Genomic DNA, 57,671 nt, shown 5'->3' with positions numbered 1-57,671 from the left:
AGCGAAAAGAAAGAGAAGAAAAATATCTCGATTGAAGAAACGCGACATGCGATTGAGAATTTGTCCATTGGCTCGCATCGCGGTGGAAATCGCGTGATATTAATTTATCCGCTCGAAATGCTTCGCTCCGATTCAGCCAATACATTATTGAAGTCTTTGGAAGAGCCACCAAAAAATACTATTTTTATATTACTTGCCGATCGAGTGGATCGTGTATTACCAACCATTCGTTCTCGTTGCCGCCTCCTAACGGCCCCGCGGCCAAATCGCGAGCAAGGCATTTCCTGGCTAAAAACTCAACTTAATGAAATCGCAGGGTTGAAGGTGGTTGATGCCGATATGGAGACCATATATGACGAGCAGGGTGGGGCGCCATATTCGGTTCTGAGCTCCCTTATTGCGAGACACAATAAAGACGATAAGGATGAGCTAACAATATCAATCCAAGCCTCCCGCTACCTACTTCAGTCCATGGCCCAGGGCGCCAGACTTAACTGGCTGGATGCTGCCGAAAAAACACATAAGGCGCAATATGGCTTCCTTTTAGCTAGTATGCAACGTTGGGTTTCTGATCTGCAATCTGTGGCGCAGGGTGGAGAGCCACGTTACTACCCCAAGCATTTAGTCGTACTTCAAGGCCTGGCTAAGCTGGCCAATGTACAAAGGTTGCATAACTTTTGGAAATCTCTTGTACAAGCGCGTCGTCATGAGAATCACCCACTTGCAAATAAAATTCAACTAGAGTCGCTGCTTTCTCAATATCAGCAAATATTTGGGCCTTAAATTGTTCTAGGTCGGACTAAAATAGGCGCTATGTTTATTGACTCCCACTGCCACCTCGATTTCCCAGAATTTCAAACGCGATTGCCAGAAGTGCTGGCTAATATGCAGTCGGCCAAAGTTAGCCATGCATTATGTGTATCCGTAGATCTTCCTGACTTCCCGAATGTATTAAAGCTAGCCCAGGATCATCCGCATCTTTATGCATCCGTTGGTGTGCACCCAGATTACGAGGATACGCCTGAGCCAAGTCTAGAATTTTTAGTGGATACAGCTTTAAAGCACTCAAAGATAGTTGCCATTGGTGAAACTGGCCTTGACTACTATCGCATGGGAGAGCGTAGTTACGAATCCATGGAATGGCAGCGTGACCGCTTTAGGACACATATAAGGGCATCAATTGCCTCAAAAAAGCCTTTGATTATTCATACGCGGTCAGCTTCTGAGGACACTATCAAAATCCTCAAAGAAGAGGGTGCTCAAAGAGTTGGTGGGGTAATGCACTGTTTTACAGAGTCCTATGAAGTGGCCAAGGCTGCTATGGAAATGGGCTTTTATATCTCTTTTTCAGGTATTGTGACTTTCAAAAGCGCCAAAGACCTGCAAGAAACATGCAAGCAAGTTCCGCTTGAAAGAATGCTTATTGAGACAGATTCACCTTATTTAGCCCCAATTCCGTATCGCGGCAAAACCAATGAGCCTGCCTGGGTCTCTAAGGTTGGTGAATTTATCGCAGATTTAAAGGGGGTGCCTATTGAAGTATTGGCAAACCAGACTTCAAGTAATTTTTATGATTGTTTTCAAATAGATAGAGCGTAATTATGAGATTAAAGTTTAATATTTATGCTACTTTTTTTGTCACCTCAACATTGTTTTATGGGGCTTTGCACGCCCAAACAGAAGATCAAATTACAGATTTTGCAAAAGCGGCAAAGTTTAACGATGTAGCCACAGTCAAAAGTTTGCTTTCAAAAGGCGTTAGCCCCAATACAACAGATCCAAAGGGCGATCCAATGCTCAATTTGGCCATTAAGGATAGGTCTGAAGACGTTATTAATCTGTTAATTTCAAATAAAGCTACAGACGTAGATCTCTCCAACAAGTCTGGTGAAACGCCTTTAATGATTGCCTCTATAAATGGTGATTTACCAGTAGTAAAGAGCCTTGTTTTACAGCGAAAAGCTCAGATTGACCATATTGGATGGACTCCATTGCATTATGCGTGCGCTAAAGGTCATCTTGATGTTGCACAGTTTCTAATTGCCAATGGAGCCTCTATAGACTCTTTAAGTCAGGGAAATACAACTCCATTAATGATGGCCGTCCAATCCGGCAATGAGGTCCTCGTAAAGCTCTTGCTTGATAAGGGTGCAGACTTGCAACTCAGAAACTCCCAAGGTCTTAGCGCAATTGATATAGCTGTTATTTATGAGAAGACATGGATTGCACAAGGCTTGCTATCACGCTGGCAAAGGCTATACAAGCAGCCTTATAAGTGGCCTAAAGGAGTTGAGCCCCTGAAGTCTTAATTTGACTATCTGCGTATAATCATTATTATGTCAAATAAGATATCTTTGTAACTTATATCACCTAATCCCATGTCAATTAACTTCCTTCATGACGGCAAGCTCCCAATAGTTAACCTATTGCAAAATGCAGATCTTCCTAGCTTTACCACCCTGTTTTCAGAAATCAATACAGATATGGGTAATAGTCAGATCTGGGTAGTTCTGATCTTGGCATGTTTAATGCTGACATTCCACGGTGTCGCTGTATTGATGATTGCCGGTGCTTTCCATTGGATTGACCGTAAACTCGAAAATAAGCGCGTTTATGGCGCAAACTTCCTGTCGTACTTTGTCGCAATACTGTTGATCATTGGAAGTCATTTTGTGGAGATTATTGCTTGGGCCTACATTTGCGTAGCTCTCAAGGTATTTACCACCAATCCACAAACTTTTTATTTTGCTGGTGAAATGTATACAACGGTAGGCTATGGCGACTACACACTCTCTGAGCATTGGAGAATCCTACCAATCATTATTTCATTCTCTGGTATTTTTGCGGTTTCAATGTCAGGAGCTGCACTATATTCTATGATGGGTGCGCTATTGGGACGATCTAACCAGAGCCCAAAATCCGGAACAGGATTCTAGACTTACGGTTTTAGGCTTGGAGGCAGTGGGTTTTTTTGCTTAAAAACAAGCTCCAGCACCCTGCCATTCGACTCAAGGGAGCGAATGCGTCCTGGGAGCCACTCTAGGTCCTTGGCAAGCCAGATATCCACCTGGCGCTTGTACGGATCGTTTTCACGTTGCATAAGAGCATAGTGACGATTGATAGTCTTGCCCATACTTGGGATGTCATCAGACAAGGACTCGCCATAGCTTTTGAAATTCCACATCTCAAGAGTGTTGTAATCGACAACTGGAATTGCTCGAATACTGCCAGCCTCATCCATTTTGCTATCACCATTCAATAGCGAGGCAAGTTGAAACATGAGGCTAAAACGATCTTGGGTGCCAGGCAGAATTACAGGGGTAAATTCAGGTTTTTCAGAAAAGAACATCCGCCCTTCCCCTTTATCGTTTCGATCAAATCGAGAGTAGCGTGGTGCTTTCGTACCACGTTGCGTCCAGTAAATGATTGGCGCAATGCCATAGGAATCTACCGATCCACGTGATTCAAAAATAAATGGGCCAACAAATGCGTACGGAATGTTGATGTATAGGCGATAGCTATTCCCCTCAACAATCCAATCAATCTCGCCGGTTTGATACTGTTGGCCATCAACATATGTGTCGTAATAAATAATTCCTGATTCTGGCAATTTAAATGCAACTCCAGGCTGATCGCCATTTGCACCTAGGTTTCCGTTGCCACTTGAAATGGCTTCAGCTTGAGAATTCGAAGATAAGTTTTGTTTATCAACCTGTTTTTTAGGCGCCCTAGTCATCTGAATCTTCTTGGGCGGCTCTGTTTTTAGCTCCGTTCTAATGATGAGATCTTCCGCAATAGGCTGAGGATCCTTGTATGAGAAAAACGGTATGCCAAAAAACAATACGAAATGTCCAACTATCGAAAGTAGCAGGGCAGCAAGAAAAATTCGTAATGATTTAATTTTGGGAAAGTGAAGATCACTACCCCACCCTCTTTTTAGACTCAGGACAAGCCCTCCAAAAGGCGGCTAGTTTTAGGGAGGTTGGCCGCTAAAAAATCCATTTGATCGGCCAAAATATTACGCCCCTTAAGAATCATGTCTTCATAGAGGCTTGGTAAATAGGGTGTGTACAACAAGCCCATTCCGGCTTGCTCTGGGGTTCGATTACCTTTACGTTGATTGCATGGCCTGCAGGAAATTACTAAATTCATCCAGCTATATTGACCACCACGACTATTGGGAATGATGTGCTCTGCTTCTGCATGGTTTTCATGAATGGCATCACCGCAATAGGCACATAGTCCTTTGTCCCGTTTATAGAGCTTATGTTTAGTTATAACAGGCACAACATCAAAGAGATTAATTTTTGGGCTACCTTTAACCGCAATGATAGAGTGAAGCTCAATGACGGATTGTTTACCAGTCGCGCGAGAAATGCCGCCGCGCATTTTGAATATGGGATCGCCTAAAGTCCATAAGACGCTGCTATCAGCATATTGCTTCGTAGCCTCTTCTGGGTTGACCCAACCCTGGGGAATTCCACCTGCGTCTAATTTCAAGATGCTCAGCACAAACTCTCCTTTCTAGACCGCATCGAGTGGATAGCGGTCGTTTGGATCATCTTACAGAAGAAGATAGCTGCGATCAATAAACCTATTTGGCTATGAACTTCAATACCTTTGGTAAATGTTCTGGGTAATCTGCAATTCCATGGTCACTACCCTCAAGCACTAGTTGCTCGGCACCCTTATAAAAATCGACCATCTCATGCCAATCAAGAAGCTCATCTCCTTTGGCTGCCATTAAGAAATAGCGGGAAGGATCGGTGATTGACTCTACCTGCAGGGCTTTTAATTCATCAATATATTCTGGCCGAAAATCGTATGGCTCATCAGTATCGTAAGAAGTAAGCATGCCTACATGTGCTGCCAACTCTCTGGGGGCTCTAACGGCGGGATTCAGCGCGACAGCCTTACATCCATACTTCTCTGCCAAGTAATTTGCATAGTAGCCACCCAAAGAAGAGCCAATTACCACCAAACGATCATGTTGAGATCTTGTAATGTGCGAATTAACCATATCCATGCTTACCTTAGGTGAAGCTACAAGCTGAGGGCAATACCACTCAATGGGATATTCTGAAGTAGACAAGGATTTAATTGCGTCGCCCGTCATTACAGCCTTACTTGAGCGCGGTGAAGAGCGAAAGCCGTGAAGGTAAACGATTAAGGTTGAAGACATATGTAAATCCTAGGGTGTATTGATTAATTTCATTTAATTGAGTGCTTTGATCCAGCCCAGCCCTGACTCGGTCTGATTAGCTGGCTTGTATTCGCAACCTATCCAACCTGTATAGCCAATTCTATCGATCAACTTAAATAAGTATGCGAAATTTATTTCGCCTGTACCGGGCTCATTTCGACCTGGATTATCAGCCAGCTGAATATGGGCAATCTTAGAAAGATTTTTCTCTAGCGTTTTACTCAGCTCACCTTCCATGCGTTGCGCATGATAGATATCATATTGGATATATAAATTATCAGAACCAACTTCATTCAGGATATCTAATGCCTGCTCAGTTTTTGATAAATAAAATCCGGGAATATCAAAACTATTAATTGGCTCAATAAGTAATCTAATATTGAATTTTTTAAGCTCCGCAGCAGCGTATTTTAAGTTTGCAATAAATGTTTTTCGCAGTAATCCCGGCTCAATTCCTTCGGGAGTTTTTCCCGCTAAACAATTCAGTTGGTTTACGCCAAGCACTGTTGCATATTCAATTGCCTTTGTAACGCTCGCCCGGAATTCCTCTACACGATCTGGCAAACAAGCTATACCACGCTCCCCTGCATCCCAGTCTCCTGCCGGCAGATTATGAAGAACCAAGCGAAGATGATTTTGATCTAGCTGTTGGCGAATCTCATTTGGGGAGTATGCATAAGGAAAAAGAAATTCCACTGCCTGAAATCCCGATTTAGCGGCTTTCTCAAAGCGCTCAATAAAAGGATACTCATTAAATAGCATGGTCAGATTGGCTGCAAACTGGGGCATTTCACATCCTTTAGAGTGAATTAACGTACTGGTTGATCTTAACAAACCCTCAGGCGGCTTGGTCTTGCAGAGGCATGAGCCCATTTATGGGTCTCATTGGCTTACAAATAGGCTAAGATTGAATTTAGTAGTTATTTAAATAAGGAAAACTAATATGAAATTTGCTCCGATTGCCATGATGCTTGCTGTGTTTTTCGCAGGAACAACGGCAGTTAACGCCCAGTCCCCATCCGCAACTGGTGCCGCTAAGCCAGTTGTAATCGATGCTGCTGTTACTGATAATGTCTATCAGCTATATGAAGGTGAAGTTGTTAAGATTGATAAGAAAACACGTACCATTACCTTCAAAAATAAAGAGGGTGAGTCTAAATTTGTAGCCGGTCCGGATATTAAGAATTTTGATCAGATCAAAAAAGGTGACCGCGTTAACGTTAACTACGAGTTAGCAGTTGCAATTGAGTTGATTAAAACCAAGAGCGATGGCATACGCTCTAAGACAGAGACAAATACAGTAACAAAATCTAAATCAACTGAAAAACCATCTGAAACTATTACGAACAAGACAACCATCATCGCCGATATTGTTGAAGTCAATCGTGAGAAGAAATTGGTTTCTGTGAAGGGGCCAAGCGGTAAAATTACTACCGTTACAGTAAAGAACCCTGCTCTATTGGCAGATGTTCAGGTTGGCGAACAGGTTAAAGTGATTTACTTTGATGCAATGGCTGCTTCCATTACCACCCCTAAGAAGTAAGCTCGACCTTTCATTCTTTGATTAACTCAAAGAATTGAAGTAATAAAAAAAGCCCCCTATTAAGGGGGCTTTTTAATTGTCTTGGCGGAACGGACGGGACTCGAACCCGCGACCCTCGGCGTGACAGGCCGATATTCTAACCAACTGAACTACCGCTCCAAAATACATCGAGTAACTCAACATCATACATCTTTACAGCTGCCAGAAGAATCTGGCGTCCCCAGGGGGATTCGAACCCCCGTACTCACCGTGAAAGGGTGATGTCCTAGGCCTCTAGACGATGGGGACCTGGACTACAACAAACTACTATTTTAAATGCTTGGTGGAGATAAGCGGGATCGAACCGCTGACCTCTTGCATGCCATGCAAGCGCTCTCCCAGCTGAGCTATACCCCCGAAATCTCGCAATAAAACTACAAGACATTCAAAACAATCCAAGATTTTATCCTATTTTTGTGCAGGTGCGCAAATTCTCTATTGGATGACCTTGGAGAGCCTTTGGATAGCCTCTTCCTTACCCAATACGACAAGCACAGAATCAATTGCTGGGGTTTGGGTGGTGGCAAATAAAGCGTATCTAACAGGCATTGCCAAGGCCGGCATTTTGAGTTGATGCTGTGCTAAAACTTGCTTAAATGCAGCGGCATACCCCTCTTTTGTAGGCTCTGCCGATGAAATAGCAATTACCAAATCTTTGAGTGCTGGAACTACAGATTCAGAGATATTTTCTTTGATTTGATCTGCGCTTAAATCGGGAGCTGGCAAGTAAAACAGCTTTGCACCCTCTGCAATTTCAATCAAAGTATTCGCGCGATCTTTTAGTAAACCCACTACTTTTACAAAATCTGGCCCTGATTCAGTATCGATACCTAAGTCATGAGCAAAAGGTTTTGTGGCTGCCGCCAATTTCTCAGGATCTGCATTCTGAATGTATTGATGATTTAGCCAAAGTAATTTTTCTGGGTTATGTTGCGCCGGTGAGCGTCCCAAACTTTCTAAATCAAACCAGCCAACAAATTGCTCTTTAGTGAAGACTTCAGCATCGCCATGCGACCATCCGAGGCGAGCTAAATAATTAAGGATAGCTTCGGGTAAATAGCCCGCTTTCTGGTAATCGCGAACACTCATTGCACCATTTCGTTTGCTCATCTTCTCACCTGAATCATTCAGAACTGTTGGCAAATGAGCGTAAACAGGCGGCGTACCACCTAGCGCCTTCATAATATTGATCTGCCTAGGAGTGTTATTAACGTGATCATCGCCGCGAATAACGTGAGTAATCTTCATATCCATGTCATCAATCACAACACAGAAATTGTAGGTTGGCGTTCCATCAGGTCTTGCAATCACTAAGTCATCTAACTCATCATTGCTAATCTCAATTTGACCTTTAACTGCATCATTCCAAATCACTGAGCCGCCAATAGGATTTTTAAAACGAATAACAGGATTCACACCCTCTGGCACAGGAGGCAATGTTTTGCCAGGCTCAGGCCTCCACAGACCGTTGTAACGAGGCTTTTCTTTATTAGCCATTTGTTGGTCGCGCAATTGGTTAAGCTCTTCCTCGCTCATATAGCATGGGTAAGCCAGTCCAGATTCGAGCATCTGCTTTACAACTTCGCGATACCGATCAATCCTCTGCATCTGATAAATCGGACCCTCATCTAAATCCAGGCCTAACCAGGCCATGCCTTCGATAATGACATCTACAGCCTCTTGAGTGGAGCGCTCAAGGTCTGTGTCTTCAATCCGAAGAATGAAGTCTCCTTTATTGTGGCGCGCAAAAGCCCATGGATAGAGCGCGCTACGAAGATTTCCCAGATGAATGAAGCCCGTGGGACTAGGGGCGAAACGTGTACGTATATGCATAAATCACATTATCTCAGGTCGTGCTTCATATGACTAAATGCCAAAAAAAGTGGATACTTTGCCCTATGAATGAATTACTTGTATTTATGTGTGATGGCGCCCCAGTTAGGGGAGAAATTGTCTCTATTGGTAGCGCTTGGCAGGCTGTTTTAGAGCGCCGTAATGACCCGCCAGCTGTCCGTCGAATACTGGGGGATTTCGTGGGTGCTGCCACCTTGTTAAGCGCCAGCCTTAAGTTTGATGGCACCCTCATTATTCAAGCCCAAAGCAAGGGCCCTATCCAGCTTTTGGTAGTTGAATGTAAATCAGATTTATCCATGAGGGCTACAGTGAAATTGTCTGTAGATCCTTCCGAAATTGCGCCTGATGCAAGCCTGGCAGAACTTTTGGACGTCAGTCAGAGTGGCAGACTCGTAATTACTCTAGACCCCTCCGATCGTGAACCTGGCCAAGCTCCCTATCAAGGTATTGTGGCCTTACAAGACCATCAAGGCGCGGTCATAAAGCCAGTTTCTAGTGCTGCGGAAGCGATTGCCCTCTACATGCAAAATTCTGAGCAGTTGGATACAAAGATTTGGCTTGCGTCGAACGATACCCAGGTTGGCGGCTTACTACTTCAGCGACTACCAAACTCAGGTGGGCATGCTCACTTGGATCCACAGGTTGCCGCGGAAGGATGGTCTCGTATTCAAACTCTTGGTGAAACAATTACCAATGAAGAGTTATTAACGCTTCCGCCAGAGACTATTTTGAGACGTCTATTTTTGGAAGAGTCTGCTGAAAACGGTGTGCGCAGCTTCCCTGCCCGCCCTATACGATTTTCATGCAGATGCTCCCGCAGTAAAGTGGCAGATATCTTGCGTATGCTTGGTGAGGAAGAAGTTCAGAGCATTCTTGAGGAACAAGGCGCTGTTGAAACTGTGTGTGATTTTTGCGCAAAGCCTTATCGCTTTGATGCAGTTGATTGTCTGCAGGTATTTAAAACGGATTTATTGAGTGATGCCACAAGACCGCCTTCTAGCGGCCACTGAGAAATACTTCGACTTACTGTTTTGTAGCCTTAGTGTCGGCTGATTTGTCTGCTGGCAGAATTTGCACAAAGAACTCACCTTCTTTAATGAGACCATGCTCAACACGGGCACGCTCTTCAATTGCGCGGGTGCCATCCTTTAAATCTTTTACATCGCCAGCTAACTTGGCATTACGCAGAGCCAAGAGGCTATTTTTAGCCTCTTGAAGCTCTACTTGCCGTTCCATCTCGTATACCTTGAGCCATCCACCCTTACCCAGCCAAAGCGGGTACTGGATTGCTATCAGCAATACCAGCATGGAATAGATAACAATACGCATCGCTTTTAGAACTTAAGATTAGCGCTTAAGGTTATAAAAGACTGACTTACCTGGGTAAGTTGCCACATCGCCCAAATCTTCTTCAATACGCAAGAGTTGGTTATATTTTGCAATGCGATCTGAGCGAGACAATGAACCAGTTTTAATCTGGCCAGCATTTGTTCCAACTGCAATGTCAGCAATAGTGCTGTCTTCAGTTTCACCAGAGCGATGTGAAATCACTGCAGTGTAATTTGCGCGTTTAGCCATTTCAATGGCTGCAAATGTTTCCGTCAACGTACCGATTTGGTTAATCTTAATCAAGATTGAATTAGCAATCCCCTTCTCAATGCCTTCTTTCAAGATGCGTGTATTGGTAACAAACAAATCATCACCAACCAGCTGAATCTTCTTGCCGAGTTTTTTAGTGATATCTGCCCATCCATCCCAATCGCTCTCATGCATGCCATCCTCAATCGAAACGATTGGGAATTGATCTGCCAAGTTACCGAGATAGTCTGAGAACTCGCTCGAGCTTAGCTGCAAGCCTTCCCCAGCCAAATGATACTTACCGTCTTTATAGAATTCGCTAGCAGCACAATCAAGAGCCAATAGAACGTCTTCCCCAGCTTGGTAACCTGCGCCTTCAATGGCTTTCATAATCGTTTGTAAGCACTCATGATTGCTCTTAAAGTTTGGAGCAAAGCCACCTTCATCACCAACCGTGGTTGGCATACCCTGCGCACCTAAGATCTTTTTAAGCTCATGGAAAATCTCAGCGCCACAGCGCAAAGCATCACGGAAATTTTCGGCGCCAACTGGCATCACCATGAATTCTTGAATATCTAAACTGTTATTAGCATGAGCGCCGCCATTAACGATATTCATCATTGGTACTGGCAACTGCATGCCACCTGAGCCACCAAAATAGCGATATAAAGGCAATCCAGCCTCTTCAGCAGCGGCTCTAGCAACTGCCATTGATACGGCCAAGGTTGCATTGGCACCTAAGCGTGCTTTGTTGTGTGTGCCATCTAGCTCAATCAGAGTGCGATCCAAGAAAGCTTGTTCACTTGCATCCAAACCTAGAATGGATTCAGCAATTTCAATATTGATGTTTTGAACAGCTTTTAGAACACCTTTGCCTAAGTAGCGAGCCTTATCGCCATCACGCAACTCAATTGCTTCACGTGAACCTGTGGATGCGCCCGAAGGGACGGCCGCACGACCCATAACACCAGACTCAAGTAAAACGTCGCACTCAACCGTTGGATTGCCGCGGGAATCTAGAACTTCTCTACCGATGATGTCAACAATGGCGCTCATGCACCTTCTCCTTAAAACAATATGAAATGGGTTTAACGAATCTACTAAAAGTTACTTAAAGCTGTCTTCTAAAAAATTTCCGGTTGATTTAACAACGTCATCAAGCGCGACCAATGATGCAAGTAACTCATTCATGCGATCGAGTGGCACAGCATTGGGACCGTCAGATAATGCCTTGGCAGGATCTGGATGTGTTTCCATAAAAAGCCCGCTGATACCAACAGCAACCGCAGCGCGAGCTAGAACTGGGACGAATTCTCGTTGACCGCCACTAGAGCTTCCTTGGCCGCCTGGCAACTGAACTGAATGCGTTGCATCAAAAACTACTGGCGCCTTAGATTCGCGCAAAATTGCCAAGCTGCGCATATCAGAAACGAGGTTGTTGTATCCAAAAGATGCGCCACGTTCACAAACCATAAATTGGTCTGGAAGGTTTTTTTCTAATGCTGCAGCGCGAGCTTTTTCAATCACATTCAACATCTCATGCGGAGAGAGGAATTGCCCTTTTTTGAAATTCACTGGCTTGCCACTCTGAGCACAGGCGCGAATGAAATCAGTTTGCCTACAAAGAAATGCTGGCGTCTGTAATACATCTACAACACTTGCAACAGCTTCGATTTCGCTGATGTCATGAACATCCGTCAGAACAGATACACCAACCTGTTTCTTTACCTTAGCCAATATCTCAAGGCCCTTTTCCATCCCCAAGCCGCGAAAAGATGTACCGGATGAGCGATTGGCTTTATCAAATGAAGATTTATAGATAAATGGAATCTTTAAAGCGGCAGTGATTTCTTTCAATTGGCCGGCAATATCAATAGCAGATTGCTCTGACTCAATTACACAAGGACCAGCAATTAAAAAGAAGCGACGATCTAAACCCACGTCATAGCCGCATAGCTTAAATGTGCTCATATTTTTCCTTTATGCCGCCTGCTTTGCAGTGAGCTCTTGATGCACTAATGCAGCGCTGATGAAGGCTGAAAATAATGGATGCCCATCACGTGGAGTCGAGGTAAATTCTGGGTGGAACTGCACCCCAAAGAACCAAGGGTGAATTGATGCTGGTAACTCCATCATCTCTGGCAACTCTTCATTTGGAGTTCTGGCAGAAATAATTAAGCCAGACTGCTCCAATTGGGGAACGTAGGTGTTGTTTACTTCATAGCGATGGCGATGACGTTCATTCACTTCAGCACCATAAATACGATGAGCTAAAGTACCTACTTTTACAGGGCAACGCTGTGAGCCCAGGCGCATAGTGCCGCCTAGATCAGAGTCATTCGTACGCTTCTCAACACGCCCTTCCCTATCAAGCCACTCAGTAATAAGGGCGACAACAGGTTGCTCGGCTTGTGAATCAAATTCGGTACTGTTAGCCTTAGTAAGATTGGCAACATGGCGAGCAAATTCAATCACAGCCAGCTGCATGCCCAAACAAATACCTAAATATGGGACATTGTTTTCACGGGCATAACGAATGGCAGCAATCTTGCCTTCTGTGCCCCGCTTACCAAAACCACCTGGAACCAATATGGCATCAAGATCTCGTAAACAATCAACACCATCTTTTTCGATGTCTTCAGAATCAATGTAATTGATATTGACGCGTGTATGAGTATGAATGCCAGCATGACGTAATGCTTCGATCAGAGACTTGTAAGACTCCGTTAACTCTACATACTTGCCGACCATGCCGATAGTCACTTCATGTTTAGGATTGGCTAACTCATAAACTAAATTTGCCCATACAGAAAGATCGGCAGGCTTTGCCTTGAGATCTAATTGACGGCAAATCAAGTCATCCATTCCCTGTGCATGCAGCATTTCAGGAATTTTATAAATCGTATCTACATCCCATACAGAAATAACGGCCTCTTCCCGGACGTTTGAGAATAGTGAAATCTTCGAGCGTTCATCCTCCGGAATCGGACGATCAGCACGACAGAGCAATACGGTTGGCATGATGCCAATCTCGCGTAACTTTTGTACTGAGTGTTGTGTAGGCTTAGTTTTTAGCTCGCCAGCACTGTTGATATAAGGCACTAGAGTCAAATGAACAAAGGCGCAGTCATGAAGAGGCAAACGCAAGCTCATCTGCCTTGCAGCCTCTAGAAATGGTAGGGACTCAATGTCGCCAACGGTGCCACCAATTTCACAAATGGCAACATCTGCCTTACCGTCGTGACTTGCTTTAGCGCCACGCTCTACAAATGCTTGAATCTCATTGGTGATGTGCGGAATAACTTGAACTGTTTTACCCAAGTATTCACCGCGACGCTCTTTGCTAATCACGGACTCATAAATCTGTCCGGTAGTGAAGTTATTGCTTTTACGCATCTTTGCAGATACGAAGCGCTCATAGTGACCTAAATCTAAGTCGGTTTCTGCGCCATCTTCAGTAACAAAAACTTCACCGTGTTGGAGTGGGCTCATGGTGCCCGGGTCAACGTTAATATAGGGGTCTAATTTTAGGAGGGTGACTTTCAGGCCGCGGGATTCGAGAATCGCGGCAAGCGAGGCAGCTGCGATTCCTTTCCCTAAAGAAGAAACCACACCACCAGTGACAAAAACGTATTTGGTCATCGCTTAAGCTCTGTTGGAAAAAGTAATTATAACGATAGAGGGTCACCCAGGACAAAACTGAAAATCTGTAATATGGGGTTTCTTATAAAAATTAGCCCATTTTTAGATCCTATGCGCCTTCTATTCGCCGCACTGCTTACCTTCCTCTCCCTTTTCTATTTTTTACCTTTTGCCATCGCATTTAACAAGAAAAGAGCGAATTCTGGCGCCATCTTTGCCTTGAATCTGTTCCTTGGTTGGTCTCTTATTGGCTGGGTAGTTGCCTTAGTTTGGGCTATGAAGGAAGAGAAAGTCCTTTGAGACTGAGTCGAATAACCCCACGTCAAGCTCATGAAATAGAGGATTTTTTTCGGAAAAACCCTTATTTTTTCAATGATTGAGCGTTTTCAGGGCAAATTTGCCCTTTAAAGTCTTATATAAGACTTAAATAAGTAACTATAATTAGCTTAATCGGGAGAGAATTCCCTTTTGGCCTTTCTATTGACCACTTTTACCTCATAGGAAACACAATGTTAGAAGCCTATAAAGCCCAAGTTGCTGAACGTGCCGCCCTTGGCATCCCCGCACTACCTTTAACCAAAGATCAGACTGCTGAATTGGTTAAATTGCTAAAAAATCCACCAGCCGGCAAAGAGGCTGAGCTTGTAGAGTTAATTACAAACCGCGTTCCTGCTGGCGTTGACGAAGCTGCAAAAGTAAAAGCTGAGTTTTTAGATGCGATCGCTAAAGGAACAGATAAATCTCCTTTAATTTCACGAGTCAAAGCTACTGAATTGTTGGGTACCATGCTAGGCGGCTACAACATTAAACCGCTAGTTGAGTTATTAAGTGATGCTGAATGTGGCGCCGCTGCAGCTGCTGCACTCAAGAAAACTTTATTGATGTTTGACTACTTCCATGACGTTCAAGAGTTGGCGGAAAAAGGCAATGCTAATGCCAAGTCAGTATTGCAAAGCTGGGCTGATGCCGAATGGTTTACTAGCCGTCCTGCCGTTCCAGAAAGCATGAAGCTCACTGTATTTAAAGTGACTGGCGAAACAAATACTGATGATCTATCACCTGCTCCTGATGCATGGAGCCGCCCCGATATTCCTTTGCATGCAACAGTGATGTTGAAGAACCCACGTCCAGGTATTGAGCCGGATGAAACTGGTGTTCGTGGTCCAATGAAACAAATTGCTGAGTTGCAGAAAAAAGGCAACCAAATTGCTTATGTAGGTGACGTTGTTGGTACTGGCTCATCACGTAAATCTGCCACTAACTCTGTGTTGTGGTGGACAGGTGTAGATATTCCTTTTGTTCCAAACAAACGCTTTGGTGGTGTTTGCTTAGGCACAAAAATTGCACCGATCTTCTTCAACACCATGGAAGATGCTGGCGCATTACCGATTGAGCTTAATGTCTCTGATATGAATATGGGGGATGAGATTGAACTCCGCCCTTATGAAGGTAAAGCCTTTAAAAACGGTAAAGAAATTGCTTCTTTCTCACTCAAGTCACCAGTGATTCTGGATGAGGTTCGCGCAGGTGGACGCATACCTTTAATCGTAGGTCGTGGTCTTACAGCTAAAGCACGCGCAGCCCTTGGTTTGCCAGCCTCTACTGAATTCCGTATTCCTGTTAGCCCTCCTGATAACAAAAAAGGTTTCAGCTTGGCTCAGAAGATGGTTGGCCGTGCATGTGGATTACCAGAAGGTCAAGGCGTTCGCCCAGATACATACTGCGAGCCACACATGACTACAGTAGGCTCACAAGATACTACTGGTCCAATGACTCGTGATGAATTGAAAGACTTGGCTTGCTTAGGATTCTCTGCAGACTTGGTAATGCAATCTTTCTGTCACACATCCGCATATCCAAAACCAGTAGACATTCGTACGCACCATGAGTTACCAGCATTTATGACTAACCGCGGCGGCGTTGCATTGCGTCCAGGTGATGGCGTAATTCACAGCTGGTTAAACCGTTTGCTCTTGCCTGATACTTGCGGTACCGGTGGCGATAGCCATACTCGCTTCCCAATTGGTATCTCCTTCCCTGCCGGCTCAGGACTGGTGGCATTTGCTGCCGCTACTGGCGTTATGCCTTTGGATATGCCTGAGTCTGTATTGGTTCGCTTCAAAGGCAAAATGCAGCCCGGCATCACATTGCGTGACTTGGTTAATGCGATCCCTCTGTATGCCATCAAAAAAGGCTTGTTAACTGTTGAAAAGCAGAATAAGAAGAACGTTTTCTCTGGTCGCATCCTGGAAATTGAAGGCCTACCTGACTTGAAAGTTGAACAAGCATTTGAATTATCTGATGCTTCTGCTGAACGTTCTGCAGCTGGTTGCGCTATTCAATTAAGCAAAGAGCCAATCATCGAGTACATGCGTTCAAACATCACATTGATGAAGTGGATGATCGCAAATGGCTACGAAGATAAGCGCACTTTAGGTCGTCGCATTAAAGCAATGGAAGCTTGGATCGCCAAGCCGGATTTACTCAAGGCCGATGCAAATGCTGACTATGCTGAAGTAATTGAAATCGACATGAGCGAAATCAAAGAGCCAATCTTGGCCTGCCCTAACGATCCTGATGATGTGAAATTCCTATCTGAAGTTTCTGGCGAGAAAATTGATGAGGTATTTATCGGCTCTTGTATGACTAACATTGGACACTTCCGCGCAGCAGGTCAAGTTCTTCAAGGCAAAAAGGATATGCCTACTCGTTTGTGGGTAGCCCCTCCTACCAAGATGGACCAAATGATTCTGACCGAAGAAGGCTATTACGGCATTCTGGGTGCTACAGGTGCGCGCATGGAAACTCCAGGCTGCTCACTCTGTATGGGTAACCAGGCACAGATCCGTAAAGGCTCTACTGCAGTCTCCACATCAACACGTAACTTCCCGAATCGTTTAGGTATCGATACTCGCGTATACCTGGCTTCTGCTGAGCTTTCTGCTGTTGCAGCACTCTTGGGTCGTTTACCAACGCCGCAAGAGTATTTCGAGCAAGTTGAATCTTTGAATGCTAAATCTGGTGAAGTTTATCGTTACATGAACTTTGACAAGATTAAGTCATTTAGCGATGTTGCAGATACAGTAACTGTATAAGTTGGTATTTCAGCGCTTCTTCGGAAGTGCCGAATATAAAAAGGCGATCTGATGATCGCCTTTTTTTGTCTTTGATTGATGAAAGTTTAAATAGAAAGCTTTGATTCTTGGCGTGCATTCTCGCGACTGATGCCGGAAACCCACTTATTGGTAGGTAACCCAGTTTTCTCAAGAATCAATTTAGCTCGCTTTGAGACATCTTTCCATTCAGCCTCAAGTTTAGGGCCCTTGAAAGCGATGGCAACGACATTGCAATCGTGAGATTCGGGAAATAACAGAACCCTATTATCAAATGCTTCGCATATGTTCTTTAGATTCACTTCAAAACTTTTATGACGTGAAAATAAATTCACAGTCATTACACCTGGTCCCTTAAGGATATTGAAGCAACCTTTATAAAATTCTAGGGAACTTGCCGCTGGGCCATCACATATTGCATCATATAAATCAACTTGGACGGCATCAAACAGACCTTTATATTTCTTAACTTTCACAAACTGTTTTGCATCAGTTTGAAGTGTTTCTAATTTACGATCGTCATCAGGCGTAAAAAACATCGATCTAGCCGAAACGATAACTGCAGGATTGAGCTCAACAACCGTAGTCTTCACTGCTGGGCAATAACGATGCTGAAATTTGGTCAATGCACCAGTACCCAAACCTAATTGAGCAATCCGCATCCCAGGTTTAGTCTCCAAAAACAATAACCAGGCCATCATCTGCTGGTTGTACTCAAGGTAAATCTCATCAGGGTCGCGCAAGCGCATTGCCCCTTGAATCAATTCTGTACCAAAGTGAAGATAGCGGATGCCGCCACTTTCAGAAAATGTAACCGGTTCCATCTATAGAAAGATTATTTAGCCCAACGTCGTGCATTGCGGAAAAGGCGTAACCATGGGCTAGCGCCATCAGGGGTATCTAACCACTCTGGTGGACACCAACTCATCTGCACAGCCCTAAAGACACGCTCTGGATGCGGCATCATGACCATGAAGCGCCCATCTGCTGTCGTAACGCCTGTTAAGCCGCCGGGAGATCCATTGGGATTCATTGGATACGTTTCCGTAGGAATACCTTGATGATCTACAAACCGGAAAGAAGCTAATCCCTGCTTTTGAATCTGCTCAAGATTACCTTGTTGGCTAAAGTTTGCATAACCCTCACCATGTGCAATCGCAATTGGAATTTGACTGCCTTCCATGCCTTGAGTAAAGATCGATGGAGATGCCATGACTTCTGCCATCACCAAGCGAGCTTCATACTGCTCGGATTGGTTGCGAGTAAATTTAGGCCATGCTTCAGCACCCGGAATAATTCCGGAGAGATTGCTCATCATTTGGCAACCATTACAGACGCCTAATGCAAAGCTATCCTGGCGATTAAAGAATGCAGAGAACTGATCGCGTAGCTGTTGATTAAAGAGAATAGTTTTCGCCCATCCTTCGCCAGCGCCCAGCACATCACCATAACTAAAGCCACCGCAAGCAATTAAACCTCTAAAGTCCTCAAGCTTTGCTTTGCCGCTAAGCAAGTCGGACATATGGACGTCATAGCTATCAAATCCAGCCCAGTTAACCGAGTAAGCCATTTCTACATGTGAATTCACACCCTGCTCTCGCAAAATGGCGACCTTTGGACGCGCATTTTTAGCAATAAAAGGTGCTGCGACATCTTCTGATGGATCAAAAGTGAGCTTCGGGCTCATGCCTGGGTCCGCGATATTATCTAAGAGCGCAAATTCGCTATCGGCACATGCTGGATTGTCGCGTAAGCGCGCAATCTGGTAACTAGTGTTAGCCCACATTTTTTGCAGCACTTCTCGTGGCTCGGCAAAAATATTCTTGGCATCACGCCAGATCTCAATACGACCGTTGGTATTTGGCTTACCAATAACATGGCTAAAAGCGCTGAGACCTAATTTTCTGAGAGTGGCAAATACAGCGTCACGATCTTCTTTTCGAACTTGAATAACAGCACCAAGTTCTTCATTGAATAAAGCGCGCATAGTTTGCTCATGGCGGCGGCCTGAAACCTGTTGCGCCCAGTTTTTAGCATCACCGTAATCTGGCTCCTGCCCTGCATCCATGGCAATCATATCGACGTTCATAGAAATGCCGCAATGTGAAGCAAAAGCCATCTCTGCAACGCATGCAAGTAATCCGCCGTCAGAACGGTCGTGATAGGCCAACAGCTTGCCTTCTTTACGGAGCGCGATGATTGCAGAGGCTAAAGATTTGAGGTCTTCTGGGTGATCAACATCCGGAGCCGTTTTCCCTGACTGGTCTAGGACTTGAGCCAAGATACTTCCAGCCATGCGATTTTTACCGCGACCTAAATCAATCAAAATAAGCTCTGTCTCCAAAGGAGATCCGGCTTGATCTTTTAAGCGCAGAAGTGGAGTTGATGTCTTGCGAACATCCTGCACTGATGAAAATGCAGAAATAATCAAGGAGACTGGAGCAACTACTTTTTTAGCCTCATTACCATCTTGCCATGCAGTGGACATCGATAAGGAATCTTTTCCTACTGGAATGGAGATTCCAAGAGCGGGACACAACTCCATACCAATAGCTTTAACTGAGTCATAAAGCTTGGCATCTTCACCCGGAGCTCCACATGCTGCCATCCAGTTTGCCGAGAGTTTCACACCCTGAAGATTTGCAATATCTGCAGCCAAAAGGTTTGTAACGGCCTCACCAACAGCCATACGGGCTGCTGCGGGAGCATCGATAACCGCCAATGGAGTTCTTTCTCCCATGGACATCGCTTCGCCACGATAGCCCTTGTAATCCATCATAGTGACGGCACAGTCAGCGACAGGAACCTGCCATGGACCGACAAACTGATCACGAGCATTAAGACCGCCAACAGTTCTATCGCCAATCGTAATTAAGAAAGATTTACTAGCAACCGTTGGTTGCTGTAATACCCAAGCAATAGATTGGGCTAGATCAGCATCGGTTACGTCTAGCTCTTTAAACTCTTGCGCAACACGTTTGACGTCTCGATGCATCTTCGGAGGCTTGCCTAGCAATACCTCCATCGGCATATCAATTGGTGAAGCAGCGTCTGAGCCGGCAGCCTGCTTAGAATCACTCAGTGTTAACTGACGCTCAGAAGTTGCTTCTCCAACAACGGCAAATGGACAGCGCTCACGCTCGCAAAATGATTTAAATAAATCTAAATCTTTCGCTTCAATTGCTAAAACATATCGCTCTTGAGACTCGTTGCACCAAATCTCCGCAGGACTCATGCCACTTTCTTCAAGGGGCACGTTTCGGAGTTTAAAAGCAGCCCCTAGGCCAGCGCCATCGGCTAATTCTGGGAAGGCGTTTGATAATCCGCCTGCACCGACATCATGAATGGAAACAATCGGATTGCGATCGCCAAGCGCACGACAAGCATTGATTACTTCTTGTGCTCTACGTTCCATTTCTGGATTACCGCGTTGCACAGAATCAAAATCCAGATCTGCAGTATTCGTGCCTGTTGAAACAGAGCTACCAGTAGCTCCGCCCATACCAATACGCATTCCAGGTCCGCCGAGTTGAATAAGTAAATGCCCTGCTTGAATTGCTTTTTTCTCAGTATGAATTGAGTCGATGCTACCAATACCACCTGCAATCATGATGGGCTTGTGATAACCGCGACGAGTTCCATCTAAGGTCTGCTCAAATACACGGAAATATCCACCTAAGATTGGTCTACCAAACTCATTATTAAATGCAGCGCCACCTAAGGGGCCATCAATCATAATTTGCAATGGTGTTGCAATGCGTTCTGGCTTGCCATATTTCTCAGCTTCCCATGGAAGATCTGTACCTGGAATATTTAAATTAGAGACAGAGAATCCTGTAAGACCTGCTTTAGGGCGACCACCAACACCAGTTGCACCCTCATCGCGTATCTCTCCACCAGCACCAGTAGAAGCACCAGGAAATGGCGCAATGGCTGTGGGGTGATTATGAGTTTCAACCTTCATTAAGGTATGAACTAAACGCGTATCTTTTTGATAGCGATGATCTGCACCCTGGGGAGCCCAAGTCTCTGCCTCACATCCAGCCATTACTGCAGAGTTATCGGAGTAGGCAACAATCGTACCCTCTGGATGTAGCTGATGAGTGTTGCGAATCATGGCGAACAATGAGCGTTCTTGATCATCGCCATCAATTGTCCAGCTTGAATTAAAGATCTTGTGACGGCAATGCTCGCTATTTGCCTGAGCAAACATAATCAACTCAACATCAGATGGGTTGCGTTGAAGACGAGTAAAACTTTCTACAAGGTAAACAACTTCATCATCCGATAAGGCAAGACCTAAATCTTGATTTGCCTTATCAAGAGCTGCTCTGCCCTCAGTCATTACTGGAATGCGTGCTAAAGGCTTGTCCTCTAAAGATTGATACAAAGCATTAGCCGCATCGGTTGAATCGATAACCGCTTCAGTCATTCTGTCGTGGACCGCAGCCAACACCAATTGTTTTTGCTCTGGAGTTAGAGTCTTTTTGCTCTTCCATGAAAACTGAACACCGCGCTCAAGTCGCAGAACATCCAATCCGCATTGACGAGCAATATCAGTTGCCTTACTAGCCCAAGGTGAAACAGTTCCAAACCTAGGAATAACAATCGCAGATTGGTCCTCTGCTTTACCTTTTCTAAACAAGGATTTACCTGGGTTTATTTTGGATTGAAAAGGCTGACCGTAGGTCAATAGACTTGCCATGACTTCCTGATTCTTGGAGCCTAACTCTGCCTCAGACCAAATAAAATGAAGGTATTGAGCCTCTATAGACTCAAGATCAACCCCTTGAGCAGCCAAAGACGCTAAAAGTCGTTGTTGGCGGAAGGGGGAAAGCGCGTCAGCGCCGGGCAAAAAGTGGAAAAAAGACATCCCTAGATTATAAGGTTTTGCCTACAGCAAGCGACCGCCCTGAAGGTGCAGTTGCCGCTGGCACCGATCAGCCAAGGCCTGGTCGTGGGTAACCAAAATAAGGGTTGAATTATTAGCCTGATTTAGCTCAAAAAGGAGCTCAATCACCCTATTTCCGCTGGCCTCGTCCAGGCTGCCAGTTGGCTCATCCGCAAATAAGATGGCGGGCTTCATGATGAAAGCCCTTGCCAACGCAACACGTTGCTGCTCTCCGCCTGATAGGGTCTTAGGGAAATGGTTAGCGCGCTCCCGTAAGCCTACTTGCCCCAGCCAATGCAGGGCATTTTCCTTGGGCATATCCAAGCCATTGAGCTCGGCAGGCAGCATTACATTTTCAAGTGCCGTTAGATGTGAAAGTAATTGAAATGATTGAAATACAAACCCTACTTTTTGGCCCCTCAAAAGCGCCCTACCATCCTCATCCAATTCACTTAGGTTTTGTGATACCAGCTCAACGCAACCGCTAGAAGGAATATCTAATCCAGCCAAAAGACTGAGTAAGGTGCTCTTACCGGAACCCGACGCTCCTGTAATGGCAACACTCTCGCCTTGAAAGACATCGAAGCTAATGTCGTGCAAAATAGTTAACGATCCGTCGCTAGATAAAACTTGTTTACCTAGATGTATCGCACTAAGGACCTTTACTGGATTACTCATAAATGAATCGATATATTGGGTTGAGCTTCTTGAGTAAAAAAATGAAAGCCCTAACGTCGGCTATTGCTCTATTTTGCCTGTTTATTTCATTTGGCACCTTAGCTCAGACAAACCAGACCATTTTGGTGATGGGTGATAGCCTGTCTGCAGAATACGGTCTCGTCCGTGGATCTGGCTGGGTCAAGCTATTGGAAGAGCAGCTTCAAAAACAAAGCAGCCCATGGAATGTGTTTAATGCCAGCATCAGCGGGGAAACAAGCTCTGGCGGTCTTTCCCGACTTCCCAAGCTGCTGGAGCAAAAAAAGCCTGGCATTGTGTTTCTTGAACTAGGCGCAAATGACGCCTTGCGCGGTTTGTCCATCCAAGAATCCAGTAAGAATTTGCGCAAGATGATTCAAATGAGTAAACAAGCTGGGGCAAAAGTACTTCTATTCGGAATGCAGATTCCACCAAACTATGGTCAAGAATACACCCGGGAATTTAAGGATCTTTATGCAAAACTAGCGGCTCAAGAGAAAGTGCAATTACTCCCCTTCTTTTTAAGTGGAGTTGCATCCGATATCAGCCTATTCCAAGCTGACCGCATTCATCCAAATGAAAAAGCACAAACCATTCTCTTTAAAAACGTATGGGGCGCTATGACCCCATATCAAACAATGCTTAAAGGTAGCTAGCTTAGCTTCCGGAACCAGATGACATTGGCTTCAGTGGATTGATTACTTTCACTCCAGCAACATCCCTCCAGTAAGCCATGAATCCTGCAAACTCAGACTGGGCTGCTAAAGCCTGGATTTGTTGGGCTTGTGCTTTATGAACTTTGGCATCAACAACAGTTGGTTGACGAACTTGATCAACACGATACAGGGTGGCTCCAACGCCAGGGTTGCTAACTGATACGAGGGCCGGGAATTTATCTTGGCTAATGGACATTATCTGATCAAGCGCACCACCAACTAAATTAGCTGGTTTATTTCTGGAAACCCAAACTGGGCTAGCAAAACCTGATGCGCTTTTAGGATCCTTTTCTAATGCAGCATAACGATCGGCAGCGGCATTAATTGCCAGCTTCTCAGCCAAACGCTGACTCACTTGACGCTTCACTTCCGCAGCAACATCTTTGTATGGAAGCGTTTGCGCAGGATGAAAAGTTACTACTCGAGCAGAAACAAATACGCCTGGGGATGTTTGCACTGCTTCAGTATTGCGTTTGTTCTTAACGGCCTCATCACCAAAGAGAGATTGAACAACCTTTGGATTGGCTAGCGGGTGATCCTTTGCAACACCAGAGGCGCCAGAGCGGGTTACGCCCTTTTGAATTTGAACATTCAGCTTCAATTTATCTGCGGCCGGCTTAAGACTATCTGATTGGTCATAAGTCATGTTGGCAAACTGATCAGCCTTTTCACTAAATACCTTAGCATCTTCCTTTGGATCGGCTTTAAGAACAATGTACTCAACATCCACATACTCAGGACTCTCAAACAGCTTGGCATTTGCGGTATAAAAGGCTTGCAACTCCTCTTGCGAAGGATTTACTTTGGATAGGTAATCCTTGGCATCAAAAGACATCGCTTGCACTTGACGCTCCGTCTCATATAGAGTTGAGATAATTTCAGATAATTTAGGGCTACCGATTTCAGTGCGCGCCACTGAGTTCACCAGCTGACCAATCTTTAAATCAAATGCTTGGCTAGCGTAAAACTGCTCTTCATTCATTCCATTGCTTGCTAGCAATTGCTTGAAACGAGCGTCATCAAAACTACCATCTTGCTTATACAGAGCGCGAATCTGTGGAATATTTTGTAAGCTTTTAACCAGAGCCTCTTTGCCTACTTGCAAACGAAGATCACCAACAGCAAAACCTAAAATTCGTTGTTGCAGCAACTCATTCAATATAGCCTGTCTAAATTGGAGGCTTTGAGCAATCTGCGCATTACCACCTACTCGTTCTGCTTGGCGTTTAGCTGCTGTATCTACCTCTTGAGCAGTAATGGGCTTGCCGTTGATTTTGACTAGATCCGTCTCTTTGTCTAAAAAGCTGGAATAGCTTGAGATGCCAAAAAAAGCAAATGACGGAACAATCAAAAGCATTAATACAAATTGCAGAATTCGCTGGTGTTTACGGACGGTATCAAACATGAAAAAGTTCGCTAGTAAAAAATATGAATACTAGGAGTGTACTCGGGTAATGAGCTTGGTATTGAAACGCCTGAGCAGGCTTAGAAGAGGTAATGATGGTAATAATTTGGTGGGCGCTGAGAGGCTCGAACTCCCGACATTCTGCGTGTAAGGCAGACGCTCTACCAACTGAGCTAAGCGCCCCAAAATATTACAAGGTAAGATTGTAACCTATGCGTGGATTTCGGGGGAAATTTCCGCTAAATCGACTTCAAATGATAGGATCAATTTAACGGAAAACCGCCCTATTTTCAGTGCTTAAGAACGTCTGCAGCTGCGCCCTTGTCGTTTGCCTTGCTGGCCTCTGCTGCCTTTTTAGCAAGCTCTTCCGGCGTAGGGTCTGGCAACGCTTCTGGCATGCGCTCTAGTGCCAACTCCAGCACTTTATCGATCCAGCGAACGGGAACTATCTCAATTGCATTTTTAACATTATCTGGAATGTCGATGAGATCTTTTACGTTCTCCTCCGGAATCAAGGCCAGCTTAATACCCCCGCGATGGGCAGCCAAGAGTTTTTCTTTCAAGCCACCAATTGGAAGCACTTCTCCGCGCAAAGTAATTTCGCCAGTCATGGCAACATCCGATCGAATCGGAATGCCAGTAAATACTGAAACCAAGGCTGTTGTGATTGCGATACCTGCAGATGGACCATCCTTAGGTGTTGCGCCATCAGGGAAGTGGATATGAATATCCTTCTTCTCAAAAGACTCATCGGCAATACCTAGGCGCTTAGCTCTAGAACGAACAACAGTTCGAGCCGCCTCCACTGATTCTTTCATTACATCACCTATAGAGCCAGTGCGAGTAATAACCCCTTTACCAGGCATTACAGCAGCTTCAATGGTGAGCAAATCACCTCCCACCTCAGTCCAAGCCAAACCAGTGACTTGACCGACTTGATTTTCTTTGCCAGCTAAACCAAAGTCATACATGCGAACTGAAAGGAACTTCTCTAAGTTATCCGCATTCACAACAACTGGAGCCGCCTCTTTTTTCAAGAGCAAGAGCTTGACTACCTTACGGCAGATCTTGCTAATTTCACGCTCTAAAGAACGTACACCAGCTTCGCGTGTGTAGTAGCGAATCATATTCCGCACGGCACTATCTTCAATCTTGAGTTCGTCTTTTTTCAAGCCATTATTTTTGATTTGTTTAGGAATCAAGTAATTAACGGCAATACTAGTTTTTTCATCCTCCGTATAACCAGCCAAACGAATAATTTCTAGACGATCCAATAGAGGACCTGGAATATTCAATGAATTCGAGGTCGCCACAAACATAACATCAGAGAGGTCAAAATCTACCTCAACATAGTGATCTTGGAATGTATGGTTTTGCTCTGGATCCAAAACCTCCAACAAGGCACTAGCCGGATCTCCGCGGAAATCCATGCCCATCTTGTCAACTTCATCCAAGAGGAACAAAGGATTACGAACACCAACCTTAGTAAGGCTTGTCAGAATTTTGCCAGGCATTGAACCAATGTAAGTTCTGCGATGACCACGAATCTCGGATTCATCACGGACTCCACCTAAAGCCATGCGCACAAACTTTCTGTTCGTGGCGCGTGCAATGGATTGACCAAGCGAAGTTTTACCAACGCCTGGAGGGCCCACCAAGCAAAGTATCGGCGCCTTTACACGATCAACTCGTTGTTGAACTGCAAGGTACTCCAAGATACGCTCTTTAACCTTGTCCAAACCGTAGTGATCTTCATCCAATACTTTTTCAGCATTGGTGAGGTCATTATTAATCTTGGTTTTTTTCTTCCAAGGCAAATTCACCAGCGTGTCGATAAAGTTACGGATAACCGTTGCCTCAGCAGACATGGGTGACATTAATTTTAACTTCTTGAGTTCGGATTCTGCTTTTTTCAAAGCCTCCTTAGGCATACGTGCAGCTTTAATGCGCTTCTCTAGTTCTTCTAGATCAGCACCCTCTTCGCCTTCACCTAATTCTTTCTGAATTGCTTTAACTTGCTCATTCAAGTAGTACTCGCGTTGACTCTTTTCCATCTGACGCTTTACACGTCCACGAATACGTTTCTCTACCTGAAGAATATCAATCTCACTTTCGAGATCAGCTAACAAGCTTTCTAAGCGCTGGACAACATCAGTCATTTCAAGCAAGCGCTGTTTCTGCTCAAGCTTTACTGGTAAGTGTGCGCAAATGGTGTCGGCTAAGCGGCTTGGATCATCGATCCCACCTAATGAAGACAGGATCTCCTGAGGTACCTTTTTGTTGAGTTTTACGTATTGATCGAACTGAGCCATGATTGCGCGACGTAATGCTTCTGTTTCATGCGCATCGATAGCGTTAATGGCTGTTGGTGTTGCTTCACAATTGAAGTAGCCAAGGCTATCTTCAATTTGACTCACTTCAGCACGCTGAACACCTTCAACCAATACTTTGACAGTGCCATCAGGCAATTTCAACATTTGCAAAATGTTGGCAATACAGCCAACCTCATACAGATCTTCAATAACAGGCTCATCCTTAGCGGCCGCTTTTTGAGCCACTAAAAGGACATTTTTGCCAGTTTCCATAGCAGCTTCGAGGGCTTTAATGGATTTAGGGCGACCCACAAACAAAGGGATCACCATATGAGGAAATACAACTACGTCCCTTAATGGGAGTAAAGGTAGTTGAATGGGTTCAGAGGGTAGTAATAAGTGGCCAGGCATGGGGCAAATCCTCCAAAGTAATCAATCCTCAAAAGTCTTTAATGGTGATCGCTATTAAACAACCACTAAATAGAGACATTATTTATGAGTAGCATACTACCTATATGGGTAGGCTTTAGAGAAAAACAAGGGGTAAAAAGACAAAAAAGAGGCAAAAATGCCCGAAAAATAGCGAAAACCCTAAGAATTTAGGCTTTTTTACTCAAATCTGCTTGTTCGGCGTCTTGTTTGTATACCAAAAGTGGTTTTCCACCCTCAGCAATGCTGCTTTCGTCGATAACGACTTTTTGGACATTCTTTAAAGATGGCAGGTCATACATCACATCCATTAAAGAACCTTCAAGGATGGATCTGAGTCCGCGAGCACCTGTTTTACGCGCAATTGCCTTCTTAGCAATGGCTGATAAGGCCTCACGACGTACCTCAAGCTCAGAACCTTCCATGGTCAGGAGTGCTTGATATTGCTTAACTAAAGCGTTTTTAGGCTCAGTCAGAATTTGAATTAAAGCCTCTTCATCCAATTGGGCCAAGGTAGCCACAACGGGCAGACGACCAATTAATTCAGGAATCAAACCAAACTTAATTAAGTCTTCCGGCTCCACTTCGATCAAGAGGTCGCTTACACCGCGATCATCTTTACCTGGAACGGTGGCATTAAAACCGATGCCGGTTTTAGCAGTACGCTGTTGAATGACTTTTTCAAGACCATCAAAAGCGCCACCGCAAATAAACAAAATATTCGTTGTATCTACTTGTAAGAAATCTTGATTGGGATGCTTACGACCACCTTGTGGCGGAACAGAAGCCATGGTGCCCTCAACAAGCTTTAGCAATGCTTGTTGAACACCTTCACCGGATACATCGCGAGTAATAGATGGGTTATCGGATTTACGAGAAATCTTATCGATCTCATCAATGTAAACAATGCCGCGTTGCGCTTTTTCTACGTTGTAGTCACAAGCTTGCAAAAGCTTTTGAATAATATTTTCAACGTCTTCACCAACATAACCAGCTTCAGTTAAGGTGGTTGCATCAGCCATCACAAATGGTACGTCCAACATGCGTGCTAGAGTCTGAGCTAAAAGAGTCTTGCCTGAACCAGTGGGTCCGATTAATAGGATATTGCTCTTAGCAAGTTCTACACCATCCACCATTGCCTTAGCCGGAACCTTAGACCCTTTTTTATCTGAGCCCTCTAACGGCTTACCGTCTTTATCTAGCTTCTCTTTTTTTGGCTTGGGCAAATACTGCAAGCGTTTGTAGTGGTTGTAGACCGCTACAGCTAAAGTCTTTTTAGCGTGATCTTGACCGATGACATACTGATCTAAATTCTCTCGAATCTGATGCGGCGTTGGCAAGGAGTCATCGCCCTCTTCCTTTGGAAGCTTGGCAATCTCTTCTTGAATAATATCGGTGCAAAGATCTATGCACTCATCACAGATAAAAACAGATGGACCAGCAATAAGTTTTTTTACTTCGTGCTGACTCTTGCCACAAAAAGAACAATACAGAACTTTATCTGGTGAATTAGTTGTATTTGTATCGCTCAAAATGGGCTCTGTAAATAATGAATAAGAAAATTAAGGGCGCTTCTCGATAACCTTATCGATCAAACCATAATCACGGGCTTGATCAGCCGACATAAAGTTATCGCGGTCAGTATCTTTTGCAATTGTTTCAATCGATTGACCAGTGCGGTCAGCCAAAATCTTGTTGAGTCGTTCGCGCAAGTACAAAATTTCACGGGCTTGAATTTCAATATCAGATGCTTGGCCACGCGCACCACCCAAAGGCTGATGGATCATCACACGTGAATTTGGGAGCGCATAACGCTTTCCTTTTTCACCAGCGCACAACAAGAATGCACCCATACTTGCAGCCATACCCATGCACAAAGTACTTACATGCGGCTTGATAAATTGCATGGTGTCGTAAATAGCCAAACCTGCAGATACAGATCCACCAGGAGAGTTGATGTACAGAGAAATTTCTTTATCGGGGTTCTCGCTCTCAAGGAACAGTAACTGAGCAATCACCAAGTTAGCAGTTTGGTCGTTTACTTCGCCAACCAAAAAAACAACGCGCTCACGCAATAATCTGGAGTAGATGTCGTAAGCACGCTCACCTCTACCAGAGGTTTCAATCACCATAGGAACCAAGCCCAAGCCTTTTGGTTCTAGATTTTCAGACTGAGAGTGATTGTGGATCATTTTGAAACCTCTTATAGGTAAGTGGATTACTTAGTTTAGCTTGCTGAGTTCTTCAAAGGTCACAGCCTTATCGCTTACTTTAGCTTGAGATGTGAAATATTTGATGACGTTATCTTCAAGGACCAGGTTCTCGATATCCTTTAAACGGCTTGGATTACTGTAGAACCAACGAACTACTTCCTTTGGATCTTCATATGTAGCTGCCTGCTCATCAATTTCAGCCTTAATTTGATCGGCGGTAGCTGCCAAGTTTTGCTTTTTAACTAACTCACTTAAGATCAAACCAAGACGAACGCGCTTAGTAGCCTGCTCAGCAAAAATCTCCGCAGGAATTGGTGCATCTTTAGCATTAGGAACGCCACGCTGCATCAGGTCTTGACGTGCACCTTCAACCAAACGCTCTTGCTCAGAAGCAACCAATGATTTAGGAACGTCTAATTCACACAAGCTGTTGAGCTTATCCATCACTTCGTTTTTCATTAGTGAAGTAATGCGACGCTTTACTTCGCGATCTAAATTCTCTTTGACTTCAGCGCGCATCTTTGCAACGCCGCCTTCAGTAACACCCAATGACAATGCAAATGCATCATCAACTGCTGGTAAATGTGGCCAGTTAACTGATTTCACAGTAATCGTGAACTCAGCTGTTTTGCCTGCAACATCTTTACCGTGGTAATCAGCTGGAAAGCTTAATGGGAATGATTTGCTTTCGCCTTTTTTTAGACCTAAAGTTGCAGCCTCAAACTCAGGAAGCATGCGACCTTCGCCTAATACATATTCGAAGTTTTCAGCTTTACCACCAGCGAATTCAACGCCATCGATTTTGCCAACAAAATCAATAACCACTTGGTCACCATTTTGCGCCGCAGTATTGGAGCCGCCGTCGCCATGGGCACCAGCCTCACCGCGTGGGTGGTAATGTACTTGCTGCTTTCGCAATACATCTAATGCGCGATCAATTTCAGCTTCACCAATATCGGTTACATACTTAGTAACCTCAGCCTTGGAAAAGTCGCCAATTTTTACTTCAGGCAAGACTTCGAAGAAAGCATCAAAAACAATCTTGTCAGCATTAATCTCACTCTTTGGCTCAAGACGTGGTTGACCAGCTAAAGCAACGCCCTCTTTTTGGGCTAGCTCATAAAACATTTCAGCTGCTTTATCGAATTGCAACTCGAAATCGACTTGCATGCCGTGCTGTTTTTCAACGAGGTTCTTTGGAACTTTGCCAGGGCGAAAGCCAGCCATTTTCATGGTCTTACCAACTTTAGCCAAACGGGCTTCACGCGCTTTCGCCAAATCGGCACGAGCGAATTCCAAAGTCATTTTGCGGTCTAGTGAACCTAAATTTTCTATCTGCACAGCCATTCTCGTCTCTTAATTGAAGATCTGGAAATGTGAAGTCCAAGCCAAGTAGCAATCTTGTGGTGCGAGGAGGGGGACTCGAACCCCCACACCATTTCTGGCGTCAGGACCTAAACCTGGTGCGTCTACCAATTTCGCCATCCTCGCGAATATCCGCAAACTGCCAAGCCTAGACTTCACTCTAAAGACCGTAATTCTACAATGCCTAGGGTTTTAGAGATTGTTTTAGGCCTTGTAGAGCAAAGCTGCCGCATGGACAGCGATGCCCTCTCCCCTGCCTAGGTGCCCGAGAGATTCGTTGGTCTTGGCCTTGAGGTTGACATGGCTGGGGGTAACGGCCAAATCAGATGCAATATTACGGACCATTTCGGGCAAAAAATCAGCCAATTTAGGCTTTTGGCAAATAATGGTGGCATCCACATTGCCAATTTGGAACCCTGCTGCCTGAACCTTTTGGAGTGCGGCCCTGAGCAAAATCCGGCTATCCATATCCTTGAACTGGGGGTCCGTATCTGGGAAAAGCTGTCCAATGTCATTTAAACCAGCGGCTCCTAATAAGGCATCCGTTAGGGCATGTAATAGCGCATCAGCATCGGAATGACCCAATAAACCCTTCTCATACGGGACATGAACGCCGCCTAGAATGAGTTTGCGGTCAGCAACCAGGGCATGAACGTCATACCCTTGACCAATACGAAATTGAGGAATGTGGGGAGCGCTTTGGGTCATTCTGGTTCTTTATCGAGTGGCTGAGCTTAAAAGCAATTGCATTAAATCCCAATCGGCGGGATGAGTAACTTTAAAGTTGCGAGCAGCGCCCTCTATCAGTAGAGGCTTAGCACCGACCAACTCAATTGCACTAGCCTCATCAGTAACGTCAGACTCAAGACGAATAGCGTTTTCTAGAGCGTCATGCAACTGCTTTAAGCCAAACATCTGAGGAGTTTGCGCCTGCCACAGATGTTCACGTGGAATCGTTCTTTCAGAGTGCGGGATGTTGCCAGCGATGACTGAGTCCAGATCTGCTTGCTTTAATGTGTCCGCCAAAGGCACAGCCAAAATACCGCCGGCATTGGACGTCTGAACAGCGTTGATTAATTTCTCAATGAGCGCTGGTGTGATGCCCGGTCTAGCAGCATCGTGAACCAATATCCAGTCATCCTCAGCAATGCCTGCTTTGAGCATTGCCGCCAAAGTATTTCTGACTGTTTCTTGCCTGGTTGGGCCACCGGTTGGTAAAAATTGAATTCCCTTGGCGCCATTGGCAATCGTTTGCAAAATGGGGTTATCTATAAAGCCGGGGCTAACGCCAATCCAAATTGATTCAATTTGAGGGGTGTTTGAAAAAGCCTCTATTGCGTAACAAAGCATTGGCTTTCCTGCCAATTGCTGAAATTGCTTAGGCAGCTCACCGCCAAGACGTGAACCAGTGCCCGCTGTCGGCAAAAGCGCGTGGCATTTCTTGTTTGAGGGATTTCCGGAAGCCATACCTGATTCTATAATGAGCCTAGATGTCTGATGCATTAAATCTAGCACCCCCTATACCCGCTCCCCGGGCTGGGCAGCGCTTTACCTTTTCAGGGCTAGTTGGCTCAGCAGATGCCGCCCTAATAGCGCAAAACGCCCTTCGCTATCGCGACAAATTCTCAGTGATGGTGATTTTTTGTGCTCAAGCACAAGAAGCCCAACGCCTGCTAGAGGAAATCCCCGCTTTTGCTCCTCAACTAAAAACCAGACTTCTGCCTGATTGGGAAATTCTTCCCTATGACCATTTTTCACCGCATCAAGACTTGGTATCAGAAAGACTTGCTACTCTTTATGAATTGCTCAATGGCAGCTGTGACATTGTTTTGGTCCCTGTTACAACCGCTCTTCAGAGACTGGGTCCCCCTGGTTTTCTGTCAGGCCACACCTTTTTCTTTAGGCAAGGTGACAAACTCAATGAGGCAGCATTAAAGCTGCAGTTACAACAAGCTGGTTACGATCCAGTAAGTGCAGTAATGCGCCCTGGTGAATACAGTATTCGCGGTGGCTTGTTCGATTTATTTCCTATGGGATCAAATCTTCCTTATCGATTGGATTTATTTGGCGATGAGATTGAGCAAATACGTGCATTTGATCCCGATACGCAACGCAGCCTATACCCAGTAAAAGAAATACGCCTGCTGCCAGGGCACGAATTCCCATTCGATGACACTTCTCGTACCGCATTCAGAGGACGCTGGCGGGAAGTTTTTGAAGGTGATCCAAGTCGCTGCTCTATTTATAAGGATGCCAACCTAGGCATACCTAGCGCCGGAATCGAATCCTACTTGCCACTCTTTTTTGAAGAGCAATCCAATCTATTTGACTACTTCCCTAGGTCTGGTGACCCCGTTTGGCTAGTCAGCATTGGTGATGTTGAAGAAACTATCAAGAGCTTTTGGAAAGATACGCTTTCACGTTATGAGTTTCTAAAACATGATTTAGATCGCCCCATCCTTCCGCCTAAGGAATTATTTTTAGATGTTGATGAATTTTTTACAACATCTAAACCGTATGCACGTTTAGCTTTTGAAAAAGAAGGTTCTGAACAAAACGAGTTTTCGGCGGTACCAGATATTGCTGTGCATCGTCGAGATGCAGATCCCATTAACCGTTTACGCAAAATAGTTGCAGCAGAAAAAACACGTGTCCTAATATGTAGCGATAGTGCGGGACGCAAAGAATCTATTCGACAGCTTTTCGAAGAAAGTAATTCAGTTGCTGGTTTAGATGGCAAACCCCTCTACCCATTAAAGCCTGAGGGCTTCGATAGCATTGCCGATTTCATTAAGAGTGGCTCGCTATTTGGCTTGGTAACGGCGCCACTCTTTAACGGCTTCTCTTGGCCAAGAGAAAATCTCATCGTCGTTACTGAAGCAGAGCTATTTACTACTACCGCAAGACAACGACGCAAAGGCAAAGCTAACGAGAATGCCGATCCTGACATGCTATTTAAGGATCTGTCGGAACTCAAGATAGGCGATCCGGTAGTGCACGCTGAGCACGGTATTGGGCGTTATCAAGGCTTGGTACTATTAAATCTTGCGCCGCCTAAAGAAGCGCCTATTTTCGAAGAGTTCTTGCATTTGCAATATGCAGGTCAAGCCACTTTGTATGTGCCTGTTCAGCAGTTAGAAATGGTGACACGTTATGCTGGCTCAGATCCGGATTCAGCACCACTTCATCAATTAGGCTCAGGCCAGTGGGACAAGGCAAAACGTAAGGCGGCTCAGCAAATTCGTGACACAGCTGCAGAATTGCTAGGTTTATATGCTGCAAGGGCCATTCGTAAGGGTCATGCCTTTGAATTCTCGGCCCATGACTATGCCGCTTTTGCCGAAAGCTTTGGCTTTGAAGAAACTCCCGATCAAGCTAATGCCATTGCCGCCGTGATTGGTGACATGACTAGCGGTACACCAATGGATCGCTTGGTTTGTGGTGATGTTGGCTTTGGAAAGACTGAAGTAGCCTTGCGTGCTAGTTTTATTGCTGTAATGGGCGGTAAACAAGTGGCTATCTTGGCTCCGACTACCCTGCTTGCTGAACAACACGTTGCCACCTGGAAAGATCGTTTCGCCGATTGGCCTGTTCGCATCGTTGAGTTATCCCGTTTTAAAACGACAAAAGAAATTAATGCAGCCTTAGAAGCCATCGCTAAAGGTGAGGCTGACATCATTATTGGAACCCACAAGCTGCTTTCCAAAGAGACGCAGTTTGCAAATTTAGGATTAGTGATTGTTGATGAAGAACATCGCTTTGGTGTCCGCCAAAAAGATGCTCTCAAGGCTCTTCGCGCTGAAGTAGACATCTTGACGCTTACTGCCACCCCAATTCCCAGAACTTTGGGTATGGCAATGGAAGGCTTGAGAGAATTTTCCATCATTGCCACCGCCCCTCAGAAACGCTTAGCAATTAAGACTTTTGTGCGCCGTGAAGGCGATGGCGTCATACGTGAAGCCGTGCTGCGTGAAATTAAACGTGGTGGCCAGGTCTATTTCTTGCACAACGAAGTAGAGACCATTCAGAATCGCAAACACGCTTTACAAGAATTGATTCCAGAGGCGCGCATTAGCGTAGCCCATGGACAAATGCATGAACGTGAACTTGAATCCGTTATGCGCGAGTTTGTTACACAGCGTACCAATATCTTGTTGTGCACGACTATTATTGAAACTGGCATTGATGTTCCTACGGCAAATACCATCATCATGCATCGTGCAGATAAGTTTGGACTAGCCCAGCTTCACCAATTGCGTGGACGTGTAGGCCGCTCACATCACCAGGCTTATGCCTATCTGCTCGTCCCAGATCCGGAAGCGCTCAGCAAGCAAGCGCAGTTGCGCTTGAATGCGATTCAGGCAATGGAAGAATTGGGCTCTGGGTTCTATTTGGCAATGCATGACCTAGAAATTCGTGGTGCTGGTGAAGTTTTGGGTGATAAACAATCGGGTGAAATTCATGAGATTGGCTTTCAGCTCTATACCGAGATGCTCAATCGCGCCGTGAAATCATTGCGTAGCGGTAAAGAGCCAGATCTCCTTTCACCGCTCCAAGCGACAACAGATGTAAATCTTGGCGTACCCGCCCTGCTACCAGACGATTACTGTCCCGATGTCCATGAGCGACTCTCTTTGTACAAACGCTTTGCCAGTACTCATGACTTCTCTGAATTAATGGGTTTGCGCGAGGAACTGGTGGATCGATTTGGCGATTTGCCAGATCAAGCGAAATCTTTTTATGAAACACACCGTTTACGCCTAGAAATGACAGGTTTTGGCATTAAAAAGATCGACGCAACACCAATGTCTATTCAGATTCAATTTATTCCGAATCCACCGATTGATCCTATGAAGATCATCCAACTGATCCAATCATCAAAATATATTCAACTCAATGGTCAAGATAAGTTAAAAGTGCTGCCTCAAAAAGACCGTGAGTTTGAAAAATTAGAGCAACGCCTTGATGCTATTAGGAATATCCTCAGGCGCCTGAATGAATCCGCTGTTTTAAGCCCAATGAAGACAGGTCAATAATCCGATTATGATTAAGCCATGAGCAATCAAGTACTTGTAGCGATATCCAGAGACCCCTTATCTGAAAAACTGATCTTTTCACTAAAAGATCAAGCCTTGCAGCATGGCGTCTCTCTGCACTCCATTGGCGGCCAAGTAAGCAATGGTGCTTATTTTTCAGAACGTTTTGAATCAAACGCGCATATTGAAACAGCTCAACGTGAGCAACTGCGCGCCTTAACTGCAAGGTTTAATGCTGACCTCTGCTTCTTGAAACCAGATCTCGTGCCGCAAGATATTCGCGTGCTCGCAATGGATATGGACTCAACACTGATCAATATTGAATGCATTGATGAGATTGCAGATTTCACTGGCAAGAAGTCGGCAGTAGCTGAAATTACCGAAGCTACCATGCGTGGGGAAATCAAGGACTTTCAAGAAAGTCTTAGGAAGCGTGTGGCACTCCTTGAAGGCGTTCATGCAGATGCGCTTGAATCCGTTTATCGAGAACGTCTGCGCCCTAACCCTGGTGCTGCTGAGCTTTTGGCTGGAGCCCATGAGCGCGGCATTTATACACTCTTAGTTTCCGGTGGGTTTACCTTCTTTACAGAGAAGTTACGCCAGCAATTAGGCTTCAAACAAACCCAAGCTAATACCTTAGAAATTATTGACGGCAAATTGACCGGCAGAGTACTTGGTGACATCGTCGATGGCGCAGCAAAGGCGGCTCATTTAGATGCCGCATGCGCACGACTTGGTTGCACTAAAGCAAATTCCATCACCATGGGCGATGGTGCAAATGATTTGATCATGATGAATGGCTCTGGTATTAGCATTGCCTACCAAGCAAAACCTGTTGTCAAAGAAAAAGCCGACGCGGCTTTTGACCGAGTCGGCTTAGATGCTGCTTTACTACTGATCTCTTAAGCTTTTACCCAAGAGATCAGGGTAATTCTTTTAGAGACGCTCAAAAATAGTAGCAATACCTTGACCGCCACCAATACACATTGTTACCAAAGCATATTTACCTTGAACACGGTGTAGCTCATGAATTGCCTTGGTTGCAATGGCCGCACCAGAACAACCAATTGGGTGGCCCAATGCAATCGCCCCACCATTCACGTTGGTCTTAGCTGGGTCTAAACCCAAGCCCTTAGTCACAGCCAAAGCTTGCGCAGCAAAAGCTTCGTTAGACTCAATCACATCAATTTGATCCAATTTGAGGCCAGCGCGCTCGAGAGCCAATTTAGTTGCAGGAATTGGGCCTTCACCCATGATGTGGTTTGGCACACCAGCAACTGCATAAGATACTAAACGTGCGATTGGCTTGTGTCCGGCTTTTTTAGCCGTCTCAGCATCTGCCAAGACGAAGAATGCAGCACCATCATTAATGCCTGATGCGTTACCAGCAGTAACAGAACCGCCTTCTTTCTTAAACACGGCCTTCATCTTGCCAAGTGTTTCCAAAGTGGTATCTGGCTTGACGTGCTCATCAGTATCAAACACTACATCACCCTTACGGGTTTTGATGGTGATTGGAACGATCTGAGATTTGAAACGGCCTTCTTTAATTGCATTCGCAGCACGACGATGGGATTCAACCGCAAGAGCATCTTGCTCTTCACGGGTGAGCTTCCATTTCTCAACCAGGTTTTCTGCTGTAACGCCCATATGGCCAACGCCAAATGGGTCAGTTAAAACAGCAACCATCAAGTCAAGCATCTTGGTATCACCCATACGTGCACCGCTGCGCATTGCTGGTGAACCATACATGCCGCGTGACATTACCTCAACGCCACCGCCAACACCATAATCACAATCACCCAACATAATTTGCTGAGCAGTGGTCACGATCGCTTGCAAGCCGGAGCTGCATAAACGATTCAAGGCCATCGCAACGGATTCCATTGGAAGACCCGCTTGAATCGATGCTACTCGAGCAACATAAGCGTAGCGACTATCTGTAGGAATCGTATTTCCTACGGTCACATAATTAATTAACGCTGGATCTACACCAGAGCGTGCAACGGCCTCTTTCATCACAATGCCGCCGAGCTCAGAAGGCTCAAAGCTGCTAAGTGAACCATTAAAAGTGCCAATTGCAGAACGTACTGCACTTAAGACAACGACTTCACGACTCATATCAATCCCCTTTGCTAAGCCCTTTTATTGGGCTGACACTGCACTAAATAATTACCAAATAAGCAATCCAACTAATAGTTTTATTCGATTCGTCAAGTTTCGGCTATTAGGTCATGCCCTTGGGAGCTAATGACTGTTGCACGGATGATTTCGCCGGAACGATAGCGTTTAGAGGGCTTACTGGCAGGCAAAACCCTCACCAAACCATCAATTTCAGGGGCATCGCCAATAGTTCTGCCGATTCCCCCTGATTCATCCACGCGATCAACAATGACCTGAACGCGCTTGCCTATTTTTTTAGCAAGTCGTTTTATAGAGATTTCTTCTGCTTTTGCCATAAAGCGGGCACGTCGTTCCTCACGAATTTCATCCGGGACGGGGTTGTCTAGCTGGTTTGCTGTAGCGCCATCTACTGGCGAATAAGCAAAGCAACCGGCTCTATCAATTTGCGCCTCATCCAAGAAGTTGAGTAAATACTCGAACTCTTCCTCAGTCTCACCAGGAAAGCCTGCAATGAAAGTACTTCTGATGACCAAATCAGGACAAGCTTTACGCCAAGACATGATGCGTTCTATATTTTTTTCGCCGCTAGCTGGACGCTTCATACGTTTCAGAACGTCGGGATGCGCATGCTGCAACGGAATATCCAAGTAAGGCAAAACACCGTAACCATGCTCTGAGAACTCTGCCATCAGTGGCAGCACATCATCCACATGCGGATAAGGATAGACATAGTGCAATCTCACCCAGGCTTGATGTTCACGCGCGATTTGATTTAAGGCGTTTACCAAATCAAACATTTTGGTTTTAACAGGCTTACCATCCCAGAAACCAGTGCGGTACTGAATATCAACGCCATATGCACTAGTGTCTTGAGAAACAACCAATAATTCTTTTACGCCCGACTCAAATAAACGCTTTGCCTCAAGCAATACTTCACCAATTGGACGCGATACCAAATCGCCGCGCATGTTTGGGATGATGCAAAAAGTACAGCGATGATTGCAGCCTTCGCTAATCTTGAGATAAGCGTAATGCTTAGGAGTCAGCTTTACGCCAGCCGGCGAAACTAAATCTATAAATGGATCATGTGGCTTGGGAAGATGCAAATGAATAGCTTGCATTACTTCATCTGTAGCGTGCGGCCCTGTAACAGCAAGGACTTTAGGGTGAATACTCTGAATAAGATCAGAGCCATCTGCATTCTTTCTGGCACCCAAGCAACCAGTAACAATCACCTTGCCATTTTCAGCAAGAGCCTCACCGATTGCAGAAAGACTTTCTTCAACTGCGGAATCTATAAAGCCGCAGGTATTAACCACCACTAGATCTGCACCAGAATAATCTTTAGCAGTCTCGTAGCCCTCAGCACTCAGTTGCGTGAGAATGAGTTCTGAATCAACTAGCGCCTTAGGACAACCTAAGGATACAAATCCTATTTTTCCAGCCACAACTATTCTTTTTCAGTTTTATTGGGCTGAGGCGTAAATGGGAAGTTGCCAAAAAGATTCTGAGAACCCTGCATTTGCTCTTGCATCTTAATGAAGAGGTCCTTACTCTGCTCCATGTAGTTACCCATCAAACCTTGCATGAGAGGGTTCTGCAAGTTCATCATCTGAGACCAGGCCTCTGGAGTGCTGCCAGTACCCAAACCTTTGGTTTGATCACCAAGCTTATTGTGGATATCCACAAATGATTGCATGGTCTTCTCAAGATAATTACCCATCAAGCCCTGCATGGAATTTCCATAGAAGCGAATGATTTGTGAAAGCATTTGGGATGAGAACACGGGCGCACCGCCAGCCTCTTCCTCAAGAATAATTTGCAACAAGATGTTACGAGTTAAGTCTTCTTCAGTCTTAGCATCAACCACCTTGAAGACTTCATTGCCCATCACTAGATTCTTGATGTCTGACAGCGTGACATAGGTGCTTGTCTGTGTATCGTAGAGACGACGATTTGGGTATTTCTTAATGAGCCGATCTTCGCCTGCTCGTTTTGCACGGGTTACCATTTTTATCCTTACTCTTTACTGCATCGCAACATCAGCGTAGTTTATTCCTAGTTTGACCAAAAGGTAAATACGCTGTGTTGCGCACTACAAATACTCTAATAATTGCTGCAGTGCAATATTAGCCGGTATGAATACCACCGTTTAATGAGAAATCAGCACCAGTAGCGTAACCACCATCTTCAGATGCAATCCAGCAGCAAATTGACGCGATTTCTTCAGGAGTGCCTAAACGTTTTACAGGGATGCCAGAAACAATCTTCTCTAAAACATCTTCACGGATTGCTTTAACCATATCTGTACCGATATAACCAGGAGATACAGTGTTCACTGTAACGCCTTTAGTAGCTACCTCTTGAGCCAAAGCCATTGTGAAGCCATGTAAGCCTGCTTTTGCGGTTGAATAGTTGCATTGACCAAACTGGCCTTTTTGACCGTTCACAGAAGAAATGTTAATAATGCGGCCCCAGTTGTTATCAACCATGCCATCGATAACCTGTTTGGTTACGTTAAATAATGAATTGAGGTTGGTATCAATAACGGCTTTCCATGCATCTGGAGTCATCTTGCGGAATACGCTATCACGTGTAATACCTGCGTTATTCACCAAAACATCTACACGACCGACTTCAGCTTTAACCTTTTCAAAGGCAGCTACCGTGCTATCCCAGTCAGAAACGTTACCTTCAGAAGCAATGAAGTCGTAACCAAGGGCCTTTTGTTCACCCAGCCAACGGTCCTTACGTGGTGAATTTGGACCACAACCAGCGATCACCTTAAAGCCGTCTTTAGCAAGACGTTGACAAATAGCGGTACCAATACCACCCATACCACCAGTTACATATGCGACTTTTTGAGACATTACTTTCCCCTTTTAAAAACCTTCGTTAATTATTTATCGAGTTCCGGCGTTGCTTTTTCTTTGACATACACACCAGGCGCTGCTTCCATTTTTTTGTACTTGGCATTACCAAAGGTAACGCTTGCTGATTTCTTCTCGCCACCAAATTGTTCAAGCCATTTGGTGTAATCAGGCCACCAGCTTCCAGGAATTTGTTTGGCGCCCTCTAGCCACTCTGCTGCTGTAGGCGCAAGCTTATTGTTTTCAAAGTAATAGCGCTTGTTTTTTGCTGGCGGATTAATTACACCGGCAATGTGTCCTGAAGCACCTAAAACAAATCGGTTTTTGCCTTTAAGAATATGAGTGGATTCATAAGCTGATTGCCAAGGAACAATATGATCCTCTTGTGACGCATATAAATATGCTGGGCACTTAATTTTGCCGAGATCAATCTTCTCGCCACAAATTTTGACTTTGCCTGGTTTTACCAAATCATTTTGCAAATAAGTGTGACGCAAATACCAGCAATACATTGCACCAGGCAAGTTTGTTGAATCGCCATTCCAATAAAGCAAATCAAATGGTGGCGGCGAATTTCCTTTCAGATAATTCTCTACAACGTAATTCCACACCAAATCATTGGGGCGCAAGAAAGAGAAGGTATTGCCCAAGTCTAAGCCAGACATCATGCCGTACTTGCCGCCCTTGCCGCCGATGGTGTTCTCACGCATCTCGACCATGCCTTCATCAATAAAGACATCCAGAATGCCTGTATTGGTGAAATCTAATAAGGTAGTAAATAGGGTCAAGCTAGCAGCCGGATGCTCATCGCGCGCCGCCAACACCGCCAATGCGGAGGTGGTTAAGGTGCCTCCAACACAGAATCCCAAGATATTGATTTGTTTGGTGTCGCCAATATCTTTAACTACGTCAATCGCTTTAATGACGCCCTTACCAACATAGTCATCCCAGCTGACCTCAGCCATGGAAGCATCTGGATTTTTCCAAGACACCAAGAACACGGTGTGACCCTGGCTCACCATATGTCGAACTACCGAATTGTCTGGTTGCAAATCGAGAATGTAGTATTTATTAATGCAAGGGGGCACCATTAAATAGGGGCGCTCAAATACTTGCTCAGTTAATGGTGTGTATTGAATTAATTCAAAGAGATCATTGCGGAACACCACATAACCTTCGGTTGTGGCAATATTTTTTCCAACCTCAAAGGCAGACTCGTCCGTTTGAGAGACCTTGCCTTTTTTCATATCCCCCAATAAGTTCACAATCCCTTTTTGAATGGACTGACCTTGGGAGCTGATGATGCTCTCCAGAACTTCTGGGTTGGTAGCAATAAAGTTGGATGGTGAAAGCGCATCAATCATCTGCTCAGTTGTGAACAGAATTTTCTGTTTGGACTTTTCGTCGGTTTCCACGGCTTTAGCTAAAGCCATTAAATGCTTAGAGTTCAGCAAGTAAGTTGCGGCAATGACTTTGCTCCATGAGGAGTGCCATGCCTTTCCTGCAAAACGACGATCTTTAACTTCAATCGCTTCAGGATTGGTTGCGATGTGCGCTAGTTCCGTGAAATATTCTTTTTGAATTTCAGATAAACGCTCTGGCGGAATTAGCGCCATATGATGCGGCGCCAAAGAAGGCGTTGCACCGGTATTCATGCCTGCAAACATAATAGTCTCTTCAATTAGTTAGAGACATTCTCCGCCCATAAGCACTATAGAGTTATACGCAATAACCCTAGCCCTAGAGAGAATCTAGTAGTTACCCTCATAGAATGATGTGTTAATTATTTTGCTATCCAGATAGCAGAAGCAAATCTGCCTGTTTCACCATCACGTCGGTATGAGAAAAACTGCTCACTATCTCTCACAGTGCAGTATTCACCGCCGAATATTGATGTCACTCCACAGGCTTCCAGACGATCGCCAGCCAAACGATAAATATCAGCTAAAAATTTTCCAGATTTACCAGCAATAGGCTGAAATGCCTCCTCTGAAAAAGGTAACCCAGAATCTCTAAACGCCTTTACAACATCTTCGCCCACTTCAAATGACTCTGGCCCTATTGCAGGACCGAGCCAGACTAGCAAATCAGATGCCGAGCTTTCTTTAGATAGGCGAAGCATTTCAGCGACGGTGTTTTCCAAAACTCCAGCGCAAAGCCCTCTCCATCCTGCATGGGCTGCACCAACAACAGTTCCTTTTGAATTAGTAAACAACGCTGGCAAACAATCCGCAGTCATGATCACCAGGACCTCGTTCGCGATATTAGTGACTGATGCATCAGCATCGATCACATCGCCAGATTTTGTTTTACGTGTTTCAGGGGTGCTTACTACCGTGCTGTGTGTTTGCTTTAGCCACAAAGGCTTATTAGGCAGGGTCTTGGTGAAGATTGCCCTATTTGCCAATACGTTTTCAATATGGTCGCCGACATGATCGCCCAAGTTTAAAGATTCAAAGGGAGATGCACTCACCCCACCAGTTCGCGTACTAACTTGCGCTTTTACAGAAGCTGGCACTTGCCACTGAGGGTTTATTAGGCTCATGTTTGTGATTCATTTTGTATAGAGGCTAGGACCACAGCCTCTTTGGGAAGCACTTCATCGTCCATCTCTAATTGAGGCAACAAATCTAATATGTCCTGTGGTGGTAGTCGAAACCAAGTCATCAATTCGTTTTTCACTGGATGCTGAAGACTCAATGCAAAAGCATGCAAGGCCTGACGACTAAATTGAATATCTTTTGCTACTCCTGGTGTCTTTTTCCGATAGACGGGATCGCCCACCAATGGAAATCCTAGTGACTCTAGGTGAACTCGAATTTGATGAGTACGTCCAGTTTCTAGTCGGCACTCCAACAGAGTGACCGGGGACCCCTTTACAAGCCCTTTGGATAAACGACGAAACAAAGTAGCCGCGGGCTTACCTTGCGGGCTGCCTGCAGCCATTTTGAGGCGATCCCGTTGATCACGACCAACGGAAGCCAAAACCTTCCCTTGACTTGGCGCATCCCCCCAAACCCAAGCTAAATAGCGACGCCCTACTGTTCTATCTTGCAATTGGCGCACTAAGGAGGTTTGCGCTTGTGATGTTCTTGCCACCACCATCAAGCCTGACGTGTCTTTATCTAAACGATGAACAATGCCTGCCCTAGGAAGCATTTTTAGCTCAGGATAGTGAAAAAGGAGTCCATTTAGCAAAGTGCCGGACCAGTTCCCAGCAGCTGGGTGAACCACTAAACCAGGCGGTTTATTAACCACAATAATGTCTTCATCCTCATAAACCACATCTAGAGGGATATTTTCTGGGCTAAATGCAAATTGCTCAGGCATTTCCTGTGGAAACACCTTAATACTCTCACCACCCCTAAGGAGATAGCGGGCTTTGGTGACCTTTCCATCGACCATAACCGCCCCAGCCTCAACCCAAGCCTTGAGACGATTTCGCGAATAATCTGGCAAAGAGCCCGCCAGTACCTTGTCCAAGCGCTCGCCAGCCATCTCCAAAGGTATTTCTAAGGAGATGAAATCCTCATCATCGATATAATCAATGGGATTCGATTCAGGAGTTTGCGGCAATGCCACGCTTAGAGAGCCTTTCAGTTATGTCCGACGTAATATCAGACGCCAGTTTAAGGCTTGCTGGGAATTCTTCCACACAAAAGAAGAGTCGCAATTTAAGCAGCATGCCCATCGCCCTACTTTCAGCCTTACTTTTTGCCTTAACGCTCTTAAGTGGATGCGCAGGTAGTGACGGCAATAAAGACGATACCGATATCTGGTCAGAGGCAAAACTTTATTCAGAAGCTACAGATAAGTTAAACGACGCTGACTTTGCTAAGTGTGGAAAATACTTTGAAAAGCTTGAAGCTCGCTTCCCATTTGGACCTTATTCTCAACAAGCGCAAATTAATGCGGCTTATTGCTATTGGAAAGCTCAGGAACAAACTCAAGCTCTCGTAGCTATTGATCGCTTTATTAAATTGCACCAAGGTAGTCCGAGCCTCGATTACGCTTACTACTTAAAAGGTCTCATTACCTTTAATGATGACTTGGGATGGCTGGGTAAATTTACCGGACAAGATCTCAGCGAACGTGATCCTAAAGCAGCTAAAGAAGCTTTTGAATCGTTCAAGGTAGTTGTTGAGCGCTTCCCTAATAGCAAATATGCGCCAGATGCCTTGGATCGTATGCGCTATATCGTGAACTCTCTAGCTGAAGCAGATGTCATCGTAGCGCGTTATTACTACCAACGTGGCGCCTATCTGGCTGCTGCTAATCGCGCTCAATTGGTCATTCGAGATTATGACCGCGCACCCGCTGTCGAAGAGGCGCTTTATATTTTGACTAAGTCATACGAAAAACTTGGCATGACGCAATTAAGTAACGACTCTGCACGTGTATTTAAGCTGAACTTCCCTGATAGTGAGATGATGCTAACGGGGCAACGCGTTAAAAAAGAGCGTAGATGGTGGCAGTTCTGGAATAAGTAATTTATTTGTATTAACTTACATAGCAAAAATCCTCCGTACTGGAGGATTTTTTATTTAATGGCTACAGGCACTCTTGGCGCTACGGCACAGAGTAATTCGTAGCCTATCGTGTCACTCATTTGCGCAACATCATCCACCGGTACTTTGTCTCCCCAAAGCTGAACAGCGGTGCCAATCCTTGCATTAGGTGCCTTGCGCAAATCAATCGCCAACATGTCCATAGAAACTCTTCCCACCAAAGGACAAACAACGCCTTCATTGCCTTGGGCAACCCAAACTGGTGTGCCATCTTTGGCATGACGCGGATATCCATCTGCATAACCACAAGCTACGATACCTACACGCATTGCTGCCGTTGCTTCATAGCGACCACCATAACCAATGCGATCACCCTTTTGTAGGTCCTGAATATCAATAATTTCACTATGTAACTGCATAACCGCTTGTAGATTGGCATGCTTAATATCGGCATGCAGACCAGTTGGTGATGCACCATAAAGCATGATGCCGGGACGAACCCAATCACCCAATGCATTTCGATGCCACAAAATAGCTGCAGAATTGGCCAGTGAAGTAGAGCCTTCCAACCCTTCAATAGTTTGGTTAAACAACTCTTGCTGAGCGCCAACTGTCGGAGATTGATCAATCTGATCCGCATTAGCAAAATGAGTCATGTGGTGCATCTGATAGCCAGCAGCATGCAAACGGTGAAATGCCATTCTGTAAGCATCTGACTTGAACCCCAAACGGTTCATGCCAGTATTCATTTTGAGAAAGACATTAAATGGCTTATGGTTTTTGGCTTTAAAGCGCTCAAGCCACTCAACTTGGGCTTCGCAATGAACCACTAAGTCGCAGGCCAGCTCTTGCGCAAGACTGAGCTCGTTTTCATGAAAAAAGCCCTCTAAAAGCAGTATTCGGCCCTTCCAGCCATGTTGACGCAACCATGCCGCATCTTGAATATCCAATAGAGCAAAGCCATCTGTAGAGGCAAGACCTTTTAGGGCAGCATCAAAGCAATGGCCGTAGGCACGTGCCTTAATAACCGACCAGATTTTGGACTCGGGCGCCAATTCTCGAACTCGGTTTAAATTATGCTGAAAGGCGGCAGTATGAATAGATGCCAAAATTGGCCTATTAATCAGGCCGTTAGCTGAATCACCCATAATCACCCCTCCTTTCATGTTTTAATTGTAGTAATGACTAGATTGTACGAATGAACCGTAGCTTTTACATCATTATGGCGGCGCAATTTTTTTCGTCGCTTGCTGATAATGCTCTCCTGATAGCGGCTATCGCCCTCCTGGCCCAGCTCCATGCTCCGGCCTGGATGACTCCTTTGCTCAAATTGTTCTTTGTGCTGTCCTACGTCCTCTTAGCAGCCTTTGTTGGCGCCTTTGCTGATTCCCGCCCTAAGGGCAACGTCATGTTCATTACCAACACGATTAAGTTCGTCGGTTGCGTGGCCATGCTCTTTGGAAGCCACCCTTTGCTCTCATATGCCATTGTTGGCTTGGGGGCAGCTGCATACTCACCTGCAAAGTACGGAATTTTGACTGAACTGCTTCCGCCTGAAAAATTGGTTGCCGCCAACGGCTGGATCGAAGGATTAACAGTTGGATCCATTATTTTGGGCACGGTTTTGGGCGGCGTTCTGATTAGCACCACAGTCTCCCAAAGTCTGCTTGCCTTGGATATGCCGACTTTTGAAACTGGCATTGATACACCGGCTGAATCAGCAATCATGATCATCATGATGATTTATGTTGTGGCAGCACTTATCAACTTAAAGATTCCAGATACTGGCGCACGTTACGTTTCTCAAAAGACAAATCCAATTGAATTGATTAAAGATTTCGCCATTTGCTTTAAAACACTTTGGAATGATCGCCTTGGTCAAATCTCCTTAGCTGTCACCACTTTATTCTGGGGTGCCGGAGCTACTCTGCAATTTATTGTGATTAAGTGGGCACAAGTAGCTCTTCATATGAATTTATCTCAGGGCGCCATTTTGCAAGCTATCTCAGCTGTGGGCGTAGCTGGTGGTGCCGTCTATGCCGCATGGCGTATTCCTTTGCGCAAATCCTTGAACGTATTGCCTTACGGCATTGCGATGGGCTTAGTGGTCTGCGTGATGGCAGTCTACAACTCTGATTTATTACCCAATACGAGCATTTTTAGCTTCGGTAAGTTTGAAGTTACCCTCAATTTATTACCGGCTTATATGTTACTAGTTCTGGTGGGCTGGCTAGCGGGTTACTTTGTAGTGCCAATGAACGCACTACTGCAACATCGCGGACATGTACTCATGTCCGCAGGCCACTCTATTGCTGTGCAGAACTTCAATGAAAATATTTCTGTGCTGATGATGCTATTGATCTACTCACTACTCATTTGGTTGGATGTGCCCATTCAAATAGTGATCGTTGGATTTGGTGTAGCTGTGAGTTTGATTATGTGGCTAGTTATCAAACGTCACGCCAGAAACCAAGCGGAGTATGACTCCATGCATCTTATCGGCGAGCATAAGCACTAAGCTTATCCACGGCAGTCTTCTTTAGATGTTTTGCAGCACTGATCGAGCCATTAACAAATCCTGCCAAAGCATGGCCTTCTCTTTAGGTTTTGTTAGTACTTGATTTAACTCAAAAGAAGCAATTACCGGAATTTCTTCATCATTACCCATATTTAGTGCAAGCACCGTTTCGCGCAACTGTGGCAGCGGATCTCTTTCGCCAGTAATCTTTTGAGCAACTGGCCCACCAAATGCGATCGCAACAACTGGCGATCCAGGATTTTCAAGCTGACCTAATTTTTCCGAGGGATTCTTCCAAGACCACTCATTCTTGGCTAAACCCAGAACTCGTATGAGGTTTTGAAACAGAATTTTGGCATCGCCCTGGGGTTCATTCCCAAAAAACCACCACATACCATTGCCCACCCTTGGCGAGGATTGCGCCTCCTGTGGAGCGGCCTGAGAACTTGCTACAACAAAGGCTTCAGGCTGCGCTTGAATTGCATCACGAGATGTCCACTCGGTGATGCCCATTTCTTTTAAGAAGCTTGAATTATTGCTCATACCTCTAGCTTAATCGATTTAGCCAATACAAGAGCGTCTTCTCGTCCACCAGTTTCTGGGCTTGCAGGGTAATAATTCTTACGAATACCAATTTGCTCGTAACCCAATTTTTGATAAAGGGCTAATGCAGCTTCATTGGTTGGCCTTACTTCAAGAATAATTCGCGGCATCATCTGCTGAAAAGCTACGCCCTCAATAGCAGCCATCATTCTTTGTCCCAGACCTAACTTACGTAAATGCGGGGAAACAGTGATGTTGAGGAGATGTAATTCATCTACAGCAGGAAACAAGATGCAATATGCCCATAGAACTGCCGGATCCAAATAGGACCCCTTCACCACTTGATCTGCTTGCGGTCGAATGCAATAAGCCCAATGACCCGCTGCGAGAGAATCAGAAAAGTTGCCTTTTGTCCAAGGATGAACATGAGAGACAGATTCGATCTTCAGGACATCATCTAAGTCAGCTTGCTGCATTGGCAAAAAGGAAAGCTCCGCCACACCTTTGGCTGTTGTGAGATCCGACATTACCTCTTAACCTCTTCTCGTTCAGCGGTAGTAAATGCCACCTTATCTCGCACATAGAGGGGCTCTAGTTGTCGAACTTCGCAATGCACCCCGTCTTGCAGGGACTGCTGCGCACATTTCAAAATACCCAATGCGGAAATAGAGATATCTGGATCGATTAGGCCTGTGAATTGCGGTAAGCGTTGGCTATAGGCATTTAAAGCGCTACCAGCCAGAAATTGCACTCCTTCTAAATTCAGATCTTCTGGCTTGGTCAGGTGAATATCACCAATACGATTTGGCAAGCGTCTGTCTTGAATATCGTAAGAAGCCCAATAGACCTCTTCCATCCGGGCATCAATCGCAATCATCAAGCGCTGAGGTTGAGAGGATTGGAGCGCTGCTGAATCTAAAAGTTGGGCGGCGATAGCATCAAGGCTGCATACCGGCACTACAGATATGTTTTGCGATACAGCCAAGCCCTGCACTGCGGCTACCCCCAAACGTACGCCAGTAAACGCACCAGGGCCGATACATACAGCAATCGCATCAAGGTCTTTCAGGGAAGATTTTGCATCACTTAAGAGCGACTCTATCCATGGCAACAACAATTGACTGGCACCAGCTGTGACAGTCTCATGCCTGAATTGCACTGCCTGACCCTCTAACGATAAAGCCACCGAACACCAAGCTGAGGAGGTGTCGATGGCTAATATATTTGCCAATTTAAATCCCGTTAATTTGCTTACTAGTCCAAATTATGAACTTAATCCTGCAATCACTTCTGGAGGGGCCTGAACTAGCTCAATAAGCACTCCTTCACCACTAATTGGAAACTCGTCATTTCCTTTTGGGTGTACAAAGGTAATGTCATAGCCCGCTGCACCCTTGCGAATGCCGCCAGGTGCAAAACGTAGGCCATTCGCGGTAAGCCACTCAACAGCTTTAGGCAGGTCATCGACCCACAAACCAATGTGATTTAGGGGTGTTTGATGAACTGCCGGCTTCTTTTCAATATCAAATGGCTGCATGAGGTCAACCTCAATCTCATGCGCACCTTTACCGATGGCACAGATATCTTCATCCACGTTTTCACGCTCAGAGACAAAAGTGCTCTTGTATTCAAAGCCCAACATATCAACCCATAATTTCTTGAGTCGATCCTTGTTCTCACCACCAATGGCGATTTGCTGAATGCCTAAAATTTTGAATGGCTTAGCGCTCATAGTCGTCAACCTTTTTATTCGAAGCGAATGATCAATTGATCAACCGCCAAGCTATCACCCTCTTTAGCGCAAATTTCAGCAACCACACCATCTTGAACAGCCGATAGTGTGTTTTCCATTTTCATCGCTTCGATGGAGGCTAATTTCTGACCAGCAGTAACTACCTCACCCACTTTAACGGCAATCTTTGTTAATAACCCTGGCATTGGAGACATCACCAATTTGGAAGTATCTGGCGGTAACTTAACTGGCATACGACGCTGGAGCTCGGCTCCTAATGGACTTAACACCATGCACTCGTAATGAACGCCATCAAGAATCAACACATAACGCACGCCGCGACGTTCAACTTGCGCAGTGATTTTGTGAGTGCCGTTAATAGTTGCGTGTAGACAAATTTGACCTGGACGCCATTCACTTACGATGTCATAACGACTTACACCATCTGCATCTTCGATATAGACGGAATAAACACCATCCTTAAGCTCAACCCGAATAGGCACCTCATAAGGATCATTCATGGATCCCGCTTTTTTGCCGGTAACAACTACAAATTTCTTACCAATGATCATTTCATGGCCGGCTAATTGACCATCAATCATCTGTATGTGTTCGAGATAGCGGTAGCGCATAAATGCAGCTAATGCAGCCAGGCGCTTAGGATCAGCAGGCTGTACTGAATCCTTCTTAAAGCCTTCTGGATACTCTTCTGCAATAAAGCCAGTGGTAAAGTCGCCATTTACAAAGCGCGGATGCTGCAGCAATGCAGCCTGAAAAGGAATGTTTGAATGAATTCCGCGAATGACAAAATCATTCAGTGCGGCACGCATTTTTTCAATTGCCTCTGTGCGATCCTTGCCATGAACGATCAACTTAGCGATCATGGAGTCGTAGTACATCGGAATCTCACCACCCTCATACACGCCAGTATCCACACGGACACCATTCACTGACTCTGGTGGACGGTATTTAACGAGGCGGCCTGTTGAAGGCAGGAAGTTGCGGAATGGGTCGTCGGCATTAATACGGCACTCCATCGACCAACCGTCAAGCTTCACATCTTCCTGTTTAAAGGCCAGCTTCTCACCAGCGGCAACACGAATCATTTGCTCAACTAAATCAAGACCAGTGATGCTTTCGGTAACTGGATGCTCAACTTGCAAGCGGGTATTCATTTCGAGGAAGTAGAATGACTTATCCTTGCCGACCACAAACTCCACAGTGCCTGCAGATTGGTAATTAACGGCTTTAGCTAACGCAACCGCTTGTTCACCCATCGCTTTACGAGTAGCAGGATCGATAAAAGGAGACGGCGCCTCTTCTATTACCTTTTGATGACGACGTTGGATTGAGCAATCACGCTCATTGAGGTAAACCACATTGCCATGAGAGTCGCCCAAAACCTGAATCTCAATATGGCGTGGGCCTTCTACAAACTTCTCAATGAAGATACGGTCATCACCAAAGCTATTCATCGCCTCTGTTTTACAGGCAGCAAAACCTTCGGCGGCTTCTTTGTCATTAAAAGCAACACGCAGACCTTTACCACCTCCACCTGCAGAGGCTTTAATCATTACCGGATATCCGATACCTTGGGCAATCTTCACGGCCTCTTCATTAGTATCAATCGCCTCGTTGTAACCAGGAATGGTATTGACCTTCGCTTCTAGAGCGAGCTTCTTAGAGGCGATCTTGTCACCCATTGCGGCAATAGACTGATACTTAGGACCGATAAATACAATGCCCTCTTCCTCACAACGCTTAGCAAACTGCTCGTTTTCAGACAAGAAGCCATAGCCAGGATGTACGGCTTCAGCGCCAGTATCTTTACAGGCCTGAATAATGCGATCCATCACCAGATAGGATTCACGTGAAGGTGCTGGCCCAATACATACAGCCTCATCGGCCAACTGCACGTGACGCGCCTCTTTATCCGCTTCAGAATAAACAGCAACAGTCTTAATGCCCATCTTCTTGGCAGTAGCCATGACACGGCAAGCAATCTCACCGCGGTTAGCAATCAAAATTTTCTTAAACATTTTCGTAGTCATAATTTGTCAGCGCCTTTACAGAGGAATATTGCCGTGTTTACGCGCAGGATTCTTCAAGTCTTTGTCTTTAAGCATTGCTAGTGAACGAGCAATCCGCTTACGAGTCTCATGCGGCAAAATGACATCGTCAATATAGCCACGACGACCCGCTACAAACGGGTTAGCAAACTTAGATTTGTACTCAGCTTCACGAGCTGTAATTTTTGCAGGATCGGATTTCTCTTCACGGAAAATAATTTCAACAGCGCCTTTAGGGCCCATCACAGCGATCTCAGCTGAAGGCCAAGCGAAATTCACGTCGCCGCGTAGATGCTTAGAGGCCATCACGTCGTAAGCACCACCGTAGGCCTTACGTGTAATCAAGGTTACTTTAGGTACCGTGCAATCTGCGTACGCATAGAGTAATTTCGCACCATGCTTAATGATGCCGCCGTATTCTTGTGCGGTTCCTGGCATAAAGCCTGGAACATCAACCAAAGTAACCACTGGAATATTGAAGGCATCACAAAAGCGCACAAAACGCGCTGCCTTAATAGAGGCCTTAATGTCTAAACAGCCAGCCAATACCAAAGGCTGATTGGCAACAATACCAATTGAGCGTCCTTCAATACGGGCAAAGCCAATCACAATATTTTTTGCGTAGTCAGGCTGCAATTCAAAGAACTCGCCATCATCAACGATCTTCTCAATCAACTCCTTCATATCGTAAGGTTGATTTGGATTTGATGGCACTAATGTATCTAAGGAGAAATCTGGCTCTTCGGTGCGATTAGCACCCTTAATCAAAGGTGGCTTCTCGCGGTTAGAGAGCGGCAAGTAGTTAAAGAAGCGACGCAGCATCATGATTGCATCGACATCATTATCAAAAGCTAGATCACATACGCCTGAAACTGTTGAGTGAGTTACAGCACCACCTAATTCTTCGGCAGTGACGTCTTCATGGGTAACAGTCTTAACCACTTCAGGACCAGTCACGAACATGTATGAACTATCTTTGACCATGAAAATGAAGTCGGTCAAGGCTGGAGAGTAAACCGCGCCACCAGCTGATGGACCCATGATCAAGGAAATCTGTGGAATCACGCCAGACGCAGTAACGTTGCGCTGGAAAATTTCAGCATAGCCTCCAAGGGATGCAACACCCTCCTGAATACGTGCGCCACCAGAGTCATTCAAACCAATAACTGGCGCTCCAACTTTAAGAGCTTGATCCATGATTTTGCAGATCTTTTCAGCATGAGCTTCAGACAAGGAGCCGCCAAGCACGGTGAAGTCTTGAGAAAACACAAATACCAAGCGGCCATTAATCATTCCATAACCGGTAACAACGCCATCGCCAGGAACGGTTTGATCACCCATGCCAAAATCATGGCAACGGTGCTCAACAAACATATCCCACTCTTCGAATGTGCCAGCATCCAGCAAGAGCTCAATACGCTCGCGCGCAGTTAATTTGCCCTTAGAATGCTGAGCCTGAATACGCTTTTGCCCGCCACCCAATCGGGCAAGCTCACGCTTGGCTTCCAGTTGTTGAATGATTTCCTTCATTTCCTGCTCCTTAGAAAAATTCATGCCCCATGGACTCCAGTAGCCGTCTTGCTGCTACAGAAGCTGCCATGGTTCCCTGATTTACCTGTGCAACCAAACTTGGTAGAAGTTCTTGCACTGCTTCATTACTACGAAATGCGTTTTTAAGTCCAGCATCAATGCGATCCCACATCCATGCGCCTGCTTGTTGCTTACGACGAGATTCAAATTTACCGTTCGCCTTTTGTAGTTTTTCAAAATGGGAAACTTTGTCCCAAAGCTCTGGCACACCTTTGCCCTCGAGCGCGCTCAAGGTCATCACTTGCGGATGCCAAAACTCTTTGTCGTGTGATGCGTGATCAGGATTCCCTTGGAATCCCAACAGGCGCAATGAACTCGTGATGAATAGTTGAGCGCGCATTGCAGCATCTGGATCAATATCCACCTTATTAATCACAATCAGATCAGCGATTTCCATCACGCCTTTTTTAATTGCCTGAAGATCATCGCCTGCATTCGGTAATTGCAACAACAGGAACATATCGGTCATGCCGGCAACCGCGATTTCGCTCTGCCCTACACCAACCGTCTCAACAATGATGACGTCAAAACCTGCGGCTTCAGCAACCAACATGGCTTCACGAGTCTTCTCGGCTACGCCACCCAAAGTGCAAGAGGATGGACTTGGACGAATAAAGGCATTCTCTAGAACGGATAATCGCTCCATACGCGTCTTATCGCCCAAAATCGAACCACCAGAAATACTAGAAGAAGGATCGATCGCCAAAACAGCTACTCGATGTCCTTTTTCAATCAGGTAAAGACCCAAGGACTCAATTAAGGTCGACTTACCAACGCCTGGTACACCTGAGATGCCGAGGCGGAATGATTTGCCCGTTTTAGGCAATAAAGAATTGAGTACGTCATCAGCGCGATGACGGTGATCTAGGCGTGTTGACTCAAGCAAAGTAATGATCTTCGCCAGTGCGCGGCGCTGTTTAAGCGATGGCGCACCAGTGAGATCATTCACTAGAGCCTGATCAGCAGCTTCGAGCATGCCTATGATCCGTATTAAGCGGGATTAACAGACTTGCGAATTTGCTCAAGCACATCCTTGGCCGATGCCGGAATAGGTGTACCTGGTCCGTAGATTCCTTTAACGCCTGCCTCATAGAGGAATTCGTAATCTTGTCTTGGAATCACGCCGCCAACGAACACGATGATGTCGTCTGAGCCTTGCTTTTTCAATTCAGCAATGATGGCCGGAACTAAAGTCTTATGACCAGCCGCCAAAGTAGAAACTCCTAAGGCATGCACGTCATTCTCAATCGCTTGGCGAGCACATTCTTCAGGCGTTTGGAATAAAGGTCCAATATCTACGTCAAAGCCTAAGTCAGCATAGGCAGTAGCAACGACTTTAGCGCCGCGGTCATGGCCATCTTGACCTAGCTTGGCGATCATCACACGAGGACGACGACCAAAGTCTTTTGCAAAGTCGGCAATTTCAGTTTGGAGTTTTGCCCAGCCTTCGGCTGAGTCATAAGCGGCTGCATACACACCGGTCACCTTTTGAGTATCGGCGCGATGGCGCCCGTAAACCTTTTCTAACGCATCAGAAACTTCACCAACGGTTGCGCGTAAACGAATCGCGTTTACGGCTAGCTCCAAGAGATTTCCTGAGTTATCTTCTGCAGCCTTGGTTAAAGTCTCTAATGCAGCCTGCACTTTTTGTGAATCACGTTTTGCTTTGATTTCTTTGAGACGGGCTACCTGACCTTCACGAACTTTGTCGTTATCGATCATCAATACATCAACTAGATCTTCTTTGCCGAGCTTGTATTTATTAACACCAACAATCACATCTGAGCCTGAGTCAATCTTGGCTTGTTTTTCAGCGGCAGCAGCCTCAATCTTCAGCTTAGCCCAGCCACTTTCAACCGCCTTGGTCATGCCGCCCATGGCTTCTACTTCTTGAATGATTTCCCAGGCTTTATCAGCCATCTCTTGAGTGAGGTTTTCCATCATGTAAGAGCCCGCCCATGGGTCGATCACGCTCGGGATATGGGTTTCTTCTTGCAGGATCAGCTGAGTATTACGAGCAATGCGACTGGAGAACTCTGAAGGAAGTGCAATCGCCTCATCCAATGAATTGGTATGCAATGACTGTGTGCCACCAAATACGGCAGCCATCGCCTCAACTGTAGTTCGCACAACGTTGTTGTATGGATCTTGTTCAGTTAGAGACCAGCCAGAAGTTTGGCAATGCGTACGAAGCATCAAAGACTTTGGATTCTTTGGCTCGAAGGATTTCATTATGCGCCACCACAGCAAGCGTGCAGCACGCAACTTGGCAACCTCTAAATAGAAGTTCATACCAATCGCAAAAAAGAATGAAAGGCGTCCAGCAAAGCCATCCACATCCAACCCTTTGGCTAGCGCTGTCTTGACATACTCTTTACCGTCAGCCAATGTGAAAGCCAATTCCAACACTTGGTTAGCACCTGCCTCTTGCATGTGATAACCCGAAATCGAAATCGAGTTGAACTTAGGCATATGTTTGGCGGTGTACTCAATAATGTCGCCGATGATGCGCATTGATGGCTCTGGTGGGTAAATGTAGGTATTACGCACCATGAACTCTTTCAGAATATCGTTCTGAATAGTTCCTGATAATTGCTCTTGCTTAACGCCTTGCTCTTCACCAGCAACGATGTAGCCCGCCAACACAGGCAATACGGCGCCGTTCATCGTCATCGAAACAGAAACTTTGTCCAATGGAATGCCATCAAACAAGATCTTCATATCTTCTACAGAATCAATCGCAACGCCGGCCTTACCAACGTCACCAGTAACCCGAGGATGATCTGAGTCGTAACCACGATGCGTTGCTAAGTCAAACGCAACGGATACACCTTGACCACCAGCATCTAACGCCTTGCGATAAAAAGCATTGGATTCTTCGGCAGTTGAAAAGCCGGCATATTGACGTATGGTCCATGGTCGAACTGAATACATCGTCGCTTGTGGTCCACGCACGAACGGTTCAAATCCAGGCAATGTATCTGTGTAATTGAGACCCTCAATATCCGATGATGTGTATAGAGCTTTTAGGTGAATTCCATCTGGTGTTTTCCAACCCAAGGAATCAACATCGCCATTAGGCGCTGATTTCTGAGCTGACTTTTTCCAAGCATCCAGGTTGGTATCTGGAAAAGATGGCCATGAATTGTTTTCTTTAGAACTCACAAAAACTCCCGGTTAATTTTTGTTGCATTGCATCGAAATGTCCCCACATTTTGCTTGACAATTTTAGAATTGTCTACATAATGTATTCATAATTATGAATACAAAACTGAATAATAGACCGCTATATGAAGACGTTGCCGATAGGCTTCGGGAGCAAATCTTTAGCAAGCAGTTGGCTCCTGGAAGCTGGCTAGATGAGCAATCTTTGGCTGATCAGTTTGGTATAAGCCGCACACCAATGCGTGAAGCAATCAAGGTTCTAGCATCTGAAGGGCTTGTAACCATCAAAATGCGCCGGGGAGCTTACGTTACCGAGGTTATCCGCAAAGACTTGGAGCAGATTTTTACAATTCTCTCCCTTCTGGAGGGTCAAGCGGCCAAAGAAACGGCTACAAAGGCAACTGAAGCTGAATTAAACCTCTTGGATCACCTGCACCACCGACTTGAAAAAGCGGCTGCCGATCGAGATATTGAGCAATTCTTTGAGGTAAATGGCAAATTTCATGAATTAATCCAA

At 45.3% G+C, this 57,671-nt stretch carries 49 protein-coding genes and 5 tRNA genes (2 of these 54 only partly in view); 14 read left to right on the top strand and 40 right to left on the bottom strand.

Annotated elements, in window-relative coordinates; all coding sequences use genetic code 11:
• From JaK3_RS07415 to JaK3_RS07400, 4 genes are all read left to right on the top strand, one after another.
• A protein-coding gene (locus JaK3_RS07415; protein ID WP_068322879.1) for a DNA polymerase III subunit delta' crosses the window boundary here: on the top strand, positions 1 to 783 show its 3' portion. 339 nt of this gene lie to the left of the window's left edge; only the last 783 of its 1,122 coding nucleotides appear in the window; its start codon lies beyond the left edge, outside the window; its stop codon occupies positions 781 to 783.
• A 30-nt stretch (positions 784 to 813) separates the two neighbouring features.
• A complete protein-coding gene (locus tag JaK3_RS07410; RefSeq protein ID WP_068322876.1) occupies positions 814 to 1,599 on the top strand; it encodes a TatD family hydrolase in 786 nt (261 codons plus the stop codon).
• A 2-nt stretch (positions 1,600 to 1,601) separates the two neighbouring features.
• Complete coding sequence (locus JaK3_RS07405) at positions 1,602 to 2,309, top strand: ankyrin repeat domain-containing protein (RefSeq protein WP_082786401.1); 708 nt, start codon at positions 1,602 to 1,604, stop codon at positions 2,307 to 2,309.
• A gap of 69 nt (positions 2,310 to 2,378) precedes the next feature.
• Positions 2,379 to 2,936, top strand: a complete 558-nt coding sequence (locus JaK3_RS07400) for an ion channel (RefSeq protein WP_240480914.1) — start codon at positions 2,379 to 2,381, stop codon at positions 2,934 to 2,936.
• A 2-nt stretch (positions 2,937 to 2,938) separates the two neighbouring features.
• Here JaK3_RS07400 and JaK3_RS07395 read toward each other — a convergent pair whose 3' ends face one another.
• The 4 genes from JaK3_RS07395 to hyi form a co-directional block, all read right to left on the bottom strand.
• Positions 2,939 to 3,841, bottom strand: a complete 903-nt coding sequence (locus JaK3_RS07395; RefSeq protein ID WP_240480913.1) for a DUF3108 domain-containing protein — start codon at positions 3,839 to 3,841, stop codon at positions 2,939 to 2,941.
• A gap of 101 nt (positions 3,842 to 3,942) precedes the next feature.
• Entirely contained in the window at positions 3,943 to 4,512 is a 570-nt protein-coding gene (locus JaK3_RS07390) for an HNH endonuclease (protein ID WP_420865696.1), read from the bottom strand.
• An 82-nt stretch (positions 4,513 to 4,594) separates the two neighbouring features.
• Entirely contained in the window at positions 4,595 to 5,182 is a 588-nt protein-coding gene (locus tag JaK3_RS07385) for a YqiA/YcfP family alpha/beta fold hydrolase (protein ID WP_068322871.1), read from the bottom strand.
• Positions 5,183 to 5,215: 33 nt separating this feature from the next.
• On the bottom strand, positions 5,216 to 5,992 hold the full coding sequence (hyi, locus tag JaK3_RS07380; protein ID WP_068323702.1) for a hydroxypyruvate isomerase: 777 nt from the start codon (positions 5,990 to 5,992) through the stop codon (positions 5,216 to 5,218).
• 154 nt (positions 5,993 to 6,146) lie between these two features.
• Here hyi and JaK3_RS07375 point away from each other — a divergent pair, with 154 nt between their 5' ends.
• On the top strand, positions 6,147 to 6,746 hold the full coding sequence (locus tag JaK3_RS07375; protein WP_068322868.1) for a hypothetical protein: 600 nt from the start codon (positions 6,147 to 6,149) through the stop codon (positions 6,744 to 6,746).
• Between the two features lie 82 nt (positions 6,747 to 6,828).
• Here JaK3_RS07375 and JaK3_RS07370 read toward each other — a convergent pair.
• The 4 genes from JaK3_RS07370 to gltX all read right to left on the bottom strand — a co-directional run bounded on the left by JaK3_RS07370 (position 6,829) and on the right by gltX (position 8,618).
• Positions 6,829 to 6,905 (bottom strand) — tRNA-Asp (locus JaK3_RS07370).
• A 53-nt stretch (positions 6,906 to 6,958) separates the two neighbouring features.
• Positions 6,959 to 7,034 (bottom strand) — tRNA-Glu (locus tag JaK3_RS07365).
• 32 nt (positions 7,035 to 7,066) lie between these two features.
• Positions 7,067 to 7,142 (bottom strand) — tRNA-Ala (locus JaK3_RS07360).
• A 78-nt stretch (positions 7,143 to 7,220) separates the two neighbouring features.
• A complete protein-coding gene (gltX, locus tag JaK3_RS07355) occupies positions 7,221 to 8,618 on the bottom strand; it encodes a glutamate--tRNA ligase (protein WP_068322865.1) in 1,398 nt (465 codons plus the stop codon).
• A 65-nt stretch (positions 8,619 to 8,683) separates the two neighbouring features.
• Here gltX and hslO point away from each other — a divergent pair, with 65 nt between their 5' ends.
• A complete protein-coding gene (gene hslO, locus JaK3_RS07350) occupies positions 8,684 to 9,649 on the top strand; it encodes an Hsp33 family molecular chaperone HslO (RefSeq protein WP_068322862.1) in 966 nt (321 codons plus the stop codon).
• Between the two features lie 13 nt (positions 9,650 to 9,662).
• Here hslO and ftsB read toward each other — a convergent pair whose 3' ends face one another.
• From ftsB to JaK3_RS07330, 4 genes are read right to left on the bottom strand one after another with little or no spacing between them, the layout of a single operon-like run.
• Positions 9,663 to 9,968: a cell division protein FtsB gene (gene ftsB / locus JaK3_RS07345; protein ID WP_068322859.1), complete on the bottom strand. Its 306-nt coding sequence runs from the start codon at positions 9,966 to 9,968 to the stop codon at positions 9,663 to 9,665.
• Between the two features lie 18 nt (positions 9,969 to 9,986).
• A complete protein-coding gene (gene eno, locus JaK3_RS07340) occupies positions 9,987 to 11,273 on the bottom strand; it encodes a phosphopyruvate hydratase (protein ID WP_068322856.1) in 1,287 nt (428 codons plus the stop codon).
• A 51-nt stretch (positions 11,274 to 11,324) separates the two neighbouring features.
• Positions 11,325 to 12,188 carry a 3-deoxy-8-phosphooctulonate synthase gene (gene kdsA / locus JaK3_RS07335; protein WP_068322853.1) on the bottom strand — a complete coding sequence of 288 codons (864 nt, stop codon included), beginning with the start codon at positions 12,186 to 12,188 and terminating at the stop codon, positions 11,325 to 11,327.
• 9 nt (positions 12,189 to 12,197) lie between these two features.
• Positions 12,198 to 13,859, bottom strand: coding sequence for a CTP synthase (locus tag JaK3_RS07330; RefSeq protein ID WP_068322851.1), 1,662 nt, complete (start codon positions 13,857 to 13,859; stop codon positions 12,198 to 12,200).
• A gap of 72 nt (positions 13,860 to 13,931) precedes the next feature.
• Here JaK3_RS07330 and JaK3_RS07325 point away from each other — a divergent pair, with 72 nt between their 5' ends.
• Together JaK3_RS07325 and JaK3_RS07320 are read left to right on the top strand one after the other, a co-directional pair.
• Positions 13,932 to 14,159 (top strand): superinfection immunity protein, encoded by a 228-nt coding sequence (locus tag JaK3_RS07325; protein ID WP_338091693.1) that lies wholly within the window; start codon positions 13,932 to 13,934, stop codon positions 14,157 to 14,159.
• Between the two features lie 209 nt (positions 14,160 to 14,368).
• Positions 14,369 to 16,954, top strand: coding sequence for a bifunctional aconitate hydratase 2/2-methylisocitrate dehydratase (locus JaK3_RS07320; RefSeq protein WP_068322847.1), 2,586 nt, complete (start codon positions 14,369 to 14,371; stop codon positions 16,952 to 16,954).
• A gap of 86 nt (positions 16,955 to 17,040) precedes the next feature.
• On the opposite strand, the gene JaK3_RS07315 is transcribed toward JaK3_RS07320, so the two are convergent.
• Genes JaK3_RS07315 through JaK3_RS07305 form a run of 3 tightly spaced genes read right to left on the bottom strand, consistent with a single transcriptional unit; the run spans position 17,041 to position 22,541 of the window.
• Positions 17,041 to 17,796, bottom strand: coding sequence for a spermine/spermidine synthase domain-containing protein (locus JaK3_RS07315; protein WP_068322843.1), 756 nt, complete (start codon positions 17,794 to 17,796; stop codon positions 17,041 to 17,043).
• 11 nt (positions 17,797 to 17,807) lie between these two features.
• Positions 17,808 to 21,845, bottom strand: coding sequence for a phosphoribosylformylglycinamidine synthase (gene purL, locus JaK3_RS07310; RefSeq protein WP_068322840.1), 4,038 nt, complete (start codon positions 21,843 to 21,845; stop codon positions 17,808 to 17,810).
• Positions 21,846 to 21,866: 21 nt separating this feature from the next.
• On the bottom strand, positions 21,867 to 22,541 hold the full coding sequence (locus tag JaK3_RS07305) for an ABC transporter ATP-binding protein (RefSeq protein WP_068322837.1): 675 nt from the start codon (positions 22,539 to 22,541) through the stop codon (positions 21,867 to 21,869).
• Positions 22,542 to 22,543: 2 nt separating this feature from the next.
• On the opposite strand from JaK3_RS07305, the gene JaK3_RS07300 reads away from it, so the two are divergent.
• Positions 22,544 to 23,215, top strand: a complete 672-nt coding sequence (locus tag JaK3_RS07300) for an arylesterase (RefSeq protein ID WP_082786400.1) — start codon at positions 22,544 to 22,546, stop codon at positions 23,213 to 23,215.
• A gap of 1 nt (position 23,216) precedes the next feature.
• Here JaK3_RS07300 and JaK3_RS07295 read toward each other — a convergent pair whose 3' ends face one another.
• From JaK3_RS07295 to ispD, 9 genes are all read right to left on the bottom strand, one after another.
• On the bottom strand, positions 23,217 to 24,680 hold the full coding sequence (locus JaK3_RS07295; RefSeq protein ID WP_068322834.1) for a peptidylprolyl isomerase: 1,464 nt from the start codon (positions 24,678 to 24,680) through the stop codon (positions 23,217 to 23,219).
• 107 nt (positions 24,681 to 24,787) lie between these two features.
• Positions 24,788 to 24,863, bottom strand: a tRNA-Val gene (locus tag JaK3_RS07290).
• Between the two features lie 107 nt (positions 24,864 to 24,970).
• Entirely contained in the window at positions 24,971 to 27,403 is a 2,433-nt protein-coding gene (gene lon, locus JaK3_RS07285; protein ID WP_068322830.1) for an endopeptidase La, read from the bottom strand.
• A gap of 188 nt (positions 27,404 to 27,591) precedes the next feature.
• Positions 27,592 to 28,953 carry an ATP-dependent Clp protease ATP-binding subunit ClpX gene (gene clpX / locus JaK3_RS07280; RefSeq protein ID WP_068322828.1) on the bottom strand — a complete coding sequence of 454 codons (1,362 nt, stop codon included), beginning with the start codon at positions 28,951 to 28,953 and terminating at the stop codon, positions 27,592 to 27,594.
• A gap of 30 nt (positions 28,954 to 28,983) precedes the next feature.
• A complete protein-coding gene (clpP, locus tag JaK3_RS07275) occupies positions 28,984 to 29,613 on the bottom strand; it encodes an ATP-dependent Clp endopeptidase proteolytic subunit ClpP (RefSeq protein WP_068322825.1) in 630 nt (209 codons plus the stop codon).
• A 30-nt stretch (positions 29,614 to 29,643) separates the two neighbouring features.
• Positions 29,644 to 30,981: a trigger factor gene (gene tig, locus JaK3_RS07270; RefSeq protein ID WP_068322821.1), complete on the bottom strand. Its 1,338-nt coding sequence runs from the start codon at positions 30,979 to 30,981 to the stop codon at positions 29,644 to 29,646.
• A 57-nt stretch (positions 30,982 to 31,038) separates the two neighbouring features.
• A tRNA-Leu gene (locus JaK3_RS07265) sits at positions 31,039 to 31,125 on the bottom strand.
• Between the two features lie 78 nt (positions 31,126 to 31,203).
• Positions 31,204 to 31,707 (bottom strand): 2-C-methyl-D-erythritol 2,4-cyclodiphosphate synthase, encoded by a 504-nt coding sequence (gene ispF, locus JaK3_RS07260; protein WP_068322818.1) that lies wholly within the window; start codon positions 31,705 to 31,707, stop codon positions 31,204 to 31,206.
• Positions 31,708 to 31,716: 9 nt separating this feature from the next.
• On the bottom strand, positions 31,717 to 32,466 hold the full coding sequence (gene ispD / locus JaK3_RS07255) for a 2-C-methyl-D-erythritol 4-phosphate cytidylyltransferase (RefSeq protein WP_068322815.1): 750 nt from the start codon (positions 32,464 to 32,466) through the stop codon (positions 31,717 to 31,719).
• A gap of 23 nt (positions 32,467 to 32,489) precedes the next feature.
• On the opposite strand from ispD, the gene mfd reads away from it, so the two are divergent.
• Both mfd and serB read left to right on the top strand, forming a co-directional pair.
• Positions 32,490 to 36,035, top strand: a complete 3,546-nt coding sequence (gene mfd, locus JaK3_RS07250; protein ID WP_068322812.1) for a transcription-repair coupling factor — start codon at positions 32,490 to 32,492, stop codon at positions 36,033 to 36,035.
• Positions 36,036 to 36,053: 18 nt separating this feature from the next.
• Positions 36,054 to 36,941, top strand: coding sequence for a phosphoserine phosphatase SerB (serB, locus tag JaK3_RS07245; RefSeq protein WP_068322809.1), 888 nt, complete (start codon positions 36,054 to 36,056; stop codon positions 36,939 to 36,941).
• Positions 36,942 to 36,971: 30 nt separating this feature from the next.
• Here the strand turns inward: serB and JaK3_RS07240 are convergent, their stop codons facing one another.
• From JaK3_RS07240 to JaK3_RS07210, 7 genes are all read right to left on the bottom strand, one after another.
• Positions 36,972 to 38,156 (bottom strand): acetyl-CoA C-acyltransferase family protein, encoded by a 1,185-nt coding sequence (locus JaK3_RS07240; protein ID WP_068322806.1) that lies wholly within the window; start codon positions 38,154 to 38,156, stop codon positions 36,972 to 36,974.
• A gap of 92 nt (positions 38,157 to 38,248) precedes the next feature.
• The gene (rimO, locus tag JaK3_RS07235; protein ID WP_068322803.1) at positions 38,249 to 39,607 is read right to left on the bottom strand and encodes a 30S ribosomal protein S12 methylthiotransferase RimO; all 1,359 of its coding nucleotides are present in this window, start codon (positions 39,605 to 39,607) and stop codon (positions 38,249 to 38,251) included.
• A gap of 2 nt (positions 39,608 to 39,609) precedes the next feature.
• Positions 39,610 to 40,170, bottom strand: a complete 561-nt coding sequence (gene phaR, locus JaK3_RS07230; protein ID WP_068322800.1) for a polyhydroxyalkanoate synthesis repressor PhaR — start codon at positions 40,168 to 40,170, stop codon at positions 39,610 to 39,612.
• Positions 40,171 to 40,288: 118 nt separating this feature from the next.
• Positions 40,289 to 41,029 (bottom strand): 3-ketoacyl-ACP reductase, encoded by a 741-nt coding sequence (locus JaK3_RS07225; protein WP_068322797.1) that lies wholly within the window; start codon positions 41,027 to 41,029, stop codon positions 40,289 to 40,291.
• Positions 41,030 to 41,058: 29 nt separating this feature from the next.
• Entirely contained in the window at positions 41,059 to 42,696 is a 1,638-nt protein-coding gene (gene phaC / locus JaK3_RS07220) for a class I poly(R)-hydroxyalkanoic acid synthase (RefSeq protein WP_068322795.1), read from the bottom strand.
• A gap of 116 nt (positions 42,697 to 42,812) precedes the next feature.
• Complete coding sequence (gene pgeF, locus JaK3_RS07215; RefSeq protein ID WP_068322792.1) at positions 42,813 to 43,574, bottom strand: peptidoglycan editing factor PgeF; 762 nt, start codon at positions 43,572 to 43,574, stop codon at positions 42,813 to 42,815.
• Positions 43,571 to 44,611, bottom strand: a complete 1,041-nt coding sequence (locus JaK3_RS07210; RefSeq protein ID WP_205627520.1) for an RluA family pseudouridine synthase — start codon at positions 44,609 to 44,611, stop codon at positions 43,571 to 43,573. Before JaK3_RS07210 ends, pgeF begins: the two co-directional genes overlap by 4 nt.
• Before the next feature lie 101 nt (positions 44,612 to 44,712).
• On the opposite strand from JaK3_RS07210, the gene JaK3_RS07205 reads away from it, so the two are divergent.
• Complete coding sequence (locus JaK3_RS07205; protein WP_240480912.1) at positions 44,713 to 45,519, top strand: outer membrane protein assembly factor BamD; 807 nt, start codon at positions 44,713 to 44,715, stop codon at positions 45,517 to 45,519.
• A gap of 50 nt (positions 45,520 to 45,569) precedes the next feature.
• Here the strand turns inward: JaK3_RS07205 and alr are convergent, their stop codons facing one another.
• Positions 45,570 to 46,661, bottom strand: a complete 1,092-nt coding sequence (alr, locus tag JaK3_RS07200; RefSeq protein WP_068323685.1) for an alanine racemase — start codon at positions 46,659 to 46,661, stop codon at positions 45,570 to 45,572.
• A 74-nt stretch (positions 46,662 to 46,735) separates the two neighbouring features.
• Here alr and lplT point away from each other — a divergent pair, with 74 nt between their 5' ends.
• On the top strand, positions 46,736 to 48,055 hold the full coding sequence (lplT, locus tag JaK3_RS07195; RefSeq protein WP_068322784.1) for a lysophospholipid transporter LplT: 1,320 nt from the start codon (positions 46,736 to 46,738) through the stop codon (positions 48,053 to 48,055).
• A gap of 21 nt (positions 48,056 to 48,076) precedes the next feature.
• Here the strand turns inward: lplT and JaK3_RS07190 are convergent, their stop codons facing one another.
• The 8 genes from JaK3_RS07190 to scpA are packed head-to-tail and all read right to left on the bottom strand — an operon-like array spanning position 48,077 to position 57,154.
• On the bottom strand, positions 48,077 to 48,598 hold the full coding sequence (locus JaK3_RS07190; RefSeq protein WP_068322781.1) for a uracil-DNA glycosylase family protein: 522 nt from the start codon (positions 48,596 to 48,598) through the stop codon (positions 48,077 to 48,079).
• Complete coding sequence (rimI, locus tag JaK3_RS07185) at positions 48,595 to 49,125, bottom strand: ribosomal protein S18-alanine N-acetyltransferase (RefSeq protein ID WP_068322778.1); 531 nt, start codon at positions 49,123 to 49,125, stop codon at positions 48,595 to 48,597. Before rimI ends, JaK3_RS07190 begins: the two co-directional genes overlap by 4 nt.
• Entirely contained in the window at positions 49,125 to 49,829 is a 705-nt protein-coding gene (gene tsaB, locus JaK3_RS07180) for a tRNA (adenosine(37)-N6)-threonylcarbamoyltransferase complex dimerization subunit type 1 TsaB (protein ID WP_068322775.1), read from the bottom strand. Before tsaB ends, rimI begins: the two co-directional genes overlap by 1 nt.
• A 33-nt stretch (positions 49,830 to 49,862) precedes the next feature.
• A complete protein-coding gene (locus tag JaK3_RS07175) occupies positions 49,863 to 50,330 on the bottom strand; it encodes a VOC family protein (RefSeq protein WP_068322772.1) in 468 nt (155 codons plus the stop codon).
• 14 nt (positions 50,331 to 50,344) lie between these two features.
• Complete coding sequence (gene accC / locus JaK3_RS07170) at positions 50,345 to 52,369, bottom strand: acetyl-CoA carboxylase biotin carboxylase subunit (RefSeq protein ID WP_205627519.1); 2,025 nt, start codon at positions 52,367 to 52,369, stop codon at positions 50,345 to 50,347.
• A 27-nt stretch (positions 52,370 to 52,396) separates the two neighbouring features.
• The gene (locus tag JaK3_RS07165; RefSeq protein WP_068323682.1) at positions 52,397 to 53,929 is read right to left on the bottom strand and encodes an acyl-CoA carboxylase subunit beta; all 1,533 of its coding nucleotides are present in this window, start codon (positions 53,927 to 53,929) and stop codon (positions 52,397 to 52,399) included.
• 10 nt (positions 53,930 to 53,939) lie between these two features.
• Positions 53,940 to 54,965: a methylmalonyl Co-A mutase-associated GTPase MeaB gene (gene meaB / locus JaK3_RS07160; RefSeq protein WP_068322767.1), complete on the bottom strand. Its 1,026-nt coding sequence runs from the start codon at positions 54,963 to 54,965 to the stop codon at positions 53,940 to 53,942.
• A gap of 14 nt (positions 54,966 to 54,979) precedes the next feature.
• Positions 54,980 to 57,154, bottom strand: coding sequence for a methylmalonyl-CoA mutase (gene scpA, locus JaK3_RS07155; RefSeq protein ID WP_068322764.1), 2,175 nt, complete (start codon positions 57,152 to 57,154; stop codon positions 54,980 to 54,982).
• A 94-nt stretch (positions 57,155 to 57,248) separates the two neighbouring features.
• Here scpA and JaK3_RS07150 point away from each other — a divergent pair, with 94 nt between their 5' ends.
• Positions 57,249 to 57,671: the 5' portion of a GntR family transcriptional regulator gene (locus JaK3_RS07150; protein ID WP_068322762.1), read on the top strand. The gene runs 216 nt beyond the window's last position; the window shows 423 of its 639 coding nt (coding positions 1-423); it begins with the start codon at positions 57,249 to 57,251; its stop codon lies beyond the right edge, outside the window.

It is taken from the genome of Polynucleobacter yangtzensis (genome assembly GCF_001595965.1).
Lineage (GTDB): Bacteria > Pseudomonadota > Gammaproteobacteria > Burkholderiales > Burkholderiaceae > Polynucleobacter > Polynucleobacter yangtzensis.
Note: the sequence above shows the minus strand (reverse complement) of the source record. Positions and strands in the feature narration are given on the sequence as shown.

Bases quoted from the DNA above. Each gene is read 5' to 3' on its own strand.
- JaK3_RS07410 (WP_068322876.1), top strand. From the start codon at position 814: ATGTTTATTGACTCCCACTGCCACCTCGATTTCCCAGAATTTCAAACG.
- JaK3_RS07405 (WP_082786401.1), top strand. From the start codon at position 1,602: ATGAGATTAAAGTTTAATATTTATGCTACTTTTTTTGTCACCTCAACA.
- JaK3_RS07400 (WP_240480914.1), top strand. From the start codon at position 2,379: ATGTCAATTAACTTCCTTCATGACGGCAAGCTCCCAATAGTTAACCTA.
- JaK3_RS07385 (WP_068322871.1), bottom strand. From the start codon at position 5,182: ATGTCTTCAACCTTAATCGTTTACCTTCACGGCTTTCGCTCTTCACCG.
- hyi (WP_068323702.1), bottom strand. From the start codon at position 5,992: ATGCCCCAGTTTGCAGCCAATCTGACCATGCTATTTAATGAGTATCCT.
- JaK3_RS07375 (WP_068322868.1), top strand. From the start codon at position 6,147: ATGAAATTTGCTCCGATTGCCATGATGCTTGCTGTGTTTTTCGCAGGA.
- gltX (WP_068322865.1), bottom strand. From the start codon at position 8,618: ATGCATATACGTACACGTTTCGCCCCTAGTCCCACGGGCTTCATTCAT.
- hslO (WP_068322862.1), top strand. From the start codon at position 8,684: ATGAATGAATTACTTGTATTTATGTGTGATGGCGCCCCAGTTAGGGGA.
- ftsB (WP_068322859.1), bottom strand. From the start codon at position 9,968: ATGCGTATTGTTATCTATTCCATGCTGGTATTGCTGATAGCAATCCAG.
- eno (WP_068322856.1), bottom strand. From the start codon at position 11,273: ATGAGCGCCATTGTTGACATCATCGGTAGAGAAGTTCTAGATTCCCGC.
- kdsA (WP_068322853.1), bottom strand. From the start codon at position 12,188: ATGAGCACATTTAAGCTATGCGGCTATGACGTGGGTTTAGATCGTCGC.
- JaK3_RS07330 (WP_068322851.1), bottom strand. From the start codon at position 13,859: ATGACCAAATACGTTTTTGTCACTGGTGGTGTGGTTTCTTCTTTAGGG.
- JaK3_RS07325 (WP_338091693.1), top strand. From the start codon at position 13,932: ATGGGGTTTCTTATAAAAATTAGCCCATTTTTAGATCCTATGCGCCTT.
- JaK3_RS07320 (WP_068322847.1), top strand. From the start codon at position 14,369: ATGTTAGAAGCCTATAAAGCCCAAGTTGCTGAACGTGCCGCCCTTGGC.
- JaK3_RS07315 (WP_068322843.1), bottom strand. From the start codon at position 17,796: ATGGAACCGGTTACATTTTCTGAAAGTGGCGGCATCCGCTATCTTCAC.
- purL (WP_068322840.1), bottom strand. From the start codon at position 21,845: ATGTCTTTTTTCCACTTTTTGCCCGGCGCTGACGCGCTTTCCCCCTTC.
- JaK3_RS07305 (WP_068322837.1), bottom strand. From the start codon at position 22,541: ATGAGTAATCCAGTAAAGGTCCTTAGTGCGATACATCTAGGTAAACAA.
- JaK3_RS07300 (WP_082786400.1), top strand. From the start codon at position 22,544: ATGAATCGATATATTGGGTTGAGCTTCTTGAGTAAAAAAATGAAAGCC.
- JaK3_RS07295 (WP_068322834.1), bottom strand. From the start codon at position 24,680: ATGTTTGATACCGTCCGTAAACACCAGCGAATTCTGCAATTTGTATTA.
- lon (WP_068322830.1), bottom strand. From the start codon at position 27,403: ATGCCTGGCCACTTATTACTACCCTCTGAACCCATTCAACTACCTTTA.
- clpP (WP_068322825.1), bottom strand. From the start codon at position 29,613: ATGATCCACAATCACTCTCAGTCTGAAAATCTAGAACCAAAAGGCTTG.
- tig (WP_068322821.1), bottom strand. From the start codon at position 30,981: ATGGCTGTGCAGATAGAAAATTTAGGTTCACTAGACCGCAAAATGACT.
- ispF (WP_068322818.1), bottom strand. From the start codon at position 31,707: ATGACCCAAAGCGCTCCCCACATTCCTCAATTTCGTATTGGTCAAGGG.
- ispD (WP_068322815.1), bottom strand. From the start codon at position 32,466: ATGGCTTCCGGAAATCCCTCAAACAAGAAATGCCACGCGCTTTTGCCG.
- mfd (WP_068322812.1), top strand. From the start codon at position 32,490: ATGTCTGATGCATTAAATCTAGCACCCCCTATACCCGCTCCCCGGGCT.
- serB (WP_068322809.1), top strand. From the start codon at position 36,054: ATGAGCAATCAAGTACTTGTAGCGATATCCAGAGACCCCTTATCTGAA.
- JaK3_RS07240 (WP_068322806.1), bottom strand. From the start codon at position 38,156: ATGAGTCGTGAAGTCGTTGTCTTAAGTGCAGTACGTTCTGCAATTGGC.
- phaR (WP_068322800.1), bottom strand. From the start codon at position 40,170: ATGGTAACCCGTGCAAAACGAGCAGGCGAAGATCGGCTCATTAAGAAA.
- JaK3_RS07225 (WP_068322797.1), bottom strand. From the start codon at position 41,029: ATGTCTCAAAAAGTCGCATATGTAACTGGTGGTATGGGTGGTATTGGT.
- phaC (WP_068322795.1), bottom strand. From the start codon at position 42,696: ATGTTTGCAGGCATGAATACCGGTGCAACGCCTTCTTTGGCGCCGCAT.
- pgeF (WP_068322792.1), bottom strand. From the start codon at position 43,574: ATGAGCCTAATAAACCCTCAGTGGCAAGTGCCAGCTTCTGTAAAAGCG.
- JaK3_RS07205 (WP_240480912.1), top strand. From the start codon at position 44,713: ATGCCCATCGCCCTACTTTCAGCCTTACTTTTTGCCTTAACGCTCTTA.
- lplT (WP_068322784.1), top strand. From the start codon at position 46,736: ATGAACCGTAGCTTTTACATCATTATGGCGGCGCAATTTTTTTCGTCG.
- JaK3_RS07190 (WP_068322781.1), bottom strand. From the start codon at position 48,598: ATGAGCAATAATTCAAGCTTCTTAAAAGAAATGGGCATCACCGAGTGG.
- rimI (WP_068322778.1), bottom strand. From the start codon at position 49,125: ATGTCGGATCTCACAACAGCCAAAGGTGTGGCGGAGCTTTCCTTTTTG.
- JaK3_RS07175 (WP_068322772.1), bottom strand. From the start codon at position 50,330: ATGAGCGCTAAGCCATTCAAAATTTTAGGCATTCAGCAAATCGCCATT.
- accC (WP_205627519.1), bottom strand. From the start codon at position 52,369: ATGTTTAAGAAAATTTTGATTGCTAACCGCGGTGAGATTGCTTGCCGT.
- JaK3_RS07165 (WP_068323682.1), bottom strand. From the start codon at position 53,929: ATGAAGGAAATCATTCAACAACTGGAAGCCAAGCGTGAGCTTGCCCGA.
- meaB (WP_068322767.1), bottom strand. From the start codon at position 54,965: ATGCTCGAAGCTGCTGATCAGGCTCTAGTGAATGATCTCACTGGTGCG.